We start from the raw sequence: 57,671 nt of genomic DNA, 5'->3' as shown, positions 1-57,671 counted from the left end.
GCTTCGTTAAAAATCCTAATCCATAAAAGACAACCGCTGTAAGGGCGACAAAACCATTCCACGGCAGTGAAAAACTAAGGAAGGTAGAAGCATAGCCTAACCCTGCTGCTGTCATTAAAAATAGTCCAATCCACTTGCCCCGGCTGACACGATGATAGAAAAAGAATAAGAGCTCAACAAGAAATAAACATGTGAGAAACCAAATGGCAGGATTGTAGGTTAATTGATAATTTTCAGGTGTTGATAAGAAGATCCCTGTGAAAGGATTTAAAGGATCGACATTTTCGCCAGGTGTAAACGACAAGTGACGAAAGATGAAAAACCACGTTATATACGTCATTGCAGAGAAAAGGAAGTATGGAAACAAGAGTCCCCTTGCCTTTTTCTTTATAAATGATCCGAATGATTGTTTGCTTGGTTTAAAAACAGCTCCTGATAAATAAAAGAATAATGGCATATGAAAAGCAAATAGAAAAGCCTTTAGTTCTGGGTTTATAGGCGCGTGACTCATCACAACGAGAATAATTCCAAGGCCTTTCGCTGCATCAATCCAATGAATCCGTTTGTCCATTTTCGCACACCACCTTTACATCAAATCGTTCATTGTAAAAGCTAGTATACGTAAAAAATGGCATATGAGAAGGGTTTCAAAGGACTTTACACAGACCTTTATGAACGTGCGGTTAATTGCCGAAGCTTTTCCGTTTTTTTTGAACAGTATTACGAAAAAAGACATTCGCTTGTTACGTTTGTAATATTACTCTCCTTTGGTTTTCCGTAAATAAATTTGCGAGAAGTCTCCTTTTTTTCGGAAAAAGCTAGCATTGGATCCAGTGTAACGTTTAAATACTTTATGAAAATAATTTACGTCAAGGAAGCCGACTTCACATGAAATGTCTTTAATAGGGCGACTTGTATGAATTAACATTGCACACGCTTTACGAATACGAAGTTCACGAACGAATTCCATCGGCGTAGCGCCCGTTTGTTTTTTAAATAATCGTGTGAGGCTATAACGTGATACCCCAATTTGTTCCGCAACATCGTCTAACGAAATTTGTTTATGAAAATTTGATTCGATGTATGCGAAAGCTTGTTGATAATAATAAGAGTCTCCTTTTGGTGTATTCGTGTGCAGTGTCCGAAAACATTCGAGTAAAAATTGATAGCCATGTGCTGCGGCTTGATAAGGGTCTCGAAGTCGGTCGGCTTTCGTTTCATTGTAAATGGAAAAAAGCGAACGAATTAAATAGGAGTCCGGAGATAGTTCGACAATAGGTCCGGTTTCTTTCGTTAAACGTGTCGAGATATCTTCTACAGTCGGTCCTTGTAATGCAATATAAATAAACTCCCACGGTTCTGTCGCATCTTTTGGATAATAGTAGCGATGATTACCAGGAACGGAAATAATAAATGCTTCATGCTGATTAATCGTATAGGTTTGATTATTGATTTCTAAGATCCCTTTTCCTGAAATCGTGTATTGGAAAATTAATGTGTTATGATCCACAAGTCTAGTCCGACCATCCCAATAGTAAGAGGGGTCTGTTCTTACTTCCCAACCAATGTTCCATAAGCTAAGCAAGCCGGTTTCAGGTAAAAACTGAAACGTGAACGAATGCGAACCTCTAATAAAGGACGATTTATCATCCAAAAGAACTACCTCCTTTGATGTGATTATGGTATAGACCGCAAAAAATTACCCTTATCCTTAAAAAAATTCCAGAATCGATTCGTTTCTCCCTGATTTATAATGAAGGTATGAAGAAGGTTTAGAGATAAGGGCAAACGTTTTCTCTGTTTTTTTAATAGTACAACTTGTAAACGTTTTCAATCAATCGGGGGAGTGAAAAAAATGAAAAAAATCTTTGGTATTGGGTTCGTATCAGTGGTAGCGATGTCTGTAATGGCAGGTTGTAACTCTGGTTCTTCAGGCACTGGTGGTGATGGGGATGTCGTGCAGCTTTCATTTTCTGCTTGGGGAAACCCAGCTGAACTAGACGTATACAATCGAGCAGTAGATGCGTTTAATGAGATGCAAGACGACATTGAGGTAACGTTAACTGGTTTACCAAACGATAGCTATTTTCAAACTTTAACCACTCGTTTACAAGGTGGTCAGGCGCCTGATGTGTTTTATGTGGGGGCAGAGAACATTTCGACTTTAATGGCGAATGGAACGATTGAACCATTATCAGACTTTATGGAAACGGATGATTCTTATGTAACAGAAGATGAATTCACGGACGATATATGGGGGGCTTCTAGAGATGAAGGCGTCATTTATGGCTTACCGGTTGACTGTAACCCATTCCTTCTTTATTACAACAAAGCGCTATTAGAGGAAAATGACATTACATCGCCACAAGAGTATTACGAAAATGGCGAGTGGAACTGGGATACCTTTGCGGAAGTGACAGGTCAGTTAAATGAAGCTGGAAACCATGGCTATATGCAAGAGAGCGGCCATGTGGCGATGATTAACTGGGTCTGGACGAATGGCGGCCAGTTTGCAGATACAGATTCGGTTGTGGCAGATTCCGATCCAAATACGAAAGAAGCATTTGAATTTGTCGATGATATGGTCGACGAAGGCAACTTTACGTATGCTGGAACCATGCCTGAAGGGCAAGGCATTGAAGCGATGTTCATTTCAGGTCAAGTTGGGTTTGTATCAGCAGGTCGCTGGCTCACACCGATGTTCTTAGAAACGAGTCTTGATTTTGACTACATCCCATTTCCTTCAAATACAGGGGAACAGCTTGAGACAGCAGCAATTGCAACCGCATACATGGCGGTGAATTCAAATTCCGATCATGTTGAGGAAGCAATGGAATTTATTTCCTACTACACATCGACAGAAGGTCAGGAAGTGCGCTTAGATGGTGAAGGCAACGCGGTGCCTTCAGTTGAGGGAATTGATGAAATTGTGCTTAATCAAGATCGTCCAGAACACGGACAATACTTGCTTGATGCCCGTGGAGTCGGCCGAGTTATTGATCTAGAATTTACTTCTCCTGGATTAAATGAAGACTTGGAAGATATTTATGAGCTGATGATGCTAGGGGATATTGATGCAGCGGAAGCGTTGGAACAATCTTCAGCGAAAGCGAAAGAAGCGCTTGATGTAGAGTAAATAGAAAATAAAAGTAGAGGAGCCTGCCTCCTCTTTCTTTTATAAAGGAGGGGTCGTCTTGTTTACAAAACGAGAGAAGTGGTGGGGATACGCGTTTATTGCACCACAAATGATTGGCATGATTCTATTTTCGTTGCTTCCACTCATGTTTGCTTTTGGGATTAGTTTTATGCAGTGGGATGGGTTCGGTGAACGAACGTTTGTTGGCTTAGAAAATTATATTACTCAATTTCAAGATAGCAATTTCCGTGCGGCTATGCGGAACACAACCATTTATTCATTAATCGTCATTCCAGGCGGTATTGCAGCAGCTCTCCTTTCAGCACTTGCGTTGAATAAGGTCAAGGGCAAAGACTTCTATCGGATGTTTTTCTTTATGCCGGTTGTCACCAGTTCCGTATCGATAGCGGTCATCTGGATGTGGCTTTTAAATGGAGATTTCGGTTTGATCAATCAAATGTTAGCGGCAGTTGGGGTTGAAGGTCCAAACTGGTTAACCGATCGTCGTTTTGTTCTTCCATCTATCGCGATGCTCAGTATTTGGTGGGGACTTGGAACGAATATGGTCATTTTCTTAGCTGGATTACAAGGGATTTCGAGAAGTTACTATGAAGCAGCAGAAATCGATGGTGCATCGGCATGGCAAAAGTTTAAAAATATTACGATGCCACTGCTATCACCAACAACATTTTTTGTAGCGATTATGACGGTCATTGGTTCGTTTCAAGTGTTTGACCAAGCCTATGTGATGACTCAAGGGGGACCAGGAAACGCGAGTTACACACTCGTCCTCCACATTTTTGATGAAGCCTTTACGAGAAGCTCGTTTGGAACAAGTACTTCCGCAGCAATGATTTTATTTGTGATTATTTTAATCTTTACATTAATCCAGTTTACGGTTTCGAGAAAGTGGGTGCATTATGAAGACGGCGGCAGATAATACGCAACCAAACACACAACCTCCGATACAACAAGTGAAAAAGAAGCGAACGCTGCGACCATCAACTATCTTGCTTCATCTTGCGCTCATTATTGGTTCAATCGTAATGGCAGGACCCTTTATTTGGATGGGACTCAGTAGTTTAAAATCATTTGAACAGATGTTTTCCGTGCCGCCAACGATTATTCCAGATCCTGTGATGTGGAGTAATTTCACTGATTCTTTAGCGGCCATGCCGTTTGGTCGAGCGTATTGGAATAGCTTTTATATCTCAACAATTGTGGTGGTAAGCCAGATCATTACGTGTTCAATGGCGGCATATGCGTTCGCGAAATTAAAATTTCCAGGATCGAAATTCCTGTTTATTGCTTTTCTCGCAACGATGATGGTACCGATGCAAGTAACGCTTATCCCTCTTTACTTAATTCTTGATAGTTTAGGTTGGGTCAATACGCACCTATCAATCATTGTTCCAAACGCGCTATTTAATGCTTTTGGTGTCTTTCTTCTTAGGCAGTTTATGCTTGGCATTCCGAAAGAAATGGAAGAAGCTGCGGTTATGGACGGCGCTAATCCAGCGTTTATCTATTTACGAATCATGTTGCCATTAATTAAGCCAGCGCTTGCGGCGTTCGGGATTTTCTCTTTCATTGGAATTTGGAATAACTTTATTCAGCCATTAACGTTCTTAAGTAGTACTGAACTGTTTACGGTACCGCTGTTGCTGGCAATGTTTAAAGGGCTCTACGTGACGCAGTGGCCATTATTGATGGCTGGAGCAACGATTTCAGTCGTGCCTGTTCTCATCATTTATTTCTTTGCACAAAGACAAATTATTGAAGGGATTGCCCTTACAGGAGTAAAAGGATAGTGCAACCGATTGCAAAGCTTGTCGACTTTTTAAAGTCGATGAGCTTTTTTCTGTCACTTGATTTTTTAGAGAGAGTTGGCAATAGTAAAGAGAGAGTATGTTTTGTTGGAGGAAAAGAAATGAACGAAAAGATTTTACTGGTTGATGATGATCAAACGATTCGTACGTTCATAAAGAAAGATTTAACCGAACATCACTATGATGTCTTAGAAGCCGGTGATGGTGTAGAAGCGCTGGAGGTGCTAGCGCAACAACCCATTGACTTAGCCATTATTGATGTCATGATGCCAAACATGGATGGCTATGAATTGTGCGAAGAAGTTCGCTCATTCTATGATATCCCAGTGTTAATGGTTACAGCTAAGTCAGAGCTACAAGACAAGACAAAGGGTTTTTTAGCTGGGACGGATGATTATGTCACGAAACCATTTGAACCAAAAGAGCTGTTGTTTCGAATTCGGGCTTTACTCAGACGTTATCAGAAAGAACAGCAAGAAGCGATTCAAGTAGGGAATGTCATCATTGATACGTTAAGTTATGAAATTCGTCTTCACCAATCGGTACTTATGCTGCCACTAAAGGAATTTGAACTACTTCATTACTTAGCGGCACACCCTAACCGTACGTTTACACGTGAACAAATGATTGAACGGGTTTGGGGTATTGATTTTGATGGGGATGAACGAACCGTTGACGTGCATATTAAGCGATTGCGAAGTCGGTTCAAAGAGAAGAACGCAGGCTTTACTATCCAAACGGTAAGAAGTGTCGGCTATAAACTGGAGGTGCATTCTTGAGATCCCTCTATGTGCGTGTCGTGCTAACAACCATTGGTGTGATGGCTTTAAGCAGCTTGTTATCGTTCATTTTAACAAATGTATACTATCAACTTTATCTTAAACCAGAAAACAATGAACGAATAACGGAAGTGGCGGAAGAAGTACAGCGTTTTCTAAATGAAAACCCGACATCAGATGAAGATTATTTTGCTCATATTGGGCAGCTTGGCTATCAATTGGCATTATTTATTGATGAGGAGGAGCCTCAATTTTTTGGTGGATCGTTTCGAGAAGCACAATTACCTGCATCCGATGTTCAGCGTGTGATGTTAGGGCAAACGTATAATGGAGTTGGGGAAACGTCTGGGCAATTGTTTGTAACAGGTTTTTTTAATAATGAATTGAGAAATACAGTCGGTGTCCCAATCCCTTTTGAAGATGGAACGGCTGCTCTTTTTCTTCGTCCAAATGTGGAACAGCAGTTAGGCGAGTTTCGGTCTTTTCTAGCAGTTTTAGTTGTGCTTATTCTTTTATTTAGTGTACTAGTTGTCTTTGTATCAACGCGCTATCTCGTTGCACCAATTGAACAATTAACACGGGCAACGAAAAAAATGGAGCAGGCAGAATTTGAATTGGAATTGCCGACAAAACGAAGAGATGAAATAGGACAGTTGGCGAGTCATTTTTCTTCAATGGCAGGAGCCATTGAACGCCAAGAGCGTCTTAGGCAAGAATTTGTTGCGAATGTCTCGCATGAAATTCAATCGCCATTAACGACCATTCAAGGGATGACGCACGCATTAAAACATGAAGAACGAACAGATCTAGAGCGGAAGCAATATATTGAACAAATTGAACTCGAGAGTAAGCGATTATCGAGTTTAAGTAGGCAGCTTTTGACGTTAGCTTCTCTAGCGCACGGAGAGTTAAATAGGAATCAGTGCCATGTGGCCGAGCAGTGGATGGATATTGTTCGTACCCATGCTTTTAGGTGGAGAGAGAAAGAGTTATTTGTACAAATGAATCTATCTGAATCCCTTGTAGTAGAGGGAGATCAACAACTGCTTTATCAAGTGTGGCTAAATTTATTTACGAATGCGGTGAAATTTTCAAAACCTGAAGGAACCATTCGTATCAGCGGTTACCAAGAAGAACAAGATGTAATCATCAAGGTTGAAGATAATGGAGAAGGCATTTCATTAGAAGCTCTTCCTAAGATTTTTGAACGCTTCTATAAAGAGGATCATTCAAGAACGAGTAAAAAAGAGAGCAATGGGCTCGGGTTAGCAATTGTCCATGAAATTGTCACACGACATGAGGGGACAATTGATGTGACAAGTGAGAAAGGCGTTGGAACAACATTCATTGTGTGCATACCAAGTAAAAAGGAATAGACGTGTTCATGTTCCATTCATAATGGCGCAGTAAGGTAAGCATATCAAACAAAGAAAGAAGTGATGATATGTTTTTAGCGATAAAAGAACTGATGTATGCAAGGCTCCGCTATGCGCTCGTTGCCTTAATCATGTTCTTGCTTTCCTTTTTAGTCTTGTTTGTATCAGGTTTAGCACAAGGACTTGCTGCCGATAACGCAGCAGGCATTATGAATATGGAGACAGATTCGTTTGTAGTGGATGAAGAAGCCGAATACCAATTGATCCGTTCACTTATAGAAAACAAGGACCAAGAAACCATTGAAGCATTTAGTGAAGATGCTGAAAAACTTGGCATCCATATGGCTCAAATTGAAGATGGTGACGATGCATTAGCGGATATTGCTTTCATGTCTTTTTCCGAGGGAAGTGTGTGGCTTCCTGACGTCATAGAAGGAAACCAGCCGACAGAAGCTGGGGAACTTGTTGCAGATGAATCGTTGAAAGAAGAAGGGTTTGAAATCGGTTCAACTGTCATTGACTCTGGTAGTAACATGACATTTGTGATAACAGGATTCTCAGAAAACCAACGTTTTGGTCACTCCCCTATTCTACATGTTTCGGAAGAGGATTGGATTGAAATGGGAAGGGACGATGCTTTCACAGTGAGTGCCTATATCTTGCCGACAACATCTGGTGAGGAAGCGGAAGATTTAACGAGCCAGTTAGAATCAGCTGAAGTCGTTACGCATGACGATGTCCTATCAGGTATTCCTGGCTATAGTGCGGAACAAGGATCCCTCACCATGATGATTGTGTTTCTCTTTATTATCTCGGCATTTGTGTTAGCAGCGTTTTTCTATGTGATTACCATTCAAAAACTGACGCAGTTCGGGATTTTAAAAGCCATTGGAGCGAAATCAAGCCAACTCGCAACGGCCGTCTTTCTTCAGGTCATTGTTCTATCCTTTATAAGTGTTGGTCTAGGCATAAGCGTAACATTACTTGTAGGCAGTCTTTTACCGCAAGGTTTACCATTTCACTTAGATGTTGAATTAATTGGAATGCTTGCTCTGTTGTTCTTTGGTGTTGCCATGATCGGATCTCTTCTGTCGATTGTAAAAGTGATGAAGATCGATCCGTTAAAAGCGATTGGAGGAGGACAAGAATGAGAACAATGATAGAATTTAATGGCATTACACGATCGTTTGGTGAAGGCGACGGAAAAGTGGAAGTATTAAAAGACATCTCTTTAGAAGTGAATGCTGGAGAACTCATCTGTATAACCGGTCCATCAGGTTCTGGAAAAAGTACAATGCTCTCCATTGCTGGTGCCCTTCTTTCTCCAAGTAGTGGAGAGATGACAATAAATGGTCGCTCCCTCACGAAACTTAGTGAGCAAGAGCGCAGTTTCGTAAGGTTGACTCAAATTGGATTTATCTTTCAATCTGCACACCTTATTCCTTTTTTAAAAGTAGAAGACCAATTATTGTATGTAGCCAAATTAGCGAAAATGGATAAAACGAAGGCAAAAAGACGAGCTCGTTCTCTTCTTGATGGTTTAGGCTTAAGCCACCGTTTGAAGCAATACCCGATACAGCTATCAGGAGGAGAAAAGCAGCGCGTGGCAATCGCACGGGCATGGATGAATGATCCAGCGTTTATTTTGGCGGATGAACCGACAGCTAGCCTTGATGCAAAGCGAGCAGAAGAAGTTGTCCAAACGCTTTCGACTGAAGTAAAGGAAAAGGGGAAAGCAGCTATTATGATTACCCACGACCAACGCATGTTTGACCATTGTGATCGGGTCATCCATTTAGAAGATGGGCGGATAAGAGAGACGAGCTGAGGTTGCTCGTCTTTTTTCTCCTTCACTCTTGCCGCAATGCAGGTAGCAAATCCTCTAGTGGTAGAGATCGTTGCTCACCATCTCGGTCTTGCAACGTTACTTTTTGTTGGTCCATCTCTTCTTTTCCAATGATGATTCGATAGGGTGTTTTATTCATGCGTGATGCCCGGATCTTGGCTCCAAACGATTGCTTTTTTACGTTTAGCCGTACTCGGATGCCGTTTTCCTTCAATCGAGTTAAAACTGTTGCTCCATATTCATGTTGTGATTCATGAATCGGTAATATTTCGACTTGGACAGGTGCAAGCCAGAATGGAAACCGTCCTTCATAATGCTCAATTAAAATCGCCATAAAGCGCTCAACGGAACCGTAAATCGCGCGATGAATAAGAATAGGGTGCTCGAGTTGTTGTTGATCATTGCTAAAGAGACAGCCAAATTTCTCTGGCATTTGGAAATCTAATTGAATCGTTCCACATTGCCAACTCCGGCTTCTCGAATCCGTAATATGAAAATCGATTTTCGGACCATAAAAAGCACCATCGCCTTCATTGATGACGTACGGAATCCTTTGTTTATCTAAAACGCTTTTGAGAACAGCTTCCGCATGATCCCACTGATTCGCGTCTCCCATTGCTTTTTCAGGTTTAGTGGATAGCTCAACACGATAGTCAAACCCAAATGTCTTATACACTTGATGAACAAGGTCAAGAATGCGAATGAGTTCGGCTTCGATTTGATTTTTATGAACGAAGATATGCGCATCGTCCTGTGTAATGGAGCGAACACGAAGTAAGCCGTTTAAAGACCCCGATTTTTCATAGCGATGTACGTGACCAAGCTCAGCATAACGAATCGGTAGGTCACTAGAACTTCTTCGTTTTTGGTTATAAATAAGCAATGCGCCAGGACAACTCATAGGTTTAATTGCATATGCTTGGCCATCAACTTCAGAAAAATACATATTGTCTTTATAATGAGCCCAATGCCCTGACTGTTCCCATAAGTGTTGCTTTAATAACAGGGGTGTTTTGACCTCTTCGTACCCATTTTTAGCATGAAGGTCTTTCCAAAATTGCTCCAATTCATTACGGATCACCATGCCATTTGGTAAGAAGAAGGGCATCCCAGGAGCTTCTTCTACTGTGACAAATAGATCCATTTCTTTTGCGATGTCTTGATGTGATTTGTGTGCATTCATGTTTGTTCCTCCTTATGATTCTAAATAAAAAAGACCACATCATCCCTATACAAAAGGGACGATGTGGTCGCGGTTCCACCCTCAATTAATTGCGCATGCAATTGTCTTTATTACGATAACGGTCTCCCGGATATAGATTTTCCCTATACCAGCTCCAAGGTGGTATGCTAAAAGGCTGGCGACAAGGCTCTCAGCTCATGCCTTGTTCTCTGTAACGCATTCTTCCTTTTATCACATGTCCTCATTCACGCTTTTTCGTATAAAAAAGACCACACTCATCCCTCTTAAGGGACGAATGTGGTCGCGGTTCCACCCTACATTTGCAAAATTAATCTTTGCACACTTCAATCGATAACGGTTAGACCGAGCATAGATTTTCCCTATGCTAGCTCAGAGGTGGTAACGACACGTCTTTTTTAAAAGGGTTCCAGCCTAAGCCCTTTTTTCTCTAGTAAAAAGTGGAACGGAACGTCATGTCCTCATCAGTGCTTCTTGTATAGTTCTTAGTAGTATAAGAATTTTGACAATAAAAAGCAAGTCTTTTCAAAAAATAACTCGCTCGTTACGTGCCAAGTGAATGAAGTTCAATTTAAATAGATTGAACGCCATTTGCGCATCTAACTCGAATTATGAAAGTGCCTCAAGTAAAAACAATCTACGTATAAAATGGAATTTGCTATAATAGGAGAAAAGCTTGAAAGGAAGTTAAAAAATGAAGCAGAAATTAATTGATCGTTTAACACGTTATGCGAAAATAGATACACAATCTTCAGAAGCGAGTAGTGTGGTTCCAACTACTAAAGGACAGCTTGAACTCGGACAAGTGCTTGTGGACGAATTGGTCGAGATAGGCATGACGGATGTCGAGATGGATGACAACGGTTATGTAATGGCAACCCTTGAAGCGAACACAGACAAAGATGTACCAACAATTGGTTTTCTTGCCCACGTCGATACGGCAACAGATTTTACAGGCAAAGGAGTTAATCCACTTGTCCATGAACAGTATGACGGCAACGATATCCCATTAAACGAAAGTGTGACGCTGTCTCCGAGTCAATTTCCAGAGCTGAAAAAGTACGTCGGTCATACGCTTATCACTACGGACGGGACGACTTTACTGGGTGCTGATGACAAAGCAGGCATTGCTGAAATTATGACGGCGATGGAATATTTAATCGATACTCCTTCAATAAAACATGGGAAGATTCGCGTTGCGTTCACGCCTGACGAAGAGATTGGCAGAGGACCTCATCACTTTGATGTTGAAGCATTTCATGCCGATTTTGCTTACACATTAGATGGTGGTCCGCTAGGCGAATTTCAATTTGAAAGCTTTAATGCAGCAGCTGCAAAAGTAAGTTTTCAAGGCGTAAGTACGCATCCTGGAACCGCAAAAAATAAAATGGTTAATGCGATGAAGCGAGCAATGGAGTTTCATGATCAATTACCTGCAGATGAAGCACCGGAGTTTACGGAAGGGTATGAAGGCTTTTATCATCTCTTATCGATGAATGGGGATACGGATTACGCCGAATTGCACTACATCATTCGCGATTTTGATCGAAAAGATTTTGCGAGTCGCAAAGCGAAGATGGAAGCGATTGTTAGACAGATGCAAGGGAAGCATGGCGAAGAAAATGTCTCGTTAGAAATGAGAGATCAGTATTACAATATGCGTGAAAAAATCGAACCGAAGCCAGAAATTGTAGATGTGGCACTTGATGCAATGAAAGCTTGTGAAATTGAACCGATTGTAGGGCCGATCCGAGGCGGAACAGATGGATCACAGCTTTCTTATAAAGGCTTACCTACACCAAATATTTTCACAGGTGGACAAAATTATCACGGTCGCTACGAATACATTTCTGTGGACGACATGGAAAAAGCGGTTCACGTGATCGCAAAAATTGTAGAGCTTGTAGAAGAGAGACAATCGTAACCTTAGGGGGGATAGCATGGAAGCGAACCCAATCAAAGACGTAGATGCTTTTTACGAAATGAGCACTGAGGTTTTATCGCATAACCTCAGTGAGAATAGTTTATTTCTTGGTATTTTGAAGCAAGCGCTTCGTGCAAAACATCGTCCCTATTTAATGGGTTGTTTAACAGTAAAAGAGGAGCCAATTGGTTTTTGTTTACAAACAATTCCTGAACAAGTTGTGTTAGCTTTCTCTAAGCCACTAAAAGAAGAAGCGGCAAATGTGTTTGCTCGTATGTTGAGTGCGTACCCAGTTACACGCTTTGTCGGCAAGAAAGAACCGACTCAAATGATTACAAATGCATTGGCGGCAATACGAAGCACAAAACCAGTCATTACGATGGACCAACAGCTTTATTCATTAGATTTGACGATGTTTAACCCTACTTATTCGGGGACGTTACGAAAAATGACGCGAATGGATACGGAAACGGTAGCGCAGTGGATTTACGCATTTGATAAAGAAACAAACCTTTCAGAAGCGAGACAAACGTTAGAAGAAGCGTATACGAGTGCTCGAATTCAATTTGAAAAAGGTGGTCTTCATCTATTCGTTGTAGATGGCGAGTGCGTGGCAATGGCGAACGCAACCCGTAAAATTGAGAAAACGGTAACGATTAATCTTGTGTATACTCCTGAACACTTGCGAAGAAGGGGCTATGCATCTAGTTGTGTAGCCGCTCTTTGCCAACAATGTAGAGAAGAAGGGTTTACTACGATTCTTCTTTATACGGATTTAGCGAACCCAACTTCGAATCATATTTACCAAGACATAGGCTTCAAAAAAATAAGTAAAGCAGTCGTCATTGAAGTGAAAAAGGTCGAATAACGGCCTTTTTTGCGTTTGACTACATTTTCCTCTCGATACGTAAAGAAAGTGATATAAATCTAAAAGAAGTGTTATATTAAAACGCTGAAAAACACGATATAGTAAAAATGAAAAGGCTTACAAGAGTTTTTTCGTTAAGTGTATTGATACGAATAGATGAAATAGAGGGGGAGCAAGTTTGAAAAGATATCATGCGATTGTCTTATCTAGTGTGGCTGTTGTAGCGCTTTCTGCTTGTAGTGACAATTCCAACGAAAAAGAGAGCACGGTTGACGCGGTGGCTTCGGCGGAAGAATTGCCAGAGCGTTTTGAAGAACCTGTGACATTGGATTTAATTAAACATGTTTCGGGCGATATTTTTTTCCGAGAAGGTGAAACGATTGAAGACAATGTGCACACGGAATGGGTAAAAGATACATTTAATGTTGATTTAAATTATATGTGGACGACAAGTGGACCTGGTGAAACATTTGAAACCAAATTGCAGCTCGAAATGTCTTCGAATCAAGACTTACCGTCGATTTTAGCTCTACGGAGTCATTTAACCCAGGATTTGATTGATTCAGGTCGTGTGATGGAAGTTGGCGATATTTTTGATAAATATGCATCACCAACATGGAAAGAAGCAATGGACGCAGATCCCCATGCATGGGACCCTTACACCCGGGAAGAAGGAAGGTTTGCGATTCCAATTTTAGATTATGAAATGAATGGTGATACAGTTTTGTTCATTCGACAAGATTGGATGGATGAACTCGATTTAGAAGCGCCTGATACATTAGACGATGTAGAAGCGATCATGGATGCATTTGTAAACGGTGACCCTACGGGAACAGGCGAGCAAGTTTATGGATTAGCTGCTGGTTTTGCCAATCAGCTTAATACGTGGATGTCGACGGTAGACTGGGTTTTTGGTGCCCATGGAGGCATGCCGAATCAATATAATCTAGCTGATGATGGAACGCTTGAAAATGGAGACATTCAGCCAGAAATTAAAGAGGGCTTAGAAACCCTTAAGCACTGGATGGATGAAGGGTATATGCACCCTGAATCTGGCCTTTGGGATGAAGGCAAAGCAGCCGAATTGTTTACTGCTGGTCGTGCCGGAATCATTGCTGGCCCACACTGGATGCCAGACTGGCCGTTAGCGGAACTACTGGAAAATGTAGAAGGAGCAGAGTACAAAGCGTATGATATCCCGACAGGTCCGGACGGACACAAAGGACGCTCAACAGGGATTACGTCACAAAACGGAGCCGTTATGTTCAATGAAAATGCAACAGAAGACGAGATTCAAGCCTTCTTTGTCTATCAAAATTATTTATTTGAACATTTCGCAAATCCAGATGAAGGAAGCGAATTTGAGTATGGATTTGCAGAAGGATACGACTATGTATTAGAAGATGGAGAGGTAAAATATGCGGACGCAGATATTCCTGGTGGACGAATCGACCCAGTTAAATATACGTTAACCTACGATGGTGCCCGCATTCCTAGCCTGTACATTAATGCATTAGCTGATTTTGCAAGAGGCGATGAACCAGAAACACCATTTGAACGAAAAGTACATTTGCAGTATCCAGAAGAAGCATGGGAAGGCGCTCGAATTGTTGTTGATAGTGCAGACGCTCAAATTCCTAGTATGTTTACAGGGAGACCAACAGAAACGATGGTCAGCCGTGGTGATGCTTTAGATACATTGCTTAGCGAAGGGTTCAATAAAATGATTTATGGCGAAACGTCCATTGATGAATTTGATAGCCTGATTGAACAATGGAAAAATCAAGGTGGCGATGATGTAGTCGCAGAAGTGAATGAATGGTTTGAGGTCGTGAATGCAAACTAATTCATATAGAAGGCAGCGTAAGAAGTAAGCGCTGTCTTTTTCTTGAGTTAAGTGTCCCATCTTCCTCTTTTATCGATTAAAATAACGCTTAAGAGGGAGGAGCGTTATGTTTAAACAACTAAGTTTATTTCACAAAATGGTCGTCAGCATGATTCTTTTACTTGTGCCAGTCGTTGCACTTTATACGTATTCAAATCTAGTTAGTGAGCGAGTTGTTCGTGAAGAAATTGATACACGAAACTTAAACCGATTGGACGTATCAATGAATCGAATTGAAGCTGATTTATGGCAAGTCTCACAATTTCTTGTTGCGTTAAGTATTGATCAAGACACGAGTCGATTGCGAACGATTGATTTATTAAGTCCTTATGAAGCGATAGAACTTCAGCAAGATATCCAGCAAACCCTTTTGCTTTACCAGCAGTTAAGTACATTTTTAGTTGATGTGACGATCTTTTTTCCTGATGGGGAGAGGCAACTTTCCACAATGAGTGCTTCGCCTGAAAGACCAGAAACATTGTCACGGTCATGGCGCTACGTTGCAGATGGCCAAGGCAATGATGCGGATCGTCCTTACTTTGTTCAACATGTGACAGACTCGGTTTATGAAGGCGAAAACGGTCAATCGGTTATCGTGGAAGCTCGAATTTATAGCGAAGCCGTAGAACACCAGCTAAAAGACTTAGAGCTAACGAATGATGGGTATTCGTTTTTGTATCACCCTGATTTTGAACCGATTAAACCTGCAGGCGCCACCAACGATGGGCCACTAAGTGAAGCGTTCACGTTACAAATGCATGAAGCGTCAAAAGGTACATACCGATTTGAATGGAATGAAGAGGATTATACATTATCCTACATTGCTTCGGACAGCTTAGATTGGGTACTTGTTGATCTTGTTCCTTTAGAGGAAGTCCTCAGTCCTATCGCAACAACTCGTGTTTGGTTTTACGTAACGGGAGGCGTATTGCTTTTATTAGGGGTTATGTCAGCTTGGCTATTATATACGCAAATTCATCGACCAATTGATAAGTTAAAAGATGCAATTTTGCAATTTAAAAGAGGTCACTATCAGACGCGAATGGCTGTACCTGACCAAAAGGAGTTTGCCATTGCAATGAGCGGATTTAATGAAATGGCGGATCAGATTCAAACATTAATAGAAGAGGTGTACGAAGAAAAAATTCGTTCGCAACAAGCGAGCTTAAAGCTATTGCAGGCTCAAATCGATCCCCGCTTTTTATACAACTGTCTCTTTTATATAAAAAATATGGCTAAAGTGAACAATACCGATGCAGTTGAGGCAATGTCTCTTCATTTAGGAGACTACTTTCGCTATAGAACAGAACTTGAGCAAGAGGAGACAACAATTAAAGAGGAGTTAAAGTTGGTTAATAATTTTTTAGCTATTCACGCTTTACGAAAAAGGAATCTCACTTATTCAATAGCTGTTTCAGAAGCGTGTCAACGTGCTCTTATACCACGATTGTTGATTCAACCAATTGTTGAGAACGCCATCGTTCATGGTGTTGCAAATTTAGAAAATGAGGCAATCATTACGATTTCTGGACACATGCAGCCAGACGGATGGCTTGTTGTTGTTGAAGATAATGGTCAGGATTTGACGCAAGAACGTATTTCTTCACTAAATTCATTTCTATATGCTGAGCAGGATTTAACAAATCATTATGGATTGCGAAACGTCCATCAGCGGTTGCGACATCGATTTGGAATGGAGTCTGGACTGAAGTTGGAACAGTCTTTGTTAGGGGGATTAAAAGTGACGATTGTTTGTGAAATAGATGATCAAAAGGAGGCGAAGTCGTGTACGAATTGTTAATTGTTGACGACGAAGAAGCGACGCTACAAGGATTAGCTAGTTTACATTGGGAACAATTGCAAATCAGCCGCGTTCACTGTGCCACTTCTGTTAAAAAAGCGTTTGACATTGTTTCTGCATGTTCAATTGATGTCATTGTAACCGATATTCGCATGCCCGGAAGATCAGGAATTGACTTGATTCAAGAGATGAATGAACGGCAGTGGGAGCAACAGCCGAAATGTATTCTACTATCTGGCTATTCTGAATTTAACTATGCACAAGCGGCGATCAAAGCGAGAGCAATCGATTATTTATTAAAACCAGTACATGATGAGGACTTAATAAAGGCTGTTCAGCAAGCATTGTTGGAAAGAATGAAGGAGAAAAAGGAGCAGTATGTGCAAGAGAAATCTGTAGAAACCATTAAAACGCATCTTACTCACATCAGTGAATCAATTTTTCAGCCTTGGCTTACAGGTGACAAAAGTGATGAAGCATTAAAAATTGAACTTCAACATTATGAAATTAACAACCGAGAAGATGTAAGAGCGATACCGATTACGGTGTTCCAAGATCATCAAAAACAAGATGAAGATCAGTTGCATAAGCGAATTCAACAGGAATTAACCTCCTCGTATATTTTATTACAGCACGATCCATCAAATATGTATGTACTTTATCCAATACATGACTGGGAACCGCTTGAGTTTGAAGTGAATGTGCACCGGGATATTTCATCTCTAAGAAAAGCATTAAAGAAAGAATTCTATCAAGGGGTTACGATCATAATCGGAGAACCTGTTCTGTTTTGGAAGCAAGCAAAACGCATGCTAACTAGGAATGATAACGAACTTATTGAAGAAGTGAGCCATGATGAAAGGTTGGCAATAAAAGTCAAAGAGTATATTCACTCATCATTTTTGAATCAGCCGACATTACAAGACGTTGCTAACGAATTATATCTAAATCCAGCTTATGTATCCAAACGGTTTAAAGAAGAAACTGGCGAAACATTTACAGACTATATCCATCGATTACGAATGAACCGAGCCGTTTCGTTATTGGCTGACACTAACTTGAAAGTAAGTGTCATTTCAAAAGAACTTGGCTACCAAAATGCATCTTATTTTATTCGTGTATTCAAAAAAGAATTCAATCAAACACCACATGAATTTAGAAAACGCTAAGGGGGAAGAAAGGTGGCTCAACCAAAGAGTGAAACAATTGTCCAAGTACCTAAAAAGAAAAAACAGGCTTGGAATATGAAGCGCAATTGGCCGCTTCATGTACTTGTCTTACCAGCCATTATCTTTGCAATCATCTTCAACTACATTCCACTTGCAGGCATTGTCATGGCTTTTCAAGATTTTAAACCATGGGAAGGGTTCTTAGGTTCACAGTGGGTTGGATTTGATAACTTTATTCGCATTTTTGAGTTTCAAGAAGGGCGGCAGGTGATTTGGAACACACTTGTGATTTCGACATTCAAAATCATCTTTCAGCTCGTCGTGCCAATTTTATTTGCGCTGTTGTTAAATGAAGTACGAATTATGGCTTATAAACGATCGATCCAAACACTTGTCTATTTACCGCATTTTCTATCTTGGGTGATTTTAGGTGGGATTTTACTAGATCTTCTATCTGTTGATGGCGGTCTAGTAAACCAATTTATTGGCTTTTTAGGAATGGACCCAATCTTCTTTTTAGGAGATAGTGATTGGTTTAGGGTGACGGTGATTGCGTCCGATGTTTGGAAGGATTTTGGCTTTTCAGCGATTATTTTTTTAGCGGCGCTTGCAGGTATTAATCCAAGTTTATATGAAGCTGCCATTGTAGACGGCGCGAATCGTTTTCAACAAGTGCTTTATATTACACTTCCAAGCTTATTACCGATAACCATTGTCGTAGCGACGTTAGCACTTGGAAATATTCTTAATGCAGGTTTTGACCAAATCTTTAACCTCTACAATCCACTCGTCTATGACAAAGGAGATATCATTGATACATATGTGTACCGACAAGGACTTCTTGGAGGAAACTTCAGTTATGCTACGGCGGTCGGCGCATTTAAATCGGTTATTGCCTTTATTCTTATTGTTACTGGTTATCGTCTGGCTTACAAATATGCAAATTATCGGATCTTTTAGGAGGGGTGGCCATGCACCATCGCAGTCGTTCATATAAAATTTTCTCCGTGTGCAACAACATCTTTCTACTGGCGTTAGGAATTATTTGTATCTTGCCGCTCGTCCACATTCTTGCTGTCTCGTTTAGTGCGTCAGCCCCGGCAAATGCAAATTTAGTTCGATTTCTTCCAATCGACTTTACGTTTGCAGCTTGGGAGCAAACCCTTGGAAACGCAAATTTCTTACGTGCGCTTTGGAATGGCGTATTTCGAACCGTGTTAGGAACGTTTATTAGCTTAGCCGTTGTGACGCTTGCTGCGTATGCACTATCTAAAGAAGACCATGAGTTTCGCGGGAGAAAATGGTATGTGTATTCTTTAATTTTCATCATGCTTTTTAACGGGGGATTGATTCCCACTTATATTTTGATTCAAAACCTTGGTATGATTAATACGATTTGGGCGCTCGTTCTGCCAGGTGCCGTTAATGTATTTAATATGATTTTACTATTAAACTTCTTCCGGACCGGTGTTCCGAAATCACTAGAAGAAGCCGCGTTAATAGATGGAGCGGGTCATTTTAGAATCTTGTTTAAAATTTATTTGCCCATTTCATTACCTGCTTTAGCTACAGTAGGTCTCTTCACAATGGTGGGTCAATGGAATTCGTGGTTTGATGGGTTGATTTATTTAACAGATACGACTAAATATCCGTTGTCGACCTTTTTACAAACCATTATTGTTCAAAACGATTTCTCTCAAATTAACGTAAATCCGGATGAAGTACGTGCTTTATCAGAACGAACCGTTCGTTCTGCGCAAATCTTTATTGGGGCTTTACCGATTATTTTGGTTTATCCCTTTTTACAAAAATATTTTGTGAAGGGGATTGTACTAGGGTCTGTAAAAGAATAAGCACAATGAATCGCTAGTCGTATCCTTTAAATGGTTTTGCCACACGTTCTAGCGATTCAAGCGCTTTACTCTCATTTTCGATGATTGATTAGATAGATTCCGAGGCTCTCTGCAACATCCTCATGGCCGCTAACAAAATCATAGTAACCAGGAGCATCAATATTTTGAATGACGTCCATTTTCTCAAAAATTTTCATTTTAATCTCTTGCTCTAAATCCTCTCGATTCGGTGGTGCCGTTTGGTAGAGGCTTTTTTTAATTTTCGGATGAAACTCTTTAAGTATCATTTCATAGTGTATGGACATGCTTCATTCCTCCTTAGGAATCGTGGGAATCTTTGATTTTAAGAGGGCAAGCGCCCTTTTTTTGTTATACGAAATTCGTTGCTCGGACATATCAAGAATAAGCGCAATTTCTTTATTTTGATAGCCGTAAAAATAGGAGTAAATCAGAATCGATTGCTGAAAGTTTTTAAGCGTCGTAAACGCTTTAGTCATTTGCTTGTTCGTAAATAGCTCTGTAATAGATCCTTCTTCATCGATGTGCTTTTCCACATCCGTCAAGACATCCCCAGCTTGTATCATTTGCAGGAATGAAGTGGAATCTTCAGTTTTTCCATCATCATCTAAAGAAAGAACAAGTGGTTGGTTTCTTATTCGTTTATCAAAATCGACGGAATAGCCTTTAATTAACTTACTAATATATTGAACGGTTTTCATTCTAGTGAAAAAGTGACGAAACGCGTCATCCAAAGCTTGACGATTCATTGGAGTAGGGTATCGTTGAGCCGTAAGAAAAAGCTGCTTATGGTCATCATCTTTTAGGAATCGTTCAATCATTAGTCGGACAGACTGTTTTCTCTTTTTAATGGAATCCTCCACATAAATGACCTCCTTCACCTCTAGTTCGTATAGAGAAAAGTTTTTTTGAAAATAAAAAAAAGCGAACATATTTTCGTATAAAAAATTATACAGAACAATTGTTCTCTTATCAAGCACGTCTCGATTGGGAAATGCCATTGATCATTTAATGAACATGAAAAAACCCACGTCCTCATTAAGGAAACGTGGGTGTGAAAAATATTAGTTATAGCTTGGTAAATAGTCTCCATGTGCCTCAATCAGATCATCGCATAAGGCAACAATGTCATCGATCGATAGTTCCGCTGATGTATGCGGGTCAAGCATCGCAGCATGATAAATATGGTCCCTCTTGCGTGTAATGGCTGCTTCAATGGTTAGGAGTTGAGTGTTAATGTTTGTACGATTCACCGCAGCAAGTTGTTCTGGGAGATTGCCGACATGGGTTGGCGTGACGCCAGAACGACCGGCGATACATTGAACTTCTACACATGCGTTTGTTGGTAAATTTGCTATTAAACCGCCTTGATTTAAGACGTTTCCACCGAATAAGAATGGTTGACCTGTTTCCATCGCTTCGAGGATGCGTGATCCGTATTCAATGGAACGATCATGGGTAATCGCTCCATTGTTGACGAGGGATTGTTTCATTTTTTCCCAACCTTCAATTTGGTTTACGCACCGTCTCGGATACTCATCTAAAGGAATATTAAAGCGTTCAATCAATTCTGGATATGCCGATTTAATAAAGTAAGGATGATACTCTGCATTATGCTCCGATGATTCTGTAAGGTAATAACCAAAGCGTTGCATTAACTCAAACCGCACCATGTCATGATGGGTTTCTTTGCTTTTTTCTTTTGCACGACGTTTAATTTCTGGGTACAAATCAACGCCATCCTTTGTCACTTCAAGCAACCAAGCAACATGATTAATGCCAGCAATTTTTTCTTGTATGCCAGTATGGTCCATATCTAAATGCTTAAAAAGGTCGCGGGTACAAACTTGCACACTATGACAAAGTCCGACGTTTTTTACATTTGTAAACCGTGATAATGTACCAGTAAGAGCTGCCATTGGATTCGTATAATTTAAGAACCAAGCGTCAGGCGCAACTTCTTCAATATCTTTGGCGATATCAAGCATAACCGGAATCGTTCGAAGTGAGCGAAAAAGGCCGCCAATTCCAATTGTATCGCCGATTGTTTGACGTAAGCCATATTTTTTGGGAATGTCAAAATCGATAACCGTACTAGGCTTGTATCCTCCGACTTGAATGGCATTGATGATGTAACTTGCTCCACGTAACGCTTCTTTCCGGTCTTCATATCTTTTTATCGTAACATTTGATTGTAGATTGTCTCTAAGTTGTGATAGAAGAGAGTAAGATTCTTGTAAGCGCGTGTGGTCGATATCAAACAAAGCGAATTCAAATCCTTGTAAAGCTTCAACGTGCATACAGTCTCCAAGCACATTTTTCGCAAAAATGGTACTACCGGCACCTATAAAGGTAATTTTCTTCATACGTCTCAACCTCCATGTGTTTATACTCTTAGTATAGTGAGGAAATGGGGAAAAGTAGTAGAAAATTGCTGTTAACTTTATGGAAATTATTGCGCTTACAAAGGAAGGTAGTCGGGTTGCGAATTCTTCGTTATACTAAAAAGGAGAGGAGGGGTCTAGGTGATTGATCAGTTTAGCAAAGCCTCATATGGCTTTCGTTTTCAAGAAAATCCATATCCATTTCAAGTGAATATCTGGAATATTGGTTGGGAAGTAGTCAACAACCCAAATTATTATTGGAACGGCAAAACAAGAATGGAAAAAGAAAAAATTGTGTTTCAATATACGTTGGCTGGACAAGGGGAATTAACGTATGATGATCGAGTTTTTCAAATTGGTGAACAGCAAGCCTTCTTTGTCGCCATCCCAAGCGATCACCAATACTATTATCCGAAAGAAGCAACTGCTGACTGGGAATTTATTTATATTACGTTAGAGGGACAAGAAGCGCTCAATATTCATCGTCATTTACTAGAAAAATATGGTCCTGTACTCTCGATTGAGCAAGAGGCAGCGCCAATCCGATTACTACTAAGACTCCTATCTGAAACACAAGCTGGAGACATTAATCATTCGTATATTGGTTCCCAGCGTGCATATGAATTTTTAATGACGTTGTTTCATTTTCTTGATGTTCCCGCGAGAAAAAAAGTGAAGCAGCCGATTGCTCAAGCCATTACGATCATGAAAGAAAATCTCGGGCAACCGATGGACCTGTCGTTTATTGCGCGCCATATTGGTCTATCAAAATACTATTTTATTAAGCAATTCAAGGAGGAGATGCAAATCACACCTATGCAATACTTATCAATTTTACGGATGAAAAAAGCAGCTTACCTTTTATCCAAAACAGACTTGACCGTTGCAGAAGTGGCTCATCAAGTAGGGATAGATGATGCCAATTATTTTACTAAACTATTTAAAAAGACGGTCGGGGTCTCTGCCAGCAAGTTTCGGAAAAATGAAGATGTTCACTTGATTAATTATGTTATTACGGAGTGGGAGTAATGCTGTATTATTTTCTACATAGTATGCTTTTTGTTTTCTGGGCGTTGTGGTTTCAACCTGGCGGAATTGATTTAGGATTAGGGTTTGCGGTCATGGTCATGGTGCCATTAACAGTAAATTTACTTATAGAAACGAATAAACAAACGCCTTACATAACACTGTTAACACGGTTCAAGCCATGGCTTGTCCTCTTTTCAATCGCAGGGTTGCTGTCTTTAAGTTTGGAACATACGATAGCGGCAACCGTTTTTTCTGTTCTATGGTTAATCGCTACGATCATCGTCGCTAGTTTTGGCTTTTTTCGCTTGTCTTTACAAGGGTTTCGCGATGCAGAAGAAGTCTTGCTTTTTGTTGGGTGTCTCTATTTGGCAATCGGAGGAGGTTGGTTTGTCTTATCGGCTCTTGAAGCAGGGCGCTTTCTTTCTTATAGTCAAACGATTATTGATCTTACGGCGATTCATTTTCATTATTCAGCGTTTGTATTGCCCATCGTAGCAGGGATGTTTGGACGTTGGTTAAAGCAGATTAACGTGAATATGGCTGGATTTGCAAGCTTGGCAGCTGGGTTACTTGCTGGTCCTTTTTTAGTGGCTATTGGTATTGAAGTTGGACCACCGCTCGAGCCAATTCTCGTATTAATTTATATTTGGTTTGTCATTTGGTTCGCATTAGCGGCAATTCGCTATAGCTTTCTTTTAAAAGGACTTAATAAGTATAGTCTTCTCGTTGCAATGGCGATTCTTATTGGGACGATGGTACTATCTTACTTATACAGTGCTGGCTTAGCTTGGGCTCCACAAAGGCTGTCGATTCCTGATATGGTGCGGTATCACGGGATGTCAAACGCATTTGGATTTGCGCTTTTATCGATAATCGTATGGTTGTCCGTTAAACCAAAGCAAGAAGTCGCTGAACACAAGTTTCCAAATCATTCGATACGAGGTCGCGCGTTTATTCAAGATCGATTGTTTACACATCTTCCTCTCATTCCTAAAAAAGAACTAATTGAAGATTGGGGTGCATATCGCCATGAGCAGTTTAATCCTGACCTTGTGAAGCCTGCGATTCGTTCTTTCCATGAACAAACGAGCCAATATCATTTAGAAGCGAACATTTCGTGGCATCGACCGTTTACGTTCGTTTTACCACTCATCTTACGGATAACGAAACATATGAAACAACTGTACTTACCGCCAGGTCTTGTGGCGATGAAAGGCGATACATACGAATATTCAGAGGAACAAACTACGGTTTGGGTTCGAAAACATGCAGATAGCCACGCACCTATTTTAACAGCGTATTATTCAAGCTGGTTGGCTGAAAAACGCTATAATTTTATTCAATTACCACTTCCAATTGGAGTGATGTCGGCGGTGCTACTCCCATTAAATGATGAAAAAGACGGACTTTATCTAGTGGGGAACCGTTACGACCGTTTCACCGGCGTCTATGTCTCCTTATGGAAGTGGACATGGAAGACGCCGCTACGGGAAATGTTTCATTTAATCGAGGATGAGGATGGATTAAAAGCAATTCATACTATTTCTGTTTTTCGTAAAAACATGCTAACCATTCAGTATCACATTTATAGAGCAGAAAAACAGGATGACGTACGTTGAGCAAACGCCTTCGTATCTATACCTCTTTCCGTTAACCAATGATGCGTCTCTCCTTTTATTAAAAGAGGGACGTTTTTTAAATCGGAGATCGAATGAACGTTTAAAGCAGTCATAATGTAGCGCAAGTCTTCGATGATTTGCTCCATACATGAAATAAGCGCATCGTAGCCCTTTGTTTGAAGCGTTTTGATGAGAAGCCCTGACATTCCTGCGACTGAAGCACCGAGCGAGAGTGCTTTTGCTATATCTAAGCTTGATGAAATGCCTCCTGATGCAATGAGCGGAATAGGCAGTCGTAATGATGTCGCTTCAATAAGCGCAGTAGGCGTTTCGATACCCCAGTTGTTAAAAAAAGATAGCGGTAGGTGTCGACGTGCGTTTTCAATTTGCGAAAAATTGGTCCCGCCGGCTCCACTCACATCAACTGCATGAACACCGACTTCGTAAAGTTGTTTCACCGCTTCCCGTGTCATGCCAAAGCCAACTTCTTTTGCGATAACAGGGACTGGACTCGCAGCGACGATGTCTTCTAAATGAGCGACTCGATTCGAAAAGTCTCGATCTCCCTCTGGCATCGCGAGTTCTTGAATGTGGTTAAAATGAATCTGTAGGGCATTTGCATCAATCATGTCAATGGCGCGCAATGCATCATCTACAGTAGCTTCGGCTCCTAGATTGGCTAAAAAGAACGTGTCTGGCGCAACATCGCGAATAATTCGGTATGTGTGTTCCTGTTGTTTTTCTTTTATAGCCGCCATTTGTGAGCCAACCGCCATTGGGATTTTAAAGTGCCGAGCTGCTTCAGCTAACTGTTGATTGATCCGGGTCGTTTTTTCGCCACCTCCACCAGTCATCGCATTAATAAGGAAAGGAGCTGAGATCGTTTGGTTTAAAAAAGTTGTTTCTAGTTTACAGTGATCAAACGTTGATGTTGCAAGGGTTTGGTGAATAAAATGGATGTCGTCAAAAGGGGAACGGGTGTGATGTTGTTGGATCGCTTCTTGGATATGATCTTGCTTACGCTGTTCTCTAGACATTTGTACTCCTTTTCCTTACATAATCTACTTTTTAATACTTGTTTGATTGCATTTAACCACAAAAAATCCTAATTTAGCAAGGATAAGCCTTTCTTATATAAAAACACGTCGAGCAATAAATGCCCGACGTGCTGTACGTTATTTATAAGAGTTGATCAAGAAGGGTCGTTGCGATCGTGAAATAAATCATTAAACTAATAATGTCATTGAGTGTTGTAATAAAAGGGCCTGATGCAACAGCAGGATCGATCTTTAATTTGTTAATTGCGACAGGAACCGTTGCGCCAATCACTGCAGCAACACTTAATGCAGCGAAGAGAGAGAAACCTACCGTAAATGCTAAAATAAAGTCACCGTTGTAAAAGACATAAATAATACCCATCAGTACGACCATACATACAATCCCAAGAATGACACCAGTACCAAGTTCACGTTTAACAGTTTTCCATACACCACCGCGATCAAATGATCCAGTCGCGATACCACGTACGGCAACAGCTAAAGATTGTGTCCCCGTGTTACCAGCGGTACCCATAATGAGCGGCATAAAGGCGGCGAGCAACACAACTTGTTCGAGCGTCGACTCAAATTGACCAATAATATTAGCGGTAATTAAGCCGAAGAACATTAGAAGAATTAACCATGGCGCTCGCTTACGTGCTGCTGTAACGGCAGTTAAGGAAAGATCTGTTGCCCCTCTTGTTGCAGCAAATTCATCAAAGTCCTCGGTTGTTTCTTCTTCTAATACATCGATGACGTCATCGACTGTAATGATTCCGACAAGTCGTCTTTCTGGTGTGACAACAGGTACAGCAAGGAAATCGTATTCTTTAATTAAGCGAGCGACATCTTCTTGGTCTTCATGCTCGCTAACAGATACCACTTGTGTACTCATGATTTCTTCGACCGTCATTTCTGGTGTAGCGATGATTAAGTCTCGTAACGAGACAACACCTGCTAGTTTTTGCTGTTGATCAACAACATAAAGATAGTAAATCGTTTCCGCATTAGGAGCGGATTCTCGAAGTTCGGCAATGACTTCTTTGGCAGATGATTCAACAGATAAGCGCACGAACTCTTTTGTCATAATGGCACCAGCTGTTTTAGGTGCGTAAGACATTAGTTCTTCGACTCGTTTTGCTTCTTCTAAGTCCATTGAACTTAAGATGTCATCTGCTCGATCAGAATCAATTTCAGCTAGAAAATCCGCTACATCATCGGCAGACATTGTATTGAACATGGAGACAGCATATTGATAGCTTAAGCCTTCAAAGACAATGAGTTGGTCTTCTAGTTCTAATCCTTCAAACAGGTCAGCGAATTCAGCTGGACTTAGAAAAAGCAACACTTGCTTTTGTTGTGGGCGTTCAATCTCATGAAAAAGTTCGACTTGGTCCGTAGGGTGCAACTCTAGAAATGTTTCGCGAAACGCTTTTAAGTTTCGAGACTCAAGGTGTTTAACAATTTCTTTTTTATATTCATTCCGTTTCCGGTCTGTTTTTAATTTATCCATCGTGATCTCCTCCTACTTTTTAGGAGAGAACCAAACAATTCGTGTGGAATGGCTCCCTTCCTATTTTTCTTAAGCCTATCCTCGGTTTGGGTAAACGATCCATCCCACACCACCACCTTTTAGAAAAATAAAAAACCGCCTCATGAACATGGAGGCGGTTTGAACGCATACTAAAAAAACATAACGTATCATCGAACTCTCCTCCATTCGTAGAGCTTTAGCACTGTGCGGCATAGGAAACGCAATCCAGCTACATTAAAAACCACCTTATGTCGATGGTTTCTGTTGACCCATTGGCGTCTTTGGACATTTTTGGGTAGCAGCGTATCTCCAGCACAGGAGCCTCACCTAACGAGGGCATATAATTTCTTGCAAACTTCACTTTACAATGCAAAGAGAAACTTGTCAAACCTTATTTTAAAGGGAACGAAAAAAGATTCGTATCATCACGAATCTTCAATCTTAAAGCGCGTATTCATAGGGCGAAACTCTTTTGCATTTGGATATTCGTGCGGTCTTCCGAACGGCATTTGTGCGCCGAGTTTCCAGCTTGATGGAAGGTTCCAAGTTCGTTTTACCTCATCGTCTATCATTGGGTTGTAGTGTTGAAGGGACGCACCAAAACCATTTGCTTCAAGAGATACCCAGATGGAGAATTGGAGCATACCTGCATATTGTTGCGCTATCGATTCTGTGTAAGAAGAGGAGAACGTTTCTTCATCTTCAAAGAAAAGAATGGTCCCATATGCATGTTCAAACATTTCAAGTTTCGCTTGTGTATCAACAAAATCACTGTAGTCCATGATGGAGCGTAATGTTTGACGTGTTTGTTGCCAAAACCGATCATGTTCATCATGAAGAAGCAAAACAATACGGCTTGATGGGGTATCTCTATAAAAAGGAATGGATTGCAAGTTTTGCTCAATTAACGCTTTAATTTCTTTATCAGATTGAACAGTATCTTTGCTTAATACATAAATCGATCGTCGATTTTCTATGGCTTGATAGAAATCGTCGTCTGCTTTTTCTGTACCTTCTTTTTGCATCCCAGGTGGAACTGGATTTTCCCATGTTGAATTATCTGTTTGTATATCTTTTTTAAACAAACGAGACCATTTACTCATATAAAATGATGACTCCTTTATCACTTTATTTTCTCTAACATTTCTCGTGATTATGCGCGAATAGGCTAGAAGAGGTGATGATGCCTAGAAGTGAATCGTTGTGTTACGTGAAGAGGAAGCGTATTTGTTTCTATCATAAAAGATTCAAGAGAGGAATACCAAAACATTTGCTTATAAAATGGGGAGTTCTTATTGTGTTGTTTCTTCTGCATGGAGGCCGACACGCTTCAAATAGTCGATTAACGCTTTTTTCTCATTTGCTTCAAGTGGTGAGAAAATTGAACTAAGTGCAGCTGCATGTTTAGGGAACACGGCATCCATCCAGTCCGTCCCTTTAGCAGTTATGGAAACAAACGTTACTCGACGATCCGTTGGACTAGGTTTCCGAACGACCATCTCTTTTTTTTCAAGCTTGTCAACTACGTAAGTAATGCTACTGCTTGCGATTAATACTTTTTGACCAATTTTCTGAACGGTTTGGTCTCCTTTGGAATAGAGGAGTTCAAGTACGGCAAACTCTGTCGGATTAAAACCGTGTTTCTTTATATCGAATTCTACATTTGTTTTAACAGATTGCATCGCTCTCGTTAAAACCGTAAATAGTTTTAATGAGTCTTGTTCGTCTGTTTTCATTAGAAATCACCTCGAATGCATTTATCTCGAATTTGAAATAATTGTAGCGTAAGAATCTATTCTTGTCAATGAGGCGTCCGAATAATTTTGTGAATTCATTGGAATATGCTGATATTTTCACTTGAAAGCTTTATACTAGAAAGTAGACACATAGAATAGTATAAATCTGCTTAAGAATTGAAAGGATGACATGACATGAGAGACGTATCAACAGTGAAAGAACAACGGAACATTCTTCGTGAGGAATTAGGCAAGTGTATTAATAAGGTAAAAGAAATGAAAGTAAACGAAGAGTCATTTAAGCAAATGGATCAACACGAGCAACAAGTATATATTTATTTAGATCGTACAATGCAGCGCTTACGTACGCAAATCAATGCGTTAGAATTCGTATTAAATGAAGACAGTCAATTGGCTGATCCTTATGCTGATCGTGCTGCAGAAAAATTAAATATTAATCGTAACAGCATTTTTGAGTCAAAACCAGCTGAAACAAAGAAGGAAGATGGCGACTACGATTTAGACATGACAAGAGTAGATAAGCAACACTAAAAAAGAGGGGAATCCCTCTTTTTTTTAATGGAGCTTTTTCTCGAATCCAATGAATTGCGCTTCTTTACCAGGAAATTGGAGTGTTCCAACTTTTGTATAGCCATATTTAGAAAAGAGTTGTTGAGCTTTTTCATTTAATGCGTACGTATCGATGTGCATCGCTTTTAATCCTTGTCGCTTACAGTGCTCTTCTGCATACGTAATTAGTGAAGCGGCAATTCCAGCTTTTCTCGTTTCCGGGTCGACTAATAGTCGATGAAATGTTCCGGCATGATCTTGAACGTCAGACCATGTTAATGATTCGCTGCGATATTCTGGTGCAAACGTCTGGTCAACGGTAATGGAGCCAACTACTGTTTCATCTTGTTCATACACAAATAGCGATCCTTCGGCAAGATCTTTTTCAAAGTGCTGAATGGTTGGGTACTGTTTGTCCCACTGGTCACTTCCTTCCGCATTCATTTTCTTTGTTGCGCGAATCGCCATTTCCTCAATTTTTTTTAAATCATGTGATGTTGCTTTACGAATCATCTATTTATCCCTCCAAAATGAACGTGTCTTTGGTTCATTCTCTTTAAATCATAATGAAAAATACCTTCATGTTTTTAGCATATTTTCAATATGAAACGCAACCATCTTGCACAAATTCAGAAAAGAAAAAAGCGCATGAATGATGTAAATTCTTCAGGAGTCCCTTTAAATGAGGAAACTTGCTTGCGACACATAATCTAGCTTAAACTAGATAAGGGAAACGAAAAAGAAGTCGTCTTTAGTCTTAACCTTAGTAAAGCGTTCAATTTCATAGTAGTTGATGCTAGTGAATGAAGGGGATCGGCTTACCCGGTCGTTCAACAAATAAGAACAAATTGGCATTGATGCTTTAAGCTCTCATAGTAGGTTATCCATGTTTTTGCCAATTTAACGAGGATGTTCGCTTTTTATGGGTTGCTCATTGAATAATGAAATTTATTTAGAGGAGAGAAAAATGTTGGCTAATCTAAAACAATTATCGTCTGAACACCTTCAACAACGATTAACAGAACTAAAAGAACAATTTGAAACGTATAAGCAAGCTAATATGACGTTAGATATGTCTCGGGGGAAGCCGAGCCCAGAACAACTTGATCTCTCAAATGAGATGCTATCAATTCTTGATCATCATGATCGAACTGCAGAGAATGGTGTGGACATTCGAAATTATGGTCAATTAGACGGTATTCCTGAAGCGAAATCTTGGTTTGCTTCCATTCTTCATGTAGAAGCATCACAAGTTATTGTTGGCGGCAATTCTAGTTTATCGATGATGCACGATACAGTGGCTCGTGGATTATTAAAGGGTGTTGAGGCAGAAGCAAAGCCGTGGTCATCATACGGACAAGTGAAGTTTTTATGTCCATCTCCAGGATACGATCGTCATTTTGCAATTTGTGAATTTCTAGGGATTGACATGATCCCAGTTTCGATGACAAATAAAGGGCCAGATATGGACGAAGTTGAAGCGCTTGTACGTGAAGATGAAACCATTAAAGGTATGTGGTGTGTACCAAAATATAGCAACCCTGAAGGCGTGACGTACTCAGACGACGTCGTAAAACGACTAGCGTCTATGGATACAAAAGCCGATGACTTCAGAATTTTTTGGGACAACGCGTATACGATTCATCATTTAACCGATCAACCAGATGAATTGGCTGATATTATGGCAGAAGCAAAAGCAGCAGGCCATCCAAATCGTGTGTACGTATTTGCTTCCACATCAAAAGTGACGTTCCCTGGCGCAGGCATTTCAGCGTTTGTATCGTCAGAAGACAACGTTGCTTTCACAAAAAAACAGCTTGGTTTTCAAACGATTGGCGCCGATAAAATTAATCAACTACGGCATGTTCGCTTTTTTGAACAACAAGGTGGCGTTGAGCCTTTAATGAAAAAGCATGCAGCAATTATTAAACCAAAGTTTGACCTTGTTATTGAAAAGCTTCAAGAAAAGCTAGGGGATAAAGGCATCGTCAACTGGACTGAACCAAATGGCGGGTACTTTATTAGCGTTAACACCGAGGAAGGGTGCGCAAAACGGATCGTCTCTCTTTGTAAGGAAGCAGGTCTCACGTTAACAGGAGCTGGTGCGACATTCCCATACGGAAAAGATCCACTTGATCGTAATATTCGGATCGCGCCAACCTTTCCAACTGTAGAGGAATTAAAACAAGCAATGGACGTTTTCTGTGATTGTGTAGAACTTGTTACAATTGAGCGATGGCAGTCCAATTAATTTGCTTCTTGATAAACGCAAACCACCACCATTGGGATTCTTTCCCCTACGGTGGTGGTTTTTACTGTTCGTCCTCAATTGTTCCAAATCCTACTGCTTCTACGATCGTCTGAGCTTGATCGGCTTGAAGCCATTCTATAAATTGGTTGAGTTCTTCTGAAGGATTTGGTAACGTAACGGCGTATATCGTAATGGAAATCGGATAGTTCTTTAGACTAATAGCTTGTTGAGTTGGCTCTGTATCATCAATAGCAAGTGCTTGAATGTGATGGTCAGACGCTGCATATTGATAGTTGCTAAAAAATGTATACCCAATCGCGGTTTCGTAATTTTCATAAGTCGCGACTACCGATGTTTCGGATTGATTCATTCCAATTGAATCTTCCATCAAACTAGAAGACGGCTCTCCACGCATAAACCATTCAAACGCTAGTTGACTATCTTCTTCATCTCTTTGGTAGTTACGAATGCTTTGAACAGTTCCACCTACCTGTGACCAATTTGCGATGTCACCGTTATAAATAGCTTGAACTTGGTCACGATTTAACCCAATTACTTCTTGGTCTTGATGAGTGAAAAAGACCAATGCATCATTCGCGATAGGAGTCGTTTCGTACGATTCGTCTGCTGGCAAGAGGTATTCTGGCATAAAAACAACGGTGTTTGAATCATTGAGTTCATCAAGCGGCTGAGAAGATGCTGATAGCTTCTGTTGTGCTTGAAGTGGATCTTCACCCGAAACAATCGCTTCGACAAACGAACTATATAGAGGGTAAAGGAAGGTTGAACCCGCAATTTGAATAGAATCGAATGAAGCCGATACATCTTCTTCTCTAAATTCGAGAGGTCGATTTGGATGGAAGGGTTCCCACTGTTCTAAAGGTATGTATGGTTCTTCAATTGTTTGTAAATCGCCATTTCGCTGCTCATATGTATAAATGCTCACGGTGCCGACAACAATCATACTAATAAAAAACATTCTTCGAAACCCTGGTCGGTGCCATTGGTAAAACATAAGCGTTACATAAATAAGCACACACATGGTAGCGGCAGAAATAAACCATAAATAAAACATAGACACACCGAGGAACGCACATATAATGACTGTAATTAGGCCAATTCCTAAAATCGTTGATAGCACAACTAGGCGTATCATTTTTGTTAAAACCATGCTCTCCCTCCTTTTTCCTTCTTTTCCCTATTTCCCTTATTTTAAGTACACGTTTTCAAAAAAAATCCCGCACGATCGTACGCGTGCGGTAAAACAGGAGTTACAGGTACAAATGTGCATCCCCTTGATCCGTTAATATAAGTGGACCGTCTGCGGTAATGACGAGTGTATGCTCGTATTGAGCTGATAAAGAGCCATCTACCGTTCGAGCCGTCCAGCCATTGGAATCAAGTTTGCTTGGGTATTCGCCAATGTTGATCATAGGTTCAATCGTAATGACCATGCCTTCTTTTAAACGAAGACCTTTCCCAGGTGAGCCGTAATGAAGGATCTGGGGTGGTTCATGTAAGGTTGGTCCAATTCCGTGACCTGTAAAATCGCGTACAACAGCATAGCCTTTTGGTTCGACATAGGATTGAATCGCGTGACCAATATCGCCGATACGGTTTCCAACTTTAGCTTGTTTAATGCCTTCATACAGGGCACGATGGGTTACATCCATTAAGGCTTGTGCTTCTGGAGATGGCGTACCGACAGCATACGTCCATGCGGAGTCAGCGAGTGCACCATTTAAATTAAAGACGGAATCAATCGTCACAATATCCCCATCTTGTAAAGGTGTCGATCGAGGGAATCCATGACAAATCTCATCATTAATAGACGCACAAGTGGCATATTTATAACCGTTGTAGCCTTTTTGTTCTGGTGTAGCACCGTTCTTTTTTAAATAATCTTCTACAAAACGATCAAGCTCAGCGGTTGTTACACCAGGTTTGATTTGATCGGATAATTGTTTGTGGCATGCTGCAAGCAATTTCCCTGCTTCATGCATCATACTTTGTTCTCGTTTAGACTTAAGAGTAATCAACAAATCGCCTTCTTTCTGTTTAACGCATTTCGTCATTCATTTCTCATGATGTAGTGAACGTTATACGAGCGTAATGAATTAAATGTATTATTGTAAAATGAGAAAGTCAAGATGTCCATTCATCCATTCTTCTATAGCATACGATAGGGTTGGAAGATTGATGCAAGTTCAACTTGTTGCAAGGTGTTTTAATTGTAGGTATTATTTTAATGGAGTAGACATATGAGAAATGATAGGAATGAGGAGGGGAAACAATGGATGATCGTTTATTTAAAACCGCAATGAGTAAATTTACAACAGGTGTTACGGTTGTCACAACGGAGCTTGAGAATGAGGTTCACGGTATGACAGCGAATGCCTTTTTATCTGTATCGCTTGACCCGAAACTAATTCTTGTATCGGTCGATAATAAAGCAAGAATGAAACCTGTAATCGAGCAAGCAGGTTCGTTTGCAGTGAGTATATTAGCAGAAGGTCATGAAGACATTTCCATGCACTTTGCTCGTCAAAAAGAAAAAGAAGATCTAGCGTTAACGAATTTTGCTGGACTACCAACCATTGATGGTGCGATTGCTACGATCGCATGTGATTTATATGATACGAGTGTGCAAGGCGACCACACGCTATTTATAGGTAAAGTGAAAGATGTAGCTGTAACAGACAGGGAACCACTTGTGTATTATCAAGGTGGCTATAAGAAGATTTAATCAACCCACATAACAAGATCATCAAAAAACCTTCGTGAATGGAACAGGCTCGTTCATTCATGAAGGTTTTTTTTGTTCGTTGTTACTCGTCGTCTTGCTGCATCCGTTGAATAACCGCCTCTAGATGATCAGGCTTTAAAAACTCAATTGGCGAAGCATGCTTATCAAACGTCACCTGCTCCGCATCGACTACGAGCACGTAGCGGTCGTTTAATTTTGCCAAATGGACATTTGTTCCATAAACTTCCAATGGAAATTTCACAACAACATCACCTAGTTTAATGGTTGTTTTGGAATCAGGTATGTGCGCGGTAATAGCCGCTGTTGCTTCAACAACTTGATGGTGATTGAGCTGCTCCTGTAGCTCTCTTGTTTCACTAACGGACCACGATTCAAGCCGTTCTTCCATTTCTTGTTTTTCGGTGCTATCGGATGTGTATACTTCATTTACATGATCTTGAACCATCGTATGAACCTGCGTTTTAATGACTTCTGGCATAGGATCGCCATACTCCACAAATGGTAAAAAATCTTCGAAATAGCGGGCATGAGAGGCTTGGTGGATTTTCACTTTGTCATGCTCAAGCATGCCTTCTTCAATCATGTATGGATATTGAATAGATTTCATATTTTTCGTTGTGATGGCGCGTTCAACTTTTTTTAAGAGTGTAGTGGCATCACTTAAAACCGCGATATCGTCTTGAAAATCACATTTTAAAAGAAATAAAAATGGGTCGTCAAAGTATTTCTTCGGTTTTGCCTGACATACAAGAAAAACCCCTCCACGAACGGCGCTCGTACTTAGATAGGTTTCAACAAAAGACACGCTTTCTTTCTTAAAATCATCAATTGTAGCAGCAAGTAACGCTCGCTGAAACAAGGCATAGTTAGGATTTGAATCAAGTGGATGCTCACCTTCTGTTACAAATTGACCAATTTTTGTAGGTGCTTGAGCGTGGTTTGGATGAGACAGCGCCTTCCGCTTTACAATTCGTTTTAATTCACCTTCAAGAAAGTGAGATAAAGCGCTGCGATCAAATAGCTCTTCATCCATCGTTTGGTAATGATCATATGAGCGGCTGTCTTTTTGTGGATCAATTTCAACCACAAAAAAAGATACGTATCGAATCGAAAAATCCATAAATAACCCTTCCTGTCCGTACATTCATTTAGGAGGAGTATAGCACACATTTTTTTAAAAGTATGGACATTTGTCAAATGGGTTGTGTGATATTATTGAAATCTAGTTGTTAAGAAAGCGTAATGATTTGATTTAGGGTATACTAGGAAAAAAGGAGCAAGAGAGGTGTGGATTCATTGAAACAAGCCCTTTTTTTTGCTGTGACAATGGGACTGATCGTCTTTCTAGCGGCCTGTAATCAACAGCGAAATGTAATTACAGATGATGATATGGTTGCGACAGATGGGACGATTACGAATATAGAATATGAAGGTAATGAACACGCAATGGCTGGTTTACAGACTCATGTTTCCAATGAAGATGCAGAGCAATTACCAGGTATTGAATCGTTTGACGTCGATGACGCGAGTGCACCTGTTCATTTAAGTAATCGAACAGAAGTGTATATTAAGCATTTGTCGTCTTATTTAAGAGTGAATCAATCCTACTTAAAAAACGATATTGATGTAACGGTATATGAAGAATTAGATGACGATGGAGAACGGAATGAAACCGTTGCGAGTAAAATCGTTATTCAATCCAAAGATATGTCCATTACGGGCAAGATTTCAAATGTAAATGATGAAGAACAGACTTTTTTCATCTCTGGTGAAGATGGACATTATGAGTCTGGTACGCGGTTTAATTATGATCCTGCAACGGAAGTGTTGCTCATGAGTGAAGAACAAGAATATGAACGGTATACTGGTGATTTAGAGCTTGGGTTAATTGTTGAAGTCATTCCTCGTAGTAAAATTGTCGAAGGCATTCCTGCCCAATCAGATACAGCGCGGATTATTATCCACGAAGAAGAAAATGAAGATTTTGCTGAGGCTGTTCAAGAAGAACATGAAGAAGAGAATGACATGGAAGCTGAATCAGATGCCAAGAACGAGGAGTAAGTAAGGTGAAATATCTAGTTGTGTTAGTAGCGAGCCTGTTTATCGTGACAGCTTGTGGTTCCTCTGAAGAACCGAATCCAGCTAATGAAGCGCAAGCTCCAGAAGAAACGAACGAGTCAACAGGTGAAGGTGTTCCTGACGTTCCTGTTGAAGCAGGTGATACGCCAGTTGCAACAATCCAGATGGAAAATGGTGGAGAAGTCATTGTTGAACTCTACCCTGAACATGCACCTGTTACGGTTAATAATTTTGTCGCATTGGCAGAAGATCATTTCTATGAAGGTCTAACCTTTCATCGAATTATTGAAGGGTTTATGATTCAAGGTGGAGATCCATCCGGAAATGGTTCCGGCGGACCGGGTTATGGCATTAAAGGTGAATTTGAAAGCAACGACGTAGATAACCCTATTAAGCATGAACGTGGTGTTATCTCAATGGCTCGTGCACAAGGAATGGATACAGCCGGCTCCCAATTCTTTATTATGCATGAAGATAATGCGCAATTAGATGGAAATTATGCCGCGTTTGGAAAAGTGACGTCTGGTATGGACGTTGTAGATGCGATTGCCACGATGGAGACGAATGGAGAAACACCAGCTCCAGGTGAGGAACCGATCATTCAATCCATTACAATCGAACGATAAAAAGCATCCAACCTCAATCGTGAGGTTGGGTGTTTTTGTTAGCGCAATGGCTGTGTGGCGATTGGCAAAACAAATTTTGTATGTTGACGGAAGAAACAAGGTGCAAGCGCTAGAAGAGAACTCTCCACAGAGCTTTCCGAATGTGGACGATAAATGTGATTCGGTACGTTTGTTACCTCCACCTTTATACGATCGCCAGTTTTAAAGTGATAAGCGACTGCACTAAGCTCGATTTTCAATGTATTCTCGTCCAATATTTCTTCAGAAACCGTTACGAGTCCATCGCTAATTTGAAAAGCGGCCCCATCTTTAGGAACGGCTAGCAGTCGAATATAAAACGACTCCACCTTTTCGCCTTGGTTTATATCCAATTCCAAAGAGGGAGCGCCAATGAGCTCATGAATATCTTGAAAAGGTGTACTAATAAACGTTAGCTGTTTGTCGTCTCTACTCTGCATAAGTGAAAAAGGATGCGGCGTTTCTACTGTTGTAAACGTAAAAGGTACATGTCGTTGCTCGTCTTGTTCCAGAGGCCATGTTTTCTCTTTTCTCCACTTATTGATGCCCATGACAAACAACAACACTTGCGCATCTTCATCGACGCCATTTTTTTCGTCTTTTAGCCAGCGATCAAACCACCGAAGTTGAAAGTCTGTTACACTTCCTCCATTTGCCATAGAGTCAATATGTGCCGTATACCCGAAAGGCTGAGGCATTTCTAAGCGATTTCCGGTCCATGGACCCACAAGCAAGAGATGACGGTCCGAATCTTGTTTAGTTGCCGTTTGAAAAGCCCGTAACGTATGAGAAAGCGCATCATCAAACCAACCTGTTAAAAAATAAGACGGTGGATACGTAAGTGAATCCGTTTCAACAGGAGACGTTTCAATAAGCGTTGTAAAAAGATCTTGAACGCCAAGCATCTTAAAAACAGGTAGTTTTTGGATCGGATGATAGCGGTAGAGAGCTTCTTGACGGTCTTGATAAGCAAACAAATGAAAAAGCTGATCTCTTTTATGTTCCGTTTCCATCTCACGCTTTTCAATTATATTTTTGGTAAGCGATAGTGCGGTATCAATGACTTTTTTACTGTTTAAAAAATGGTTCCGATGTGAAAAAGCTTGCTTTGATTCAACGAAATGAATCGGAAACAAGGCAGAAAGGTGAGGAGGAGCGGCTTTTGCAGCAGCGTATTGTGTGTAGGCACTGTACGCTTCACCAAACATAGCGACCTTATTGGTCGTGTAGGGAAGGTGAACCGCCCATTCAATCGTATCAAAACCGTCTTCTTCTTCATGAGAAAAAGGAGTAAATGTTCCTTCTGATGCAAATCGTCCACGTACATCTTGAACGATAACTACATAGCCTTTTTCTACTAATTTCATCAGATCTGTTGGGCGAAAGAGATGTGAATCCTTCCCGTCGATCACACGAGTTAACAGTACAGGATAGGTATTTTGATCATTAAGGCGGTAACTATTTGCATAGAGCGTGACGCCATCGCGCATGCGACAGGGCACGTCTTTTTCAATTAATAGGGAACGTGACATCATTCATAACCTGCTTTTCTTTTGGATTTCATTCTCTTAAGGTACTAATTTTGCAAAGGAAATGCAATAGAGTAGACAAGGAAGTGGCTAATTGTTTACTCTAAAAGAAAGCGTTCTAAAGTGAGGGATTTGGATGAAAGCCGTAGGAGTGTACGAGTATTTACCAATTGAACATGAAGATAGCTTGTTAAATGAAGAGGTAGACACCCCAACCGCAGAGGGGCATGATCTGTTAATTGAAGTGAAAGCAGTATCGGTAAACCCTGTTGATACGAAGCAGCGAAAGGCTAAAAAGGAAAGAGAAGAGCGATTGCGCATACTTGGATTTGATGCGTCGGGTGTTGTGAAAGCGGTTGGAGAGGCATGTACTCTTTTCAACGTGGGAGATGAAGTGTACTATGCCGGTGATGTTACACGAAATGGTTCAAACGCGGAATACCAGCTTGTCGATGAGCGTCTTGTTGGGAAGATGCCTTCAACCTTAACGTTTGCAGAAGCGGCAGCAATGCCACTTACAGCCATTACAGCGTGGGAATCACTGTATGATCGAATGAAAATAAGCGATGAGGACAAAGGAAAAGCAATCCTGATTATTGGTGGTGCCGGTGGTGTTGGCTCCATTGCAATTCAGCTCGCTAAACAACAAGAGTTAAACGTCATTGCTACTGCTTCTAGACAAGAGACAAAAGAATGGTGTCAAACACTCGGAGCCGATCACGTCGTCAATCATCGCCAAAACCTTCATGAACAACTGCAAGAAATTGGTTATAAAGAAGTTGAATATATTTTGTGTTTAGCGGATACGAACCAACATTGGGACGGGATGGCGGCTTGTATTAAACCACAAGGCACCATTTGCGCCATTGTAGAGAACAAAGATGTGCTGGACATGCAAAAGATCCGTGCAAAAAGCGTGACGTTTGCTTGGGAATTTATGTTTACACGGTCGATGTTTCAAACGGACGATCAAATTGAGCAACACAATATGCTAACGAAAATGGCTCAGATGTTTGATGAAGGGAAGCTGCGTCACACAATGACAAAGGTGCTATCGCCATTAAATGCGAGTACTTTGAAACAAGCACATAAACAGCTTGAAGAAGGAAAAATGATCGGGAAGCTTGTAATTGAACAAAACTAGCATAGAAAAAAAGCGATCGGCGGTTAGCCAATCGCTTTTCTTGTTAAATGACCTTTTTACGCAGTGCACTTGAGATTAAATCAATCACTAAGACAAACAGGACTAATCCGATTAGAATAACGGCAACCCGGTCCCAGCTTCGGCCATTAATCGCAAAAATAAGTGGCGCACCAATTCCACCTGCACCAACGATCCCTAACGTAGCTGCGGAACGAAGGTTAATTTCAAAACGATACAGGGTTGCAGAAATGAAGCCAGGCAAGACTTGTGGCACGACCGCAAATAAAAGAACTTGTAGTTTATTTGCACCAGCCGCAACAAGTGCTTCTGAAGGACCTGGATCAATCGATTCAATTTCCTCCGCGTAAAGCTTTCCAAGCATCCCCATGGCACTCACGCCGAGAGCAAGCATACCGGCATAAGGGGTGGGACCAACGATTGTGATAAAAAGCAATGCCATAACAATGTCCGGAAACGTACGGAAGAAGCTTAAAAAAGATTTTCCTGAGCCAGAAATGATCCGTTTTACACTTAAATTTCGTGCTGCCCAAAATGCAATCGGAAACGATAGTACGATCGATAAGGTAATCCCAACTAGCGCAATGGCAAAGGTTTCAAGTAAATTTTGAATTAAATCTTCTTGTCCAGGCCGGTAGATGTAATCCCACTCTGGATTAAGGAAACCATCAAGAATAGCGGATGTTACAGTACCTGCATTAGGTGAGATGCCGCTGAAATTGATACCTGCAAATCCCCAAACATATAATAAAATCAAAATCAAAATAATAAAGGCTGTTTTGATACGGTTTTTCTTCGGTCTCTTAACCTTACTTCTTAAATCACTCATATTAAGCGCTCCCGAATTTTCAAACTAATAAAATCTATGACTAAAACAACTAACAATGTGTAAAGGATTAATGCGAGTACTTGATCAAACTGAAATGTATTTAGTGAGTTTGTATACAAGCGACCAATTCCACCTGCACCAACAATTCCTAAAATGGCTGCGGCTCGTACATTAATTTCTAGCGTATAGAGAACGTAAGAAGTAAACTGCGGCAACATTTGTGGAACAACACCAAAAACAATCCACTGAATTTTATTGGCGCCTACAGACGTCATCGATTCAAGTGGTCCTTTATCAATGTTCTCAACGGCTTCATAGGAAAGTTTGCCAATAACCCCTATAGAGAAAATACTTAAAGCAACAATTCCGGCAAGTGTATTAAAGCCAAGGATCGCAGCGAAAATCGCAGCAAGTAAAATATCAGGAACTGTACGTAGTGCGTTTAACGCAATTCGGGCTGGTTGGTGAATCCATATAGGTGTAGCTACGTTTGCCGCACAGAAAAATAAAATTGGAATCGCTAAAATGGCTCCGAACGTTGTCCCGATTAACGCCATGCGAATGGTTTCAAGCATAGCAGGCGTGGCTTCAATAAAGAACGTCATGTCAGGTGGAAACATTCGAATGATAATATCTAGCGCATTATCCCAATTACTAATGAAAATACGAGGATCAGCATTAATGTACCAGGCACTCGTTAAAATAACGGCTAGAATGAGAAGGAGCGTTGTGTAGAGCTTTGTTTTAGGTGGCTTAGTTAGTTGTTGATGGAGTGGTTGACTCATGGATATCCTCCCCTAAAAGCTCATCCTCTTGAATCGGTCGTCCATAAATTTCGGCGAATTTCTCGTCGGTTGCTTCAGATACTGGACCGTCAAACACAACTTCTCCTGCACGCAAGCCAATGATACGAGTGGCATATTCACGTGCTAAATCTATAAAATGAAGATTAACGATTGTCGTAATCTTGTCTTCTTGATTAATGCGCTTCAAATCATCCATCACTTGTTTCGTCGTCAAGGGATCAAGAGAAGCGGTTGGTTCATCGGCTAATATGACACTCGGTTCTTGTGCTAGCGCTCGAGCGATGGCAACACGTTGTTGCTGTCCGCCAGATAATTCGCTTGCTTTCGAATAAGCTTTTTCAAGAATATTGACACGATTCAATGCTTGCAATGCAAGTTCCACATCATCTTTTGGAAATAAGTTTAATACTGTTCGAAGCGTACTGTGATAGCCAACACGACCTGAGAGGACGTTTCGAAGAACAGATGAACGTTTCACTAAGTTGAAACTTTGGAAGATCATCGACGTTTGCTGACGAATTTTTCGCAAAGTCCGACCTTTTGCGGTTGTAATGGATTGCTCATTTATGAGAATTTCGCCTTCCGTAATATCATTTAATCGATTAATTGATCGTAGTAAGGTTGATTTTCCTGCTCCTGATAAACCAACAATAACAACAAATTCGCCTTGTTCAATTGTTAAATTAACGTTTTGTAGTCCTTTTGTGCCGTTTGGATACGTCTTAGACACATTCTTGATTTCAATCATTACGTCCCAACTTTCTTATTCAATCGTCAAATCTAATTACTAAGTGTGAATATAAGTAGTTTTTGTGAATGAGATAGCCCGTACATATAGGATGAACGGGCTCTATGAGCGTATATATGTTATTCTTCAATACGGTCAGCGTATTCGCGGACAATATCAAAATTACTATCTTCAGATTCTGTATAGCCTTCGTGAGAATATACATCAAAAATGATCTGACGACCTACTTCTGATTCACCAATGGCTATGAATGCTTCTTGCAATTTTTCCTGATACTCTTCAGACATGTCTGAACGGACAGAAATTGTGTCATTAGGAATCATTTCCGTTGTAGCAATGACGCGTGTCGTTTCCCAAATGTCAGGGAAGTCATTTGCGACTGTATTACGTGCGTCTTGGAACGTTACGGCTACATCTACAGACTCATCAAGTAAGCTTAAAATGGCTTGGTCATGTCCTTGGCGCTCAATTCCATTTACATCTGATTCCGGATCAATGCCTGCATCTAGTAATGCTGCGGCTGGCCAAACATAACCAGCAGATGAGGTTCTGTTTTGGAAGGCTACAGTTGCTCCTTCAACATCTTCAATTGTTTCAATATCAGAATCTTCTCTTACAAGAAATTGTGCTTTGTACCCATCGACTAGTTCATCAGTCGGTGAACCGTCTTCTTCATTTACGCCATATCGTAAAGATTGAAGAATGACTTCAGCAAACCCTTCTTCTTTCGCTGTTACGTACGCATTTGGAGGCAAAAATCCTACATCTACTGTACCTGAGCTTAGAGCTGTAATAACACTTGAGTAGTCTGTTGAAACAGATACATTTACGTCAATACCGTCTAGTTGCTCAGACAGCAAATCTTCCAGCGGTGCAGCTGTTGCTTCAAGTGTTTCTGCATTTTGAGAAGGGACAAACTGTACATTCAATACATCCGTTGGATCATTTGAATTCCCTGCTTCATCTCCGCCACCATTGTCATCACTGTCTCCACCACATGCTGCAAGCATAAGAGCTGTTACTGCTACAAACGTTGAACCGAACACCTTTTTTTTCAATTGTAGATCCCCCTAAAGTTTGGTTGAAAATGTAGCTTCCTCGATTATTGTAGATATAGTTTAGAAAACCGTCAATAACCGTTTTTACCGCTTTCATGTAGTGCTGTAAACGAATAAAGTGAAAAACCGTTTAATACCAATTGATTGAGCAATCTCATGTCAGCAAAAAATGTGCTAAATTTTTGAAAATAATTGCCGGTCAATTAACGATAAACTAGTAAAAAGAGGAAACAAGTCTAGTATAATCGATTTTTGTAAACCATGTATAAAGAAATTGTACCTTTTAAGTAAATCGTAAAAGTATGTTGAGAGATTTCCTGACAGTTCTAGACGGTTTTTTTCCTTAATATATACACATAAAAAACTGGAGCTAGGATCAATCTCCTAACTCCAGTCGTTTTGTTCAAATGTTTAAGGTTCATAATAAATTGGTGCACCAGGCCCCAAATCAATCCCGAGTAGAATCCAAATTATAAACATGAGGGTCCATGTAATCGAGAAGAAGATTGTGTATGGGAGCATCATTGAAACGAGTGTACCAATTCCAATTTTCTTATCATACTTTTGAGCGAATGCGATGACCATGGCAAAATACGTCATCGTCGGTGTAATGATATTCGTTGTTGAATCCGCAATTCGATATGCTGCCTGTGTGGTAGCAGGTGAGAAGCCGAAGTCCATCATCAGTGGTACGAATACCGGTGCCATAATCGCCCATTTTGCAGAAGCACTACCGACAAAGAGGTTAATGACTGCGCAAACAAGCATAAAGCCAAGAATAAGTGGTATCCCACCGACTTGTAACGATTCGAGCAATTCTGCTCCAAAAGCACCTAAGACAAGCCCAATGTTCGTTTCTTCAAAATAAGCAACAAACTGTCCTGCTGTAAAGGCAAGTACGATGAACATGCCCATTGAAGCCATTGTGTCGGACATTTGTTTAGCAGCATCTTTATCGTTTCGAATTTCTTTTGTGACAATGCCATAAACAATTCCTGGGATAAGGAAAATGAATAAAAGAATCGCAACAAGTGAGTCCATAAACGGTGAATTTAGTATTGGACTATCGCCATCTCCACGTAACGGTCCCCATTCAGGAACAACGAGTAGCAATGCTAGCGCAATTAGTCCGACAATTGTTAAGGCGGCATACACCAATCCTTTTTTCTCCACTTTAGAAAGGTACGTAATTTCTTCGCCTGCTTCTGCTTTTCCTTTAAACGTTCCTAATCGTGGCTCAACGATCTTCTCTGTAACAAATGTTCCGACAATCGTTAGTAAGAAAACAGAAGCGACCATGATGTAATAGTTCATTAAATAATTTAAGCCACTTGCGTACTCTGGGTCAACCGTAGCTGCGGCTTCCATTGTAAGTGAGCCAAGTAATGGGTCGAGTGACGTGACAAATATATTCGCCCCGAAACCAGCAGATACCCCTGCAAATGCTGCGGCAATACCAGCGAGCGGGTGACGTCCGAGTGATAAGAAAATTAACGCTCCGAGTGGTGGTAAAATCACATACCCTGCATCAACGGCCATACTAGATAGAACACCAGCAAAGATCAAGGCTGCTGTTACAAGTCGCTTTGGCACGGATGTAACGATCCCTCGAAGGGCCGCTCCAATTAATCCGCTTCGCTCTGCTACACCAATCCCAATCATTGTTGCAAGCACGACGCCTAATGGAGCAAAGTTAATAAAGTTATCAACCATGCTTGTAAATAAGTATTGAATTCCTTCAGCGCTTAACAAGTTTTCAACTTGTAAGGTTTCTCCAGGCTGAGTAGGATCATCAACGGTTACATCTAATGCTGAAAAAATAGCTGACGCAATAATAACGAGAACAGCTAAAATCGCAAACAACGTAACTGGGTGAGGCAATTTATTACCAAGCCATTCCACACCGTTTAACATTCGATTAAACGTGCGCGAGAAGAAGCCTGTCTTTTGTTGTTGTGCCACGATCTTCCCTCTTTTCAAGTAATCTAAAAGAACAAGTCTATCACAATGAACGACGGATACAATCCCCAATATTTGAGATGGTTAAGTAGGACTAAGTACCTTACTTTTATTCCCAGTATTTTAGGGAAATACGTTCTACAAAAAGTGAGTATATAGAATGGTTTTTTTTAAGTCAAGGTTTGGATAATCGATATTGGGAAATACCGAAATGTTGAAATAATGTGTAATTTATCGGTGTAATTGTCGATTATTTCAGACTTTCGTCATGCGCTGAAATTGATTTGGCAAATAAGTAAAAGAATTGAAATAATAATTGTTGTTTTCTGCATTTTCGATATAATTCGATTAAGCAAGACAATAATCGTTTGAAAGGGTGACCGCATTTGAAAAAAACGACACAATTAAACTGTACAAAGACATTGTCTGTTGTTGCACTGTCTTTTTGTATGGTTGCTAGTTCTTTTACTTTGCCGTCTTTGCAAGTAAAAGCTGAGGAAGATCTCGATGGTAAGCTTCTTTTACCTGATTCAATCGATCTTGATAGCGATGAAGAAGTTTCGATTATTGTCGAATTAGAAGAGTTGTCAGAACAAGTGGCGTTAGCGTTAGCTGAAGAGGAAGGCGAAGCGTTATCAGAAGAAGAGGCACAAGAGAACGTTGAGCAGTCACAAGAAGCATTTGCAGGGATTTTGGGCGATGTTTTTTCTGAACAAGAACAAGAGCAAATCGATTACACTGTAAATTTTACTTATACGACAATATTTAATGGTGCAGCGCTAACGTTACCAGCAAACAAAGTGGAAGAGTTGCTGCAATATGAAGAAATAAAAGCGATTTACAATGATGAAGAAGTAGAACTGATCCATCCAGTTGAATCAAAAGAATATGATGAGCCAGTCGACGCGACAATGGTAGATAGCATTCCTTTTTTAGGAGTAAATGATTTACATATTGACGGGTTAACAGGAGAAGGTATCAAGATCGGTGTACTTGATACAGGTGTTGACTACAATCATCCAGATTTGAAAGATGTCTACAAAGGTGGGTATGACTTTATCGATGATGATGACGACCCAATGGAAGCAACGTATGATGACTGGTTAGCATCAGACTTGCCTGAGTTTAATGGTGGTCGTCCTTATTACACGAATCATGGCACACACGTTAGCGGAACAACGAATGGGACCGGTGAGAACGATTCAGAATATGCAGTCACGGGAGTAGCACCTGATGCAGACCTTTATGCTTATCGCGTACTTGGACCTTATGGTTCTGGCGCAACGTCTGGGGTTATTGCTGGAATTGAGCGCTCTGTTGAAGATGGTATGGATGTCATTAATCTTTCGTTAGGAAGCGCAACGAATAATCCGATTGCGCCAACAGGAATCGCAACAAATAATGCGGTGCTAGCAGGCGTAACGGTGGTCACGTCAGCAGGGAATAGTGGAAGAGATGGATTATATACGATTGGAGCCCCTGGTTCTGCCGCTTTGCCTATTTCTGTAGGTGCGAGTAATGTGCCAATTGACGTGCCTGAATTTACAAGCGAATATAATGTAGCGGATCAAACGTTGGCTGGAGACTTGCGTGTGATTTCGGAATCATTCGAAACTCCTCTTGAAGAATTTACTGGAGAAACGTTCGAACTTGTTGAAGCTGGATTGGGACGCGTGCAAGAGTTTGCAGATGTTGATGTGGAAGGGAAAGTAGCAATCGTTGCTAGAGGAGACCTTGCATTTGTTGATAAAATTGCGAATGCGAAAGATGCTGGCGCCGCTGGTGTTATTATTTATAACAATCTTCCAGGTGCAGGCCATAATCCTGTTTACGTTGGGGCGAGCCGTGGCTATATTCCAGGTTTCTCACTCACGTATGAACAAGGTAGAGCGATTGTTGATTTACTTGACGAAGACGCTACGGTAACGTTTGGTGACATGAGTGCTTTCACGACGATTGGCGACACACTGGCTGATTTTAGTTCAAGAGGCCCTGTGAATTATACAGCCGCCATCAAACCAGAAGTGGTAGCGCCTGGTGTAGATGTATTGTCAACCGTTCCAAGCTACATGGCAGGACCTGAGTTTATTGGCGATTATGAATTTTCTTACGGAAGAGCTTCAGGTACATCGATGTCTTCCCCTCACGTAGCAGGGATTGCAGCGCTTATGCTTCAAGCAAATGAAGCGTTAACGCCAGCAGAAGTGAAAACCAAACTGATGAACACATCTGTACCATTGACGAATGATTACAATGTCTTTGAGGTAGGTGCTGGACGTGTAGATCCACAAGCAGCGATCGATTCAACAATGATGTTCCAATCAACGATGGACGCTTTACATGTGGAAGATAGCTTACTAACGATTATCCCTGACCGTACAGGCGCACTAAGCTTTGGGCCAGTGAGCACGGCAACAGGAAACATTCGTGAACTTCAAAGCCTTCGTATTTCAAATACAGGTGAAGAAGCAAAATCATTTACGGTTCAAACTCAATTTGAAGCAGTGAACGGAACGCTACCAGCAGGAGCAAGTGGGATGACGCTGCAGACAAATACGTCGATTACTGTTCCAGCAGGTGAAACCGTGACGAGCAATAGTTTCTTAGTGGCACCAAAAATTGCGAGACAAGGATTATATGGCGGCTATATGGTCTTCACAAATAAAGATGATTCATCTGAAGTGTACCGTGTCCCATTTGGAACGTATGTGTCTGAACAGGCAATTGCGGACCTGCCAATTGGTCAACCTGTCGTCGCGTCAATTCCAGCATCATAAAAGAATATGTGGGGGAGAGCGTCTCCCCTTCTTACTAAGGGTGTAACATATGGCGAAAAAAATCTGGACGAGTATCCGCTTAGTACTTATGACAATCTTTTCATTTCTGTTCTTCGTTGTGTTGCTCGTTTTTATACAAAGTAATGGCGAAGAAGGCGCAGGAATCGAACTATTTGGCTACACTTCTTTCACCGTTCTGTCCAATAGTATGGAGCCAACGTTTCATGCCGGCGACGTGATTATTATTGAACAAAATGAAGACGTAAGAAATGGGGATGTCGTCACGTATATGACGCCAGAACGCCGTTTGTTTACACATCGAATTGTTGGTGAAGCAAGAGAAGACGGGAAAACCTTCTATACAACGAAGGGAGATAATAACTCTATTGAAGATCGACTCCCCATTGTTGATGAACAAATTGTAGGTGTTCACCGCTTCACGATACCGAAAATCGGGCTGATCTCCGAGTCAATTCAAAATAATGTTGATATGCGCTATGTTGTTTTTATTCCTTTAGTCATTTTTCTCATTATAACCATCATGGAATTTACGCAAAGAAAACATAAGAAACCTGAGGAGGAGCAACTTTATGAAAAAGAAAGCACTTAAACTCTCATTACTAGGTACCGCATTTGCAGGAGCGTTAGTTTTTACAGCGACATCAACAGGCTCATTTGCCTGGTTCACGGATTCAGTGGAAGCAACTGGCGAAATTCAAGGGGGAACCTTAGAATTAAACAATGGTGAAGACATCAATGGATCGATTGTCGAAGCGTCAAACTTTGCGCCATCTCAGCTCATCTTTGGGGATTGGTTGTCTGTTGAAAATACAGGAACCCTTGATACACACTTGCAAGCGACTTATGCACACAACGTCAATTTAGAAGTGCCGATTGACGCTTACAAAGTCGGCTATATTGCGCTCAAATATACTGTTGCTCCAGGAAGAGATGTCTATGAAGATGCCCAGTACCGTTTGGATCAACTTTTTAATGGCGTCACAAATGAAGTTCAAACGTTTTCAGCTGCATCTAACGCAGGTTCCGATGATGTTGAAGTGTTAGTTGCATTAGTGGATGAAAGTGATTACGACCAAAACACTGGTGAGCTCTTCTTAGGAGACGGGGCGCAATCAGGAACGGATAATGAATTTTGGCAGCTTGATGAGGGACAGTACATTGACCTTAATTTTGGTGTAAAGCTTGATGCGAATGCCGGGAACGAGTACCAGGGCGCTGTTTATCAAGCCGTTCTGGAAGTGTTAGCGAAACAAACAGATAATGGGTCTGAATATTAATCGTTAGAAGAGACCGGTCCGGCTTATGCCGAGACCGGTCTCTTCATTGTGGATAATGAGATGTTAAATACGAGGTTGCCTCTTCTTTTGTTACATCTAGCTGAAGTAATCCTTTTAGAAGAGTTTGTTCATATGCTGAAGCAGGCTTGGTTTCTTGACATTGCGGCCAATCCTGGTCGGAGGTAAATGTTAAAACCGGTAGATCGTTCATAAAGCCAGCTACGACTAGTTTGTTGTACCATCCGTCTTCTAAGGTGAGTGAACCTTTTTTGTACAATTCGTCAAAATCGATTGAAAGAAAATCGAGCTGATTTTCTTGTTTCACAACATCAATAAATTGCTCGGTTGTAATAAGATAGGCTTTCGAAAAAGTATGTGTATGCGGTTTGATTTCATTCCGAATAAAAGCCACCCCTCCAAATCCCCATTTTGTTTGCTCTTTTGCAAAATAAAGATCATAGGGTAACCGAAACGGAGTGGAGCAAAGAGGAGGGGTACGATCGCGAGCCCCTCTCTCTACTTTTGATGAGCCATCAGGCCGTCCGCCTTGTATATAACAAAGAAAACGTTCTTCAAGCATGTTCGAGCCGTAGCTCGCATACCATACGTGTGTCATGTAACAGCCTCAAGCGACACAGGCCATGATTCTTTTGTATACGCCATTTCCCAAAAGGCGTATTCTAATTGGCAGCTTTTCAAGAAATGATCAAGCATGTCTTGTTTTTGAGCTGCGGTTGCTTCCTGCGCAAGTTCATCAAGACGATTACAAAAAATGGCTGTAACGCTCATCTCACCGCCGGAACGGTAAAAGGAAATCCAATCGTAAAACGGATGATCCTCTTCGGGCTTGAAGGTTTCGTATAAATAATCGCCAATCACTTGATAAGTCCAAGGGCAGGGGAGTAGCACAGCTAAAACGTCTGCTAATGACCCCGTTTGAGCAACATCAAGCATATGCCTTGTATAATGATGTGCAGTTGGTGCTAATGGCTCGTGGTGCAAGTCTTCATAAGCAACCCCTGCAACTTGGCAGAAATTATTATGCGGGTGAATTTCGCTGTGGAGAATAAACGAAATTTGCTCATTAAACATGGCAATATCGTCTCTTGATGTGCTTTTGTTAATCGCTAATCCATAAATTTGCATAAACGTGTTTAAGTACTCAAAGTCTTGTTTGACGTAGTGGATTAAAGCTTCAGGTTCGAGCGTACCTTTCCCGATGCCTTGAACAAATGGGTGCTGAAGAATCGCTTCAAATACGGGGTTTGCTTTCTGTCTTAATTCGTTACTAAAACTCATAAAAATAACCTCCTTTTTGTTCACAAAGGGAGGACCCTAAAGGAGTGCCAGCAAATAGTGCTGCAGCTCCACTTCCCTACGCTGGTATTAACCAGATCAGGTTCAAAGGGTCAAAGCTAAGCTTTTCTCAGTCAAAAGACGCCCCTAGTGGTTCTCTTTTAGTGAACCATACATTGACAGATTATTCAATTCTTTTTACATGAAAAAAAGCATGGTAGGTAAACCATGCTTCAAACATATTAATTATCCTTCGACTTTATTTTCTGCTCGTTTTTCGATTTCCGTTTTCGCTTCTTCTCCCTCGCTCGGTTTCTTAGATAGGAACCATCCACCAAGCACGATTAAGACAAGTACACTGTAGAAGAATAGTTTCCAACCTGTCGAGTGTGGAAATTCATGCGGAATAACACCTATCGCATCGTGAGCCAGGACTTGCACAGCGAGTTTTACACCTACCCAGCCAACAATAATGAAAGCCGCTGTTTCAAGCCCAGGTCGTTTTTGTAAAAGCACCACAAATTTTGAAGCAGCAAAACGCATGATTAGAAGGCCGATAAATCCGCCTAAGAAAACAACGACAAACTGCCCAACGTCCATACTTCCTACGGTTCCAAGTCCTGTAGGTGTTAGTGCAGTTGCAAGCGCGACAGCAGCTAAGATTGAGTCGACTGCGAAGGCAATGTCGGCAATCTCTACTTTAAATACTGTTGTCCAGAACCCACTGCCTTTTTTTACTTTCGTGATTCCAGCGGCTTGCTCTTGTTTTTTGACGACATGTTTTCGGAACAAATGATTTAACGCAATAAATAATAAGTATGCGGCACCGAGTGCTTGAACTTGCCAAACATCCACTAAGAATGAAATGACAAATAACGAAGCTAATCGGAAAACGAATGCACCAGCTAACCCGTAAAACAGGGCTTTTTTACGTTCCTTGTCGGGTAAATGTTTCACCATAATAGCTAAAACAAGTGCATTATCTGCGGCAAGAATCCCTTCTAAAGCAATAAGAACAAGTAATACCCAGCTGTATTCTAATAATAAAGCTGCATCCATAGTCAACACGCCTCTCTTAGTTTGCACCCCTTAGGTTCGACAAAACGAGTCAATTTATGAATACAAAAAGACCCCTGCCTTGTACGAACGAGGCAAAGGTCTTGCTAGACATTATGTATATCATGCCAAACAAAGCCGGTGGAAGTTCTCCACGTAATGACGACTTTGGTTCAAGTTATAGAAACTTGCAGCTACTCCCCTTTGAAGGAATGTATGTGATTGTTAAAAATAGTATATGTGAAGAGCCATGATCCGTCAAGAAAAATTTCAAAATAATGAAACGGGTGAGCATAATGCGCTTCTAATTCGGGTAGAGATGAATAATGAAGAAAAGGATGTGGTGTAAGGTGCGGCTTGAACATCGTATGATCGAAGCAAACGGTTATCACTTTCATGCTGTTTGTGCGGGACCTAAAGATGGAGAACTTGTCTTAATGTTACACGGATTTCCAGAGTTTTGGTATGGATTTAGACATCAAATAACTGAGCTTGCCAAGAATGGTTATTATGTTGTTGTACCCGACCAAAGAGGCTATAACGAAAGCGATAAACCTCAGACGATTGAATCGTATACACTTGATGAATTGCGAGATGACTGTGAAGCGATGATTGACTTTTTTAACAGAGAGCAAGCGATTGTTATTGGGCATGACTGGGGCGGTGCGGTTGCTTGGCATTTAGCAGCTACAAGACCAAATCGTGTGAAAAAACTCATTCCAGTAAATATTCCTCATCCTGCTGATATGCCAAAAGGAATGGTGAAAAATCCGACTCAGTTTGTTCGAAGTTTGTATATGGTATTTTTCCAATTGCCGTATTTGCCAGAGAAAGTATTGAAGACAGATGCTTTTACGTACATGGCGAAAGGGTTAAAGTGGACAGGTCGTCATGGTGCGTTTGACAAAGAGGACTTGGAGCATTACCGAACAGCTTGGTTACAGCCAGGGGCGATCAAAGCGATGTTAAATTGGTATCGAGCAGTACGAATTGATTTTCGCCACGGATGGAAGGCGCTTGACTTTAACATCGATGTGCCGACGACAATCCTTTGGGGGCTGGATGACCCATTCCTTTCAAAAACGCTAGCGAAAGAAAGCTTGAAACGTTGTACACAAGGAGAACTTATTTATATTGGGGATGCGACGCATTGGGTTCACCATGAATATCCTAGCATCATTAATCATCTAATACTAAAGAGCCTAAGCAAAAACGAGTCTCAATCGGAACAAGTACTGAGCGACTAGGCAACCGAGATTTCCATTATTCTCTTTCTAGTGTTACGATACGTTTATTCAGATTAAAGGAGGGATCGTTCAAATGATTCATGTTCTGATCTCAAGAAAGAATGATTAAATGCAAGATGCATCACCTGTAGACGATGGTAGTTAAATGTCCTTCGTTTATCCACAGGCTGAGGCGTGTGCGTTTTTTGTGTATCACAAAATGATGGAGGTCTTTTAACACTTATGATTGAAACACATACAAGAACGATCCAAGATATCATTGTCGTTGGTGTAGAACGGCAAGAAGACGAACATTTTCAATATGGAATGGAAGAGCTTGAGAATTTGGCGAAAGCGCTCGATTTAAACCCGGTTGCTTCATTGTCGCAGAAACTTCGTACACCCAATCAAACGACGTATATTGGGAGTGGGAAAGTCAATGAACTCTCAAGGTTAGTCGAGACATGTGACGTAAACTTAGTCATTTTTAATGATGAGCTTTCGCCTTCGCAAATTCGAAACTTAGAGAAAGAGCTTGAAGTGACGGTTTATGATCGAACAATGCTCATATTAGATATATTTGGCGAGCGTGCGAAAACGAATGAGGCACAGCTTCAAGTTGAAATCGCACGACTTAAATATTTGTTGCCTCGACTTGTAGGCATGCGCGCATCATTAAGTAGGCAAGGGGGAAGTGGATCGGGCTTAGCAAACCGTGGAGCTGGTGAAACAAAGCTTGAACTTGATCGAAGAAAGATTGAAAGTCGCATAAGCGCGTTAGAGAAAGATCTTGAAATGATTGTTGATCGTCGACAGACGCAACGGCAAAAGCGTAAAAATGAAGGCATTCCTGTTGTAGCACTAGTAGGCTACACGAATGCTGGAAAATCCTCATTGTTAAATGCGATCGTATCGGACAAAAATGACAAGCATGTATTTGAGAAAGATATGCTGTTTGCTACACTCGATACATCTGTACGACGTGTTGAATATAAGAAAAATTTACCGTTCTTACTTGCTGATACAGTCGGTTTTGTTTCCAAATTACCCACTCATTTAGTTAAAGCGTTTCGCTCAACGTTAGAGGAAGCGAGAGAAGCAGATTTACTTCTTCACGTTGTTGATTATTCGAGTGATTCTTATAAGGAAATGATGAAAACAACAGAAAACACATTAAAAGAACTTGAGATTGATCAACCGTCTGTTACCGTCTTTAACAAAATTGATCGTACTACTCATACAGGCGGGGCAACGAAAACAGATGAACGGTTTATATCGGCTAAAGAAGGTACGGGAATAAATGAATTAATTGAAACGATTCAAACCCGAGTCTTTCAGCACTTCATACAAGAAGAACTCTTTATTCCGTTTAATGAAAGTAAAGCATTTGCATATGTAAATGAGCATACCCACGTTCTTAATCAAACGGAAAATGAAACGGGATGGCACGTGAAAACATTTATGCATGAAAAGCATAGTGCGGCATTGTCAGCATATAAACAGTAAAGAGAAAAAGAGACCGCGCTTGGTCTCTTTTTCGTTAAATTGGAAAGTTTATTCCTTAAATGGAATCTCGTAGATCAGCTTTAGCTTTCTCAATGGTTGATTGTTCATACCAGTGACTATATGTGAGGATATGACGAGATAATCGCTTATTAATAAGGGGTTTACTATGTTTTTGATCTCCTTTAAATGGAGTAAGTGATTCCATGAAAACGCCTCCTTTCTTAGTCATTATTGACAATCGTTATCTGTTTTAATCGCAATTTCTAAGGAAATGTTAACAATGAATTAACAGAATTTTCCCAATGAAGAATTTGGTTTCCCAATACAAAAGCGTTCAGATGTTTGCTAATTTTAGAGTACCAGCTGCGCAGGTTGGAACATTTTGAGGAGGGAAAACGAATTGAATAAGAAAATGGGGAAAATTGTAGCCGGAACAGCTCTAATCATATCTGTAGCATTTAGTTCATCTATCGCTCAAGCGGCAGAAGAAGCAAAGGAAAAATACCTCATTGGCTTCAACGAAGAAGAAGCGATGTCACAATTTGTTGATCAAATTGACGGCGATGAGGTTTCCATCTCTGCACAATCAGAAGATGTAGAAATTGATCTCCTTCATGAATTTGATTTTATCCCTGTTTTATCTGTTGAACTCGATCCTAACGACGTGGATGCATTAGAACTCGATCCTTCCATCTCTTATATTGAAGAAGATGCGGAAATGACAACAATGCAGACGGTGCCTTGGGGCATTAATCGTGTACAAGCTCCCGTAGCACAAAGTCGAGGTTTCACTGGTACAGGCGTTCGAGTAGCTGTATTGGATACGGGGATTTCAAATCACTCTGATTTAAGAATCCGCGGTGGAGCAAGCTTTGTTCCAGGAGAACCAAACATTAGCGATGGAAATGGCCACGGGACACATGTGGCTGGTACGATTGCTGCGTTAAACAACTCAATTGGTGTACTTGGCGTGGCACCAAACGTTGATTTATACGGGGTTAAAGTATTAGGAGCAAATGGTTCAGGTTCAATTAGTGGAATTGCTCAAGGGTTACAGTGGGCTGCAAATAACGGCATGCATGTTGCCAACATGAGCTTAGGTAGTAGCTCTGGTAGTGCAACGATGGAACAAGCGGTTAACCAAGCTACAGCAAGTGGCGTATTAGTCGTTGCTGCTTCTGGTAACTCTGGTGCAGCAAATGTTGGATTCCCAGCTCGTTATGCGAATGCAATGGCAGTAGGGGCGACGGATCAAAACAATAACCGTGCAAGCTTCTCACAATACGGCGCAGGGCTTGATATTGTTGCTCCTGGTGTAGGCGTTCAAAGTACAGTTCCTGGTAACGGCTACTCAAGCTTTAACGGCACGTCTATGGCTACACCTCACGTTTCGGGTGTTGCTGCACTAGTGAAACAAAAGAACCCTTCTTGGTCGAATGTTCAAATCCGTAACCACCTTAAAAACACAGCAACAAGCTTAGGCAACACAAATCAATTTGGTAGTGGTCTTGTAAACGCTGAGGCTGCAACTCGTTAATTGTGAAAAACTCCTTTTGTGGATTCGTCTACAAGAGGAGTTTTCTTTTAAAAACATAAGCGTCTAAACAAAAAAACATCTCCATCGATGAGCGTAATCGAAGAGATGTTTTTTCGTTTATTCTTTAAATGATCTTCTAAACCATTGATAAGTCACGTTTTTGTGGTTTAGTAATGTATTTTTGTAAATACTCATTTGCTTTCTCGTATTGTCCATTTTGTTGATACCACCTAGCGAGCTCTTGTGCATAGGGGATAAATGCAGTTGCATCTTCCAGTTGTTCAAAATGAGGAAGGAGCTCATTTTCTAGGAAGTGATACAGCTGATCTGAAGAATCAAGACGATAGAGAAAATAGCGTGCTTGAAGTTCAATTCGTTCATAAGCATGATGCAAACTAAGTTCGATAATCTCATCTAATATGTCGCGAATAAACGTTGTTTCCGCATTCATGGAGAACAAAACATCAACATTCGCTAAACGGGTATACAGGTAATTTTTACTGCCAACTTTATAGTAGTCTGTACATTGCTGAAAGCATTCATGGCTTTGTTCGTATTCAGCTTGTTTTTTTAATAGAATGCCGAAATTAAATGTCGCTTGAAAAAATAAGGGTTTGTGACCAATTAAGCGTGTGTTTCGTAAAAGAACCTTAAATACACGAAACGATTCTTCAAGCATATTGAGCTGGGTATAATTAATGCCCAGAAGCATTTGTGATTGAGCGATGCGTAAGTAATTATCTTCTTGCTTAAAAATATAAAGGGCTTCTTTCGCATAAATAATTGCTTTTTCTGGTTCATTTAATTGTGTGTAGCAATGAGACATAATAAACGCAACTTCGCGAACAAATAGAAAATTCGCGGCGTACTCTTCATTTTGTAGTTGTAAAAGTAGCTGCTTTGCTTCATTTAGCCGACCAATCTCAACAAGGTAAATCCCATAGAACAATTCGGCGAAGCGCTCTTCAATTGTGTCGAGGTTACTTCGATTTTTATCGACAATGCTCCAATCCTTAAAAGCAAGATTCAAATTCCCGTTCATTAGGTGATAGCGCATCATATATAAGTGATACGTATTTCTGTAATTTGTTCTTGGGATAACCGTTTCTTTATCTAACAGCAATTCATAATGTTCAATTGCTTTTTCTTCATCTGCAAACTGAATGGCTTCAATAAATGAATCAAGCGTTTGTTTAATTTCCGTGTGCTGGGCATATTCTTCCTCAATATTAATTCCGAGTCTTTCTAAAAGTAGTGCTGCAGTCCCGAAATTGGCATTATATATTGAATTTTCAATTTTACTTAAATGTGGAATAGAACATATACCATCAGCAAGTTCGGCTTGTGTCATGTTATGTTTAATCCGGTAGTACTTTATTGTTCTACCTAGTTCCACGGTCATCAACCCACTTCTTATAATATATCGAACATTGCATTCTTTCCTTTAAAATCAATTCTCGCTTTTTCTTTAATTTCCTGCAAGAACGATGAAAATGACCAAGTAAATATAAAAAAAGTGACTACAATAGGTGTTATTGCGTAGTCACTT

54 protein-coding genes, 3 riboswitches and 1 other annotated feature (2 of these 58 running past the window's edge) are annotated in these 57,671 nt (G+C 40.7%); of the genes, 28 read left to right on the top strand and 26 right to left on the bottom strand.

Annotated features, from left to right (window positions below; all coding sequences use genetic code 11):
- Positions 1–571, bottom strand: the 5' portion of a protein-coding gene (locus ACE1TH_RS14455) for an acyltransferase family protein (protein ID WP_255223898.1). Its footprint begins 485 nt before the window's first position; only the first 571 of its 1,056 coding nucleotides appear in the window; its start codon is at positions 569–571; its stop codon lies beyond the left edge, outside the window.
- 186 nt (positions 572–757) lie between these two features.
- Positions 758–1,654: an AraC family transcriptional regulator gene (locus tag ACE1TH_RS14450; RefSeq protein ID WP_099303695.1), complete on the bottom strand. Its 897-nt coding sequence runs from the start codon at positions 1,652–1,654 to the stop codon at positions 758–760.
- 201 nt (positions 1,655–1,855) lie between these two features.
- Here ACE1TH_RS14450 and ACE1TH_RS14445 point away from each other — a divergent pair, with 201 nt between their 5' ends.
- The 7 genes from ACE1TH_RS14445 to ACE1TH_RS14415 all read left to right on the top strand — a co-directional run bounded on the left by ACE1TH_RS14445 (position 1,856) and on the right by ACE1TH_RS14415 (position 8,948).
- Entirely contained in the window at positions 1,856–3,136 is a 1,281-nt protein-coding gene (locus ACE1TH_RS14445; RefSeq protein WP_375079333.1) for an ABC transporter substrate-binding protein, read from the top strand.
- A 58-nt stretch (positions 3,137–3,194) separates the two neighbouring features.
- Positions 3,195–4,076, top strand: a complete 882-nt coding sequence (locus tag ACE1TH_RS14440) for a carbohydrate ABC transporter permease (RefSeq protein ID WP_373454108.1) — start codon at positions 3,195–3,197, stop codon at positions 4,074–4,076.
- Positions 4,057–4,947 carry a carbohydrate ABC transporter permease gene (locus ACE1TH_RS14435; RefSeq protein WP_099303691.1) on the top strand — a complete coding sequence of 297 codons (891 nt, stop codon included), beginning with the start codon at positions 4,057–4,059 and terminating at the stop codon, positions 4,945–4,947. The genes ACE1TH_RS14440 and ACE1TH_RS14435 overlap by 20 nt, the downstream gene beginning before the upstream one ends.
- Before the next feature lie 119 nt (positions 4,948–5,066).
- Positions 5,067–5,744: a response regulator transcription factor gene (locus ACE1TH_RS14430; RefSeq protein WP_099304249.1), complete on the top strand. Its 678-nt coding sequence runs from the start codon at positions 5,067–5,069 to the stop codon at positions 5,742–5,744.
- Complete coding sequence (locus tag ACE1TH_RS14425; protein WP_099303689.1) at positions 5,741–7,120, top strand: sensor histidine kinase; 1,380 nt, start codon at positions 5,741–5,743, stop codon at positions 7,118–7,120. Before ACE1TH_RS14430 ends, ACE1TH_RS14425 begins: the two co-directional genes overlap by 4 nt.
- 68 nt (positions 7,121–7,188) lie before the next feature.
- Positions 7,189–8,271, top strand: a complete 1,083-nt coding sequence (locus ACE1TH_RS14420; protein ID WP_375079332.1) for an ABC transporter permease — start codon at positions 7,189–7,191, stop codon at positions 8,269–8,271.
- Positions 8,268–8,948 (top strand): ABC transporter ATP-binding protein, encoded by a 681-nt coding sequence (locus tag ACE1TH_RS14415; protein ID WP_099303685.1) that lies wholly within the window; start codon positions 8,268–8,270, stop codon positions 8,946–8,948. Before ACE1TH_RS14420 ends, ACE1TH_RS14415 begins: the two co-directional genes overlap by 4 nt.
- Positions 8,949–8,970: 22 nt before the next feature.
- On the opposite strand, the gene thrS is transcribed toward ACE1TH_RS14415, so the two are convergent.
- Positions 8,971–10,149 carry a threonine--tRNA ligase gene (thrS, locus tag ACE1TH_RS14410; protein WP_099303683.1) on the bottom strand — a complete coding sequence of 393 codons (1,179 nt, stop codon included), beginning with the start codon at positions 10,147–10,149 and terminating at the stop codon, positions 8,971–8,973.
- A gap of 284 nt (positions 10,150–10,433) precedes the next feature.
- Positions 10,434–10,644: a binding site (T-box leader), on the bottom strand.
- A 217-nt stretch (positions 10,645–10,861) separates the two neighbouring features.
- On the opposite strand from thrS, the gene pepT reads away from it, so the two are divergent.
- From pepT to ACE1TH_RS14375, 7 genes are all read left to right on the top strand, one after another.
- Complete coding sequence (gene pepT / locus ACE1TH_RS14405; protein ID WP_099303681.1) at positions 10,862–12,091, top strand: peptidase T; 1,230 nt, start codon at positions 10,862–10,864, stop codon at positions 12,089–12,091.
- A 16-nt stretch (positions 12,092–12,107) separates the two neighbouring features.
- Positions 12,108–12,959: a GNAT family N-acetyltransferase gene (locus ACE1TH_RS14400; RefSeq protein WP_099303679.1), complete on the top strand. Its 852-nt coding sequence runs from the start codon at positions 12,108–12,110 to the stop codon at positions 12,957–12,959.
- 178 nt (positions 12,960–13,137) lie between these two features.
- The gene (locus ACE1TH_RS14395) at positions 13,138–14,805 is read left to right on the top strand and encodes an extracellular solute-binding protein (protein WP_375079331.1); all 1,668 of its coding nucleotides are present in this window, start codon (positions 13,138–13,140) and stop codon (positions 14,803–14,805) included.
- A 106-nt stretch (positions 14,806–14,911) separates the two neighbouring features.
- Complete coding sequence (locus ACE1TH_RS14390; RefSeq protein ID WP_375079330.1) at positions 14,912–16,645, top strand: sensor histidine kinase; 1,734 nt, start codon at positions 14,912–14,914, stop codon at positions 16,643–16,645.
- On the top strand, positions 16,630–17,814 hold the full coding sequence (locus ACE1TH_RS14385) for a response regulator (protein WP_375079329.1): 1,185 nt from the start codon (positions 16,630–16,632) through the stop codon (positions 17,812–17,814). Before ACE1TH_RS14390 ends, ACE1TH_RS14385 begins: the two co-directional genes overlap by 16 nt.
- Positions 17,815–17,850: 36 nt before the next feature.
- On the top strand, positions 17,851–18,774 hold the full coding sequence (locus tag ACE1TH_RS14380; RefSeq protein ID WP_375079665.1) for an ABC transporter permease: 924 nt from the start codon (positions 17,851–17,853) through the stop codon (positions 18,772–18,774).
- An 11-nt stretch (positions 18,775–18,785) separates the two neighbouring features.
- Complete coding sequence (locus ACE1TH_RS14375; protein ID WP_099303671.1) at positions 18,786–19,667, top strand: carbohydrate ABC transporter permease; 882 nt, start codon at positions 18,786–18,788, stop codon at positions 19,665–19,667.
- 71 nt (positions 19,668–19,738) lie between these two features.
- Here the strand turns inward: ACE1TH_RS14375 and ACE1TH_RS14370 are convergent, their stop codons facing one another.
- The 3 genes from ACE1TH_RS14370 to melA all read right to left on the bottom strand — a co-directional run bounded on the left by ACE1TH_RS14370 (position 19,739) and on the right by melA (position 22,051).
- Positions 19,739–19,972: a hypothetical protein gene (locus ACE1TH_RS14370; RefSeq protein ID WP_099303669.1), complete on the bottom strand. Its 234-nt coding sequence runs from the start codon at positions 19,970–19,972 to the stop codon at positions 19,739–19,741.
- Positions 19,973–19,975: 3 nt separating this feature from the next.
- Entirely contained in the window at positions 19,976–20,548 is a 573-nt protein-coding gene (locus ACE1TH_RS14365) for a sigma factor-like helix-turn-helix DNA-binding protein (RefSeq protein WP_375079328.1), read from the bottom strand.
- Between the two features lie 201 nt (positions 20,549–20,749).
- Entirely contained in the window at positions 20,750–22,051 is a 1,302-nt protein-coding gene (melA, locus tag ACE1TH_RS14360) for an alpha-glucosidase/alpha-galactosidase (protein WP_375079327.1), read from the bottom strand.
- 159 nt (positions 22,052–22,210) lie between these two features.
- Here melA and ACE1TH_RS14355 point away from each other — a divergent pair, with 159 nt between their 5' ends.
- A complete protein-coding gene (locus tag ACE1TH_RS14355; protein ID WP_375079326.1) occupies positions 22,211–23,098 on the top strand; it encodes a helix-turn-helix transcriptional regulator in 888 nt (295 codons plus the stop codon).
- Positions 23,098–24,717, top strand: coding sequence for a YndJ family protein (locus ACE1TH_RS14350; protein WP_375079325.1), 1,620 nt, complete (start codon positions 23,098–23,100; stop codon positions 24,715–24,717). The genes ACE1TH_RS14355 and ACE1TH_RS14350 overlap by 1 nt, the downstream gene beginning before the upstream one ends.
- On the opposite strand, the gene fni is transcribed toward ACE1TH_RS14350, so the two are convergent.
- The 4 genes from fni to ACE1TH_RS14330 form a co-directional block, all read right to left on the bottom strand.
- The gene (fni, locus tag ACE1TH_RS14345) at positions 24,684–25,754 is read right to left on the bottom strand and encodes a type 2 isopentenyl-diphosphate Delta-isomerase (RefSeq protein WP_375079324.1); all 1,071 of its coding nucleotides are present in this window, start codon (positions 25,752–25,754) and stop codon (positions 24,684–24,686) included. The two genes, ACE1TH_RS14350 and fni, sit on opposite strands and share 34 nt — an antisense overlap.
- A gap of 142 nt (positions 25,755–25,896) precedes the next feature.
- Positions 25,897–27,267, bottom strand: coding sequence for a magnesium transporter (gene mgtE / locus ACE1TH_RS14340; RefSeq protein WP_099303657.1), 1,371 nt, complete (start codon positions 27,265–27,267; stop codon positions 25,897–25,899).
- A 195-nt stretch (positions 27,268–27,462) separates the two neighbouring features.
- A riboswitch (M-box (ykoK) riboswitch) is annotated at positions 27,463–27,630 on the bottom strand.
- 83 nt (positions 27,631–27,713) lie between these two features.
- A complete protein-coding gene (locus ACE1TH_RS14335; RefSeq protein ID WP_255223884.1) occupies positions 27,714–28,391 on the bottom strand; it encodes a nitroreductase family protein in 678 nt (225 codons plus the stop codon).
- A gap of 189 nt (positions 28,392–28,580) precedes the next feature.
- Positions 28,581–29,024 (bottom strand): MarR family winged helix-turn-helix transcriptional regulator, encoded by a 444-nt coding sequence (locus ACE1TH_RS14330; protein WP_099303655.1) that lies wholly within the window; start codon positions 29,022–29,024, stop codon positions 28,581–28,583.
- Positions 29,025–29,219: 195 nt separating this feature from the next.
- On the opposite strand from ACE1TH_RS14330, the gene ACE1TH_RS14325 reads away from it, so the two are divergent.
- The gene (locus tag ACE1TH_RS14325) at positions 29,220–29,576 is read left to right on the top strand and encodes a hypothetical protein (protein WP_099303653.1); all 357 of its coding nucleotides are present in this window, start codon (positions 29,220–29,222) and stop codon (positions 29,574–29,576) included.
- A gap of 24 nt (positions 29,577–29,600) precedes the next feature.
- On the opposite strand, the gene ACE1TH_RS14320 is transcribed toward ACE1TH_RS14325, so the two are convergent.
- Complete coding sequence (locus ACE1TH_RS14320; RefSeq protein WP_099303651.1) at positions 29,601–30,107, bottom strand: GNAT family N-acetyltransferase; 507 nt, start codon at positions 30,105–30,107, stop codon at positions 29,601–29,603.
- 457 nt (positions 30,108–30,564) lie between these two features.
- Between ACE1TH_RS14320 and ACE1TH_RS14315 the strand changes: the two genes are divergently transcribed.
- Positions 30,565–31,845, top strand: coding sequence for an aspartate aminotransferase type Ic (locus ACE1TH_RS14315; RefSeq protein WP_375079664.1), 1,281 nt, complete (start codon positions 30,565–30,567; stop codon positions 31,843–31,845).
- Positions 31,846–31,906: 61 nt separating this feature from the next.
- Here ACE1TH_RS14315 and ACE1TH_RS14310 read toward each other — a convergent pair whose 3' ends face one another.
- Positions 31,907–33,016 (bottom strand): PstS family phosphate ABC transporter substrate-binding protein, encoded by a 1,110-nt coding sequence (locus tag ACE1TH_RS14310; protein ID WP_099303647.1) that lies wholly within the window; start codon positions 33,014–33,016, stop codon positions 31,907–31,909.
- Between the two features lie 100 nt (positions 33,017–33,116).
- Complete coding sequence (gene map, locus ACE1TH_RS14305; protein ID WP_255225404.1) at positions 33,117–33,884, bottom strand: type I methionyl aminopeptidase; 768 nt, start codon at positions 33,882–33,884, stop codon at positions 33,117–33,119.
- Between the two features lie 254 nt (positions 33,885–34,138).
- On the opposite strand from map, the gene ACE1TH_RS14300 reads away from it, so the two are divergent.
- Entirely contained in the window at positions 34,139–34,591 is a 453-nt protein-coding gene (locus tag ACE1TH_RS14300) for a flavin reductase family protein (protein ID WP_099303645.1), read from the top strand.
- Positions 34,592–34,673: 82 nt separating this feature from the next.
- Here ACE1TH_RS14300 and ACE1TH_RS14295 read toward each other — a convergent pair whose 3' ends face one another.
- Positions 34,674–35,732 carry a DUF3900 domain-containing protein gene (locus ACE1TH_RS14295; protein WP_099303643.1) on the bottom strand — a complete coding sequence of 353 codons (1,059 nt, stop codon included), beginning with the start codon at positions 35,730–35,732 and terminating at the stop codon, positions 34,674–34,676.
- A 167-nt stretch (positions 35,733–35,899) separates the two neighbouring features.
- Between ACE1TH_RS14295 and ACE1TH_RS14290 the strand changes: the two genes are divergently transcribed.
- Both ACE1TH_RS14290 and ACE1TH_RS14285 read left to right on the top strand, forming a co-directional pair.
- Complete coding sequence (locus tag ACE1TH_RS14290; RefSeq protein WP_375079323.1) at positions 35,900–36,673, top strand: hypothetical protein; 774 nt, start codon at positions 35,900–35,902, stop codon at positions 36,671–36,673.
- Positions 36,674–36,678: 5 nt separating this feature from the next.
- Positions 36,679–37,317, top strand: a complete 639-nt coding sequence (locus tag ACE1TH_RS14285) for a peptidylprolyl isomerase (protein ID WP_375079322.1) — start codon at positions 36,679–36,681, stop codon at positions 37,315–37,317.
- Positions 37,318–37,355: 38 nt separating this feature from the next.
- Here the strand turns inward: ACE1TH_RS14285 and ACE1TH_RS14280 are convergent, their stop codons facing one another.
- The gene (locus ACE1TH_RS14280) at positions 37,356–38,870 is read right to left on the bottom strand and encodes a CocE/NonD family hydrolase (RefSeq protein ID WP_375079321.1); all 1,515 of its coding nucleotides are present in this window, start codon (positions 38,868–38,870) and stop codon (positions 37,356–37,358) included.
- A gap of 130 nt (positions 38,871–39,000) precedes the next feature.
- Here ACE1TH_RS14280 and ACE1TH_RS14275 point away from each other — a divergent pair, with 130 nt between their 5' ends.
- Positions 39,001–40,008 carry a zinc-binding alcohol dehydrogenase family protein gene (locus ACE1TH_RS14275; RefSeq protein ID WP_099303637.1) on the top strand — a complete coding sequence of 336 codons (1,008 nt, stop codon included), beginning with the start codon at positions 39,001–39,003 and terminating at the stop codon, positions 40,006–40,008.
- 43 nt (positions 40,009–40,051) lie between these two features.
- Here ACE1TH_RS14275 and phnE (ACE1TH_RS14270) read toward each other — a convergent pair whose 3' ends face one another.
- From phnE (ACE1TH_RS14270) to ACE1TH_RS14250, 5 genes are all read right to left on the bottom strand, one after another.
- Positions 40,052–40,855: a phosphonate ABC transporter, permease protein PhnE gene (gene phnE / locus ACE1TH_RS14270; RefSeq protein ID WP_099303635.1), complete on the bottom strand. Its 804-nt coding sequence runs from the start codon at positions 40,853–40,855 to the stop codon at positions 40,052–40,054.
- Positions 40,852–41,640, bottom strand: coding sequence for a phosphonate ABC transporter, permease protein PhnE (phnE, locus tag ACE1TH_RS14265; protein WP_099303633.1), 789 nt, complete (start codon positions 41,638–41,640; stop codon positions 40,852–40,854). The genes phnE (ACE1TH_RS14270) and phnE (ACE1TH_RS14265) overlap by 4 nt, the downstream gene beginning before the upstream one ends.
- On the bottom strand, positions 41,609–42,409 hold the full coding sequence (phnC, locus tag ACE1TH_RS14260; protein ID WP_099303631.1) for a phosphonate ABC transporter ATP-binding protein: 801 nt from the start codon (positions 42,407–42,409) through the stop codon (positions 41,609–41,611). The genes phnE (ACE1TH_RS14265) and phnC overlap by 32 nt, the downstream gene beginning before the upstream one ends.
- Before the next feature lie 119 nt (positions 42,410–42,528).
- Positions 42,529–43,467, bottom strand: a complete 939-nt coding sequence (locus ACE1TH_RS14255) for a phosphate/phosphite/phosphonate ABC transporter substrate-binding protein (protein ID WP_099303629.1) — start codon at positions 43,465–43,467, stop codon at positions 42,529–42,531.
- 411 nt (positions 43,468–43,878) lie between these two features.
- Positions 43,879–45,381: an AbgT family transporter gene (locus ACE1TH_RS14250; RefSeq protein ID WP_375079663.1), complete on the bottom strand. Its 1,503-nt coding sequence runs from the start codon at positions 45,379–45,381 to the stop codon at positions 43,879–43,881.
- 431 nt (positions 45,382–45,812) lie between these two features.
- On the opposite strand from ACE1TH_RS14250, the gene ACE1TH_RS14245 reads away from it, so the two are divergent.
- Genes ACE1TH_RS14245 through ACE1TH_RS14235 form a run of 3 tightly spaced genes read left to right on the top strand, consistent with a single transcriptional unit; the run spans position 45,813 to position 49,501 of the window.
- The gene (locus ACE1TH_RS14245) at positions 45,813–48,203 is read left to right on the top strand and encodes a S8 family serine peptidase (protein WP_255223878.1); all 2,391 of its coding nucleotides are present in this window, start codon (positions 45,813–45,815) and stop codon (positions 48,201–48,203) included.
- Positions 48,204–48,252: 49 nt separating this feature from the next.
- On the top strand, positions 48,253–48,813 hold the full coding sequence (locus ACE1TH_RS14240) for a signal peptidase I (RefSeq protein WP_375079320.1): 561 nt from the start codon (positions 48,253–48,255) through the stop codon (positions 48,811–48,813).
- The gene (locus ACE1TH_RS14235) at positions 48,794–49,501 is read left to right on the top strand and encodes a TasA family protein (RefSeq protein WP_099303623.1); all 708 of its coding nucleotides are present in this window, start codon (positions 48,794–48,796) and stop codon (positions 49,499–49,501) included. Before ACE1TH_RS14240 ends, ACE1TH_RS14235 begins: the two co-directional genes overlap by 20 nt.
- A 43-nt stretch (positions 49,502–49,544) precedes the next feature.
- Here ACE1TH_RS14235 and ACE1TH_RS14230 read toward each other — a convergent pair whose 3' ends face one another.
- From ACE1TH_RS14230 to ACE1TH_RS14220, 3 genes are all read right to left on the bottom strand, one after another.
- Positions 49,545–50,117 (bottom strand): hypothetical protein, encoded by a 573-nt coding sequence (locus ACE1TH_RS14230; protein ID WP_375079319.1) that lies wholly within the window; start codon positions 50,115–50,117, stop codon positions 49,545–49,547.
- Entirely contained in the window at positions 50,114–50,800 is a 687-nt protein-coding gene (gene tenA / locus ACE1TH_RS14225; RefSeq protein WP_099303619.1) for a thiaminase II, read from the bottom strand. The genes ACE1TH_RS14230 and tenA overlap by 4 nt, the downstream gene beginning before the upstream one ends.
- Positions 50,801–50,856: 56 nt before the next feature.
- Positions 50,857–50,956: riboswitch (TPP riboswitch) on the bottom strand.
- An 87-nt stretch (positions 50,957–51,043) separates the two neighbouring features.
- Positions 51,044–51,856, bottom strand: coding sequence for a TerC family protein (locus ACE1TH_RS14220; protein ID WP_375079318.1), 813 nt, complete (start codon positions 51,854–51,856; stop codon positions 51,044–51,046).
- Positions 51,857–51,894: 38 nt separating this feature from the next.
- A riboswitch (yybP-ykoY riboswitch) is annotated at positions 51,895–52,068 on the bottom strand.
- A 135-nt stretch (positions 52,069–52,203) separates the two neighbouring features.
- Between ACE1TH_RS14220 and ACE1TH_RS14215 the strand changes: the two genes are divergently transcribed.
- Positions 52,204–53,100: an alpha/beta fold hydrolase gene (locus tag ACE1TH_RS14215; RefSeq protein WP_306345954.1), complete on the top strand. Its 897-nt coding sequence runs from the start codon at positions 52,204–52,206 to the stop codon at positions 53,098–53,100.
- 222 nt (positions 53,101–53,322) lie between these two features.
- Positions 53,323–54,585 (top strand): GTPase HflX, encoded by a 1,263-nt coding sequence (gene hflX / locus ACE1TH_RS14210; protein ID WP_255223876.1) that lies wholly within the window; start codon positions 53,323–53,325, stop codon positions 54,583–54,585.
- 55 nt (positions 54,586–54,640) lie between these two features.
- On the opposite strand, the gene ACE1TH_RS14205 is transcribed toward hflX, so the two are convergent.
- The gene (locus tag ACE1TH_RS14205) at positions 54,641–54,790 is read right to left on the bottom strand and encodes a hypothetical protein (protein WP_176554402.1); all 150 of its coding nucleotides are present in this window, start codon (positions 54,788–54,790) and stop codon (positions 54,641–54,643) included.
- 195 nt (positions 54,791–54,985) lie between these two features.
- On the opposite strand from ACE1TH_RS14205, the gene ACE1TH_RS14200 reads away from it, so the two are divergent.
- Positions 54,986–56,122 (top strand): S8 family peptidase, encoded by a 1,137-nt coding sequence (locus ACE1TH_RS14200; RefSeq protein WP_099303613.1) that lies wholly within the window; start codon positions 54,986–54,988, stop codon positions 56,120–56,122.
- Between the two features lie 136 nt (positions 56,123–56,258).
- Here the strand turns inward: ACE1TH_RS14200 and ACE1TH_RS14195 are convergent, their stop codons facing one another.
- Positions 56,259–57,524 carry a helix-turn-helix domain-containing protein gene (locus ACE1TH_RS14195; RefSeq protein WP_375079317.1) on the bottom strand — a complete coding sequence of 422 codons (1,266 nt, stop codon included), beginning with the start codon at positions 57,522–57,524 and terminating at the stop codon, positions 56,259–56,261.
- 130 nt (positions 57,525–57,654) lie between these two features.
- A protein-coding gene (locus ACE1TH_RS14190; RefSeq protein ID WP_375079662.1) for a M15 family metallopeptidase crosses the window boundary here: on the bottom strand, positions 57,655–57,671 show its 3' portion. 538 nt of this gene lie beyond the right edge of the window; only the last 17 of its 555 coding nucleotides appear in the window; its start codon lies beyond the right edge, outside the window; the stop codon is at positions 57,655–57,657.

Source organism: Shouchella sp. JSM 1781072 (assembly GCF_041949915.1).
Lineage (GTDB): Bacteria > Bacillota > Bacilli > Bacillales > Bacillaceae_D > Shouchella.
This window is presented reverse-complemented; position numbering and strand designations above follow the sequence as displayed.

Bases quoted from the DNA above. Each gene is read 5' to 3' on its own strand.
- ACE1TH_RS14300 (WP_099303645.1), top strand. From the start codon at position 34,139: ATGGATGATCGTTTATTTAAAACCGCAATGAGTAAATTTACAACAGGT.
- ACE1TH_RS14375 (WP_099303671.1), top strand. From the start codon at position 18,786: ATGCACCATCGCAGTCGTTCATATAAAATTTTCTCCGTGTGCAACAAC.
- ACE1TH_RS14240 (WP_375079320.1), top strand. From the start codon at position 48,253: ATGGCGAAAAAAATCTGGACGAGTATCCGCTTAGTACTTATGACAATC.
- ACE1TH_RS14230 (WP_375079319.1), bottom strand. From the start codon at position 50,117: ATGACACACGTATGGTATGCGAGCTACGGCTCGAACATGCTTGAAGAA.
- ACE1TH_RS14415 (WP_099303685.1), top strand. From the start codon at position 8,268: ATGAGAACAATGATAGAATTTAATGGCATTACACGATCGTTTGGTGAA.
- ACE1TH_RS14205 (WP_176554402.1), bottom strand. From the start codon at position 54,790: ATGGAATCACTTACTCCATTTAAAGGAGATCAAAAACATAGTAAACCC.
- phnC (WP_099303631.1), bottom strand. From the start codon at position 42,409: ATGATTGAAATCAAGAATGTGTCTAAGACGTATCCAAACGGCACAAAA.
- ACE1TH_RS14195 (WP_375079317.1), bottom strand. From the start codon at position 57,524: ATGACCGTGGAACTAGGTAGAACAATAAAGTACTACCGGATTAAACAT.
- ACE1TH_RS14370 (WP_099303669.1), bottom strand. From the start codon at position 19,972: ATGTCCATACACTATGAAATGATACTTAAAGAGTTTCATCCGAAAATT.
- ACE1TH_RS14350 (WP_375079325.1), top strand. From the start codon at position 23,098: ATGCTGTATTATTTTCTACATAGTATGCTTTTTGTTTTCTGGGCGTTG.
- tenA (WP_099303619.1), bottom strand. From the start codon at position 50,800: ATGAGTTTTAGTAACGAATTAAGACAGAAAGCAAACCCCGTATTTGAA.
- ACE1TH_RS14435 (WP_099303691.1), top strand. From the start codon at position 4,057: ATGAAGACGGCGGCAGATAATACGCAACCAAACACACAACCTCCGATA.
- ACE1TH_RS14275 (WP_099303637.1), top strand. From the start codon at position 39,001: ATGAAAGCCGTAGGAGTGTACGAGTATTTACCAATTGAACATGAAGAT.
- ACE1TH_RS14390 (WP_375079330.1), top strand. From the start codon at position 14,912: ATGTTTAAACAACTAAGTTTATTTCACAAAATGGTCGTCAGCATGATT.
- ACE1TH_RS14430 (WP_099304249.1), top strand. From the start codon at position 5,067: ATGAACGAAAAGATTTTACTGGTTGATGATGATCAAACGATTCGTACG.
- ACE1TH_RS14325 (WP_099303653.1), top strand. From the start codon at position 29,220: ATGAGAGACGTATCAACAGTGAAAGAACAACGGAACATTCTTCGTGAG.
- ACE1TH_RS14220 (WP_375079318.1), bottom strand. From the start codon at position 51,856: ATGGATGCAGCTTTATTATTAGAATACAGCTGGGTATTACTTGTTCTT.
- ACE1TH_RS14250 (WP_375079663.1), bottom strand. From the start codon at position 45,381: ATGTTAAACGGTGTGGAATGGCTTGGTAATAAATTGCCTCACCCAGTT.
- thrS (WP_099303683.1), bottom strand. From the start codon at position 10,149: ATGAATGCACACAAATCACATCAAGACATCGCAAAAGAAATGGATCTA.
- ACE1TH_RS14335 (WP_255223884.1), bottom strand. From the start codon at position 28,391: ATGAGTAAATGGTCTCGTTTGTTTAAAAAAGATATACAAACAGATAAT.
- ACE1TH_RS14295 (WP_099303643.1), bottom strand. From the start codon at position 35,732: ATGGATTTTTCGATTCGATACGTATCTTTTTTTGTGGTTGAAATTGAT.
- ACE1TH_RS14280 (WP_375079321.1), bottom strand. From the start codon at position 38,870: ATGATGTCACGTTCCCTATTAATTGAAAAAGACGTGCCCTGTCGCATG.
- ACE1TH_RS14330 (WP_099303655.1), bottom strand. From the start codon at position 29,024: ATGAAAACAGACGAACAAGACTCATTAAAACTATTTACGGTTTTAACG.
- fni (WP_375079324.1), bottom strand. From the start codon at position 25,754: ATGTCTAGAGAACAGCGTAAGCAAGATCATATCCAAGAAGCGATCCAA.
- phnE (WP_099303633.1), bottom strand. From the start codon at position 41,640: ATGAGTCAACCACTCCATCAACAACTAACTAAGCCACCTAAAACAAAG.
- ACE1TH_RS14320 (WP_099303651.1), bottom strand. From the start codon at position 30,107: ATGATTCGTAAAGCAACATCACATGATTTAAAAAAAATTGAGGAAATG.
- phnE (WP_099303635.1), bottom strand. From the start codon at position 40,855: ATGAGTGATTTAAGAAGTAAGGTTAAGAGACCGAAGAAAAACCGTATC.
- hflX (WP_255223876.1), top strand. From the start codon at position 53,323: ATGATTGAAACACATACAAGAACGATCCAAGATATCATTGTCGTTGGT.
- ACE1TH_RS14400 (WP_099303679.1), top strand. From the start codon at position 12,108: ATGGAAGCGAACCCAATCAAAGACGTAGATGCTTTTTACGAAATGAGC.
- mgtE (WP_099303657.1), bottom strand. From the start codon at position 27,267: ATGGATAAATTAAAAACAGACCGGAAACGGAATGAATATAAAAAAGAA.
- melA (WP_375079327.1), bottom strand. From the start codon at position 22,051: ATGAAGAAAATTACCTTTATAGGTGCCGGTAGTACCATTTTTGCGAAA.
- pepT (WP_099303681.1), top strand. From the start codon at position 10,862: ATGAAGCAGAAATTAATTGATCGTTTAACACGTTATGCGAAAATAGAT.
- ACE1TH_RS14445 (WP_375079333.1), top strand. From the start codon at position 1,856: ATGAAAAAAATCTTTGGTATTGGGTTCGTATCAGTGGTAGCGATGTCT.
- ACE1TH_RS14310 (WP_099303647.1), bottom strand. From the start codon at position 33,016: ATGGTTTTAACAAAAATGATACGCCTAGTTGTGCTATCAACGATTTTA.
- ACE1TH_RS14235 (WP_099303623.1), top strand. From the start codon at position 48,794: ATGAAAAAGAAAGCACTTAAACTCTCATTACTAGGTACCGCATTTGCA.
- ACE1TH_RS14420 (WP_375079332.1), top strand. From the start codon at position 7,189: ATGTTTTTAGCGATAAAAGAACTGATGTATGCAAGGCTCCGCTATGCG.